This is a genomic window from Nonomuraea sp. NPDC049758 (assembly GCF_040674635.1).
In the GTDB taxonomy this organism is placed as follows: domain Bacteria; phylum Actinomycetota; class Actinomycetes; order Streptosporangiales; family Streptosporangiaceae; genus Nonomuraea.
In genome coordinates, this window is the sequence record NZ_JBFAMZ010000030.1 from 1,798 (window position 1) to 58,426 (window position 56,629).

Annotated in this window: 52 protein-coding genes (1 of these 52 cut by a window edge); 22 read left to right on the forward strand and 30 right to left on the reverse strand. The window is 71.1% G+C overall.

All coding sequences use genetic code 11. The annotated features are described in order from the left end of the window. The coding region (locus AB0J46_RS46095; protein WP_364341943.1) for a hypothetical protein at positions 1–524 on the forward strand (524 nt) is incomplete at its 5' end. 675 nt (positions 525–1,199) lie between these two features. On the opposite strand, the gene AB0J46_RS46100 is transcribed toward AB0J46_RS46095, so the two are convergent. Beyond that, positions 1,200–1,799 (reverse strand): TetR/AcrR family transcriptional regulator, encoded by a 600-nt coding sequence (locus AB0J46_RS46100; protein ID WP_364341945.1) that lies wholly within the window; start codon positions 1,797–1,799, stop codon positions 1,200–1,202. Positions 1,800–2,049: 250 nt separating this feature from the next. Here AB0J46_RS46100 and AB0J46_RS46105 point away from each other — a divergent pair, with 250 nt between their 5' ends. Next, positions 2,050–2,520, forward strand: a complete 471-nt coding sequence (locus tag AB0J46_RS46105; protein WP_364341947.1) for a carboxymuconolactone decarboxylase family protein — start codon at positions 2,050–2,052, stop codon at positions 2,518–2,520. Positions 2,521–2,572: 52 nt separating this feature from the next. Further along, positions 2,573–3,055, forward strand: a complete 483-nt coding sequence (locus AB0J46_RS46110) for a carboxymuconolactone decarboxylase family protein (RefSeq protein ID WP_357710743.1) — start codon at positions 2,573–2,575, stop codon at positions 3,053–3,055. Between the two features lie 1,160 nt (positions 3,056–4,215). On the opposite strand, the gene AB0J46_RS46115 is transcribed toward AB0J46_RS46110, so the two are convergent. The 4 genes from AB0J46_RS46115 to AB0J46_RS46130 form a co-directional block, all read right to left on the reverse strand. Further along, complete coding sequence (locus AB0J46_RS46115; RefSeq protein ID WP_364341949.1) at positions 4,216–4,497, reverse strand: SDR family oxidoreductase; 282 nt, start codon at positions 4,495–4,497, stop codon at positions 4,216–4,218. Further along, positions 4,494–4,748, reverse strand: a complete 255-nt coding sequence (locus tag AB0J46_RS46120; RefSeq protein ID WP_364341951.1) for a hypothetical protein — start codon at positions 4,746–4,748, stop codon at positions 4,494–4,496. Before AB0J46_RS46120 ends, AB0J46_RS46115 begins: the two co-directional genes overlap by 4 nt. Positions 4,749–5,090: 342 nt before the next feature. Next, positions 5,091–5,558 carry a hypothetical protein gene (locus tag AB0J46_RS46125; protein ID WP_364341953.1) on the reverse strand — a complete coding sequence of 156 codons (468 nt, stop codon included), beginning with the start codon at positions 5,556–5,558 and terminating at the stop codon, positions 5,091–5,093. A 213-nt stretch (positions 5,559–5,771) separates the two neighbouring features. Next, on the reverse strand, positions 5,772–6,227 hold the full coding sequence (locus AB0J46_RS46130) for a hypothetical protein (RefSeq protein ID WP_364341954.1): 456 nt from the start codon (positions 6,225–6,227) through the stop codon (positions 5,772–5,774). A gap of 392 nt (positions 6,228–6,619) precedes the next feature. Between AB0J46_RS46130 and AB0J46_RS46135 the strand changes: the two genes are divergently transcribed. Continuing rightward, positions 6,620–7,588 carry a hypothetical protein gene (locus AB0J46_RS46135; protein ID WP_364341956.1) on the forward strand — a complete coding sequence of 323 codons (969 nt, stop codon included), beginning with the start codon at positions 6,620–6,622 and terminating at the stop codon, positions 7,586–7,588. A 178-nt stretch (positions 7,589–7,766) separates the two neighbouring features. Here the strand turns inward: AB0J46_RS46135 and AB0J46_RS46140 are convergent, their stop codons facing one another. From AB0J46_RS46140 to AB0J46_RS46160, 5 genes are all read right to left on the reverse strand, one after another. Beyond that, on the reverse strand, positions 7,767–9,197 hold the full coding sequence (locus AB0J46_RS46140) for a glycosyl hydrolase family 28-related protein (protein ID WP_364341958.1): 1,431 nt from the start codon (positions 9,195–9,197) through the stop codon (positions 7,767–7,769). A gap of 1,159 nt (positions 9,198–10,356) precedes the next feature. Beyond that, entirely contained in the window at positions 10,357–10,881 is a 525-nt protein-coding gene (locus tag AB0J46_RS46145; protein WP_364341960.1) for a serine hydrolase domain-containing protein, read from the reverse strand. A 41-nt stretch (positions 10,882–10,922) separates the two neighbouring features. Further along, the gene (locus AB0J46_RS46150; RefSeq protein ID WP_364341962.1) at positions 10,923–12,134 is read right to left on the reverse strand and encodes a hypothetical protein; all 1,212 of its coding nucleotides are present in this window, start codon (positions 12,132–12,134) and stop codon (positions 10,923–10,925) included. Positions 12,135–12,279: 145 nt separating this feature from the next. After that, a complete protein-coding gene (locus AB0J46_RS46155; RefSeq protein WP_364341964.1) occupies positions 12,280–13,377 on the reverse strand; it encodes a ThiF family adenylyltransferase in 1,098 nt (365 codons plus the stop codon). A 1,029-nt stretch (positions 13,378–14,406) separates the two neighbouring features. Further along, positions 14,407–14,556 (reverse strand): hypothetical protein, encoded by a 150-nt coding sequence (locus tag AB0J46_RS46160; protein WP_364341966.1) that lies wholly within the window; start codon positions 14,554–14,556, stop codon positions 14,407–14,409. A gap of 46 nt (positions 14,557–14,602) precedes the next feature. On the opposite strand from AB0J46_RS46160, the gene AB0J46_RS46165 reads away from it, so the two are divergent. From AB0J46_RS46165 to AB0J46_RS46180, 4 genes are all read left to right on the forward strand, one after another. After that, on the forward strand, positions 14,603–15,217 hold the full coding sequence (locus AB0J46_RS46165; protein ID WP_364341968.1) for an HTH domain-containing protein: 615 nt from the start codon (positions 14,603–14,605) through the stop codon (positions 15,215–15,217). A 502-nt stretch (positions 15,218–15,719) separates the two neighbouring features. Continuing rightward, positions 15,720–15,977: a hypothetical protein gene (locus AB0J46_RS46170; RefSeq protein ID WP_364341971.1), complete on the forward strand. Its 258-nt coding sequence runs from the start codon at positions 15,720–15,722 to the stop codon at positions 15,975–15,977. A 433-nt stretch (positions 15,978–16,410) separates the two neighbouring features. Continuing rightward, positions 16,411–17,223, forward strand: a complete 813-nt coding sequence (locus AB0J46_RS46175) for a class I SAM-dependent methyltransferase (RefSeq protein WP_364341973.1) — start codon at positions 16,411–16,413, stop codon at positions 17,221–17,223. 154 nt (positions 17,224–17,377) lie between these two features. Beyond that, entirely contained in the window at positions 17,378–17,707 is a 330-nt protein-coding gene (locus AB0J46_RS46180; protein WP_364341975.1) for a hypothetical protein, read from the forward strand. A 521-nt stretch (positions 17,708–18,228) separates the two neighbouring features. Here AB0J46_RS46180 and AB0J46_RS46185 read toward each other — a convergent pair. From AB0J46_RS46185 to AB0J46_RS46205, 5 genes are all read right to left on the reverse strand, one after another. Continuing rightward, entirely contained in the window at positions 18,229–19,239 is a 1,011-nt protein-coding gene (locus AB0J46_RS46185; protein WP_364341977.1) for a helix-turn-helix domain-containing protein, read from the reverse strand. Positions 19,240–19,364: 125 nt separating this feature from the next. Continuing rightward, positions 19,365–19,619 (reverse strand): oxidoreductase C-terminal domain-containing protein, encoded by a 255-nt coding sequence (locus AB0J46_RS46190; RefSeq protein WP_364341979.1) that lies wholly within the window; start codon positions 19,617–19,619, stop codon positions 19,365–19,367. A 66-nt stretch (positions 19,620–19,685) separates the two neighbouring features. Beyond that, positions 19,686–20,246, reverse strand: a complete 561-nt coding sequence (locus AB0J46_RS46195) for a hypothetical protein (RefSeq protein WP_364341981.1) — start codon at positions 20,244–20,246, stop codon at positions 19,686–19,688. 154 nt (positions 20,247–20,400) lie between these two features. After that, complete coding sequence (locus AB0J46_RS46200; protein ID WP_364341983.1) at positions 20,401–20,775, reverse strand: hypothetical protein; 375 nt, start codon at positions 20,773–20,775, stop codon at positions 20,401–20,403. A gap of 514 nt (positions 20,776–21,289) precedes the next feature. Then, the gene (locus tag AB0J46_RS46205; protein ID WP_364341985.1) at positions 21,290–22,156 is read right to left on the reverse strand and encodes a helix-turn-helix transcriptional regulator; all 867 of its coding nucleotides are present in this window, start codon (positions 22,154–22,156) and stop codon (positions 21,290–21,292) included. 148 nt (positions 22,157–22,304) lie between these two features. Here AB0J46_RS46205 and AB0J46_RS46210 point away from each other — a divergent pair, with 148 nt between their 5' ends. Further along, entirely contained in the window at positions 22,305–23,231 is a 927-nt protein-coding gene (locus AB0J46_RS46210; protein WP_364341987.1) for an SDR family NAD(P)-dependent oxidoreductase, read from the forward strand. Between the two features lie 127 nt (positions 23,232–23,358). Next, positions 23,359–23,727, forward strand: a complete 369-nt coding sequence (locus tag AB0J46_RS46215) for a hypothetical protein (protein ID WP_364341989.1) — start codon at positions 23,359–23,361, stop codon at positions 23,725–23,727. A gap of 270 nt (positions 23,728–23,997) precedes the next feature. On the opposite strand, the gene AB0J46_RS46220 is transcribed toward AB0J46_RS46215, so the two are convergent. Then, positions 23,998–24,780, reverse strand: coding sequence for an alpha/beta hydrolase (locus AB0J46_RS46220; RefSeq protein ID WP_364341991.1), 783 nt, complete (start codon positions 24,778–24,780; stop codon positions 23,998–24,000). Between the two features lie 510 nt (positions 24,781–25,290). Between AB0J46_RS46220 and AB0J46_RS46225 the strand changes: the two genes are divergently transcribed. Both AB0J46_RS46225 and AB0J46_RS46230 read left to right on the forward strand, forming a co-directional pair. After that, positions 25,291–27,048 (forward strand): hypothetical protein, encoded by a 1,758-nt coding sequence (locus AB0J46_RS46225; RefSeq protein ID WP_364341993.1) that lies wholly within the window; start codon positions 25,291–25,293, stop codon positions 27,046–27,048. A gap of 998 nt (positions 27,049–28,046) precedes the next feature. Then, positions 28,047–29,945: an ABC transporter ATP-binding protein gene (locus AB0J46_RS46230; RefSeq protein WP_364341995.1), complete on the forward strand. Its 1,899-nt coding sequence runs from the start codon at positions 28,047–28,049 to the stop codon at positions 29,943–29,945. A 12-nt stretch (positions 29,946–29,957) separates the two neighbouring features. Here AB0J46_RS46230 and AB0J46_RS46235 read toward each other — a convergent pair whose 3' ends face one another. The 7 genes from AB0J46_RS46235 to AB0J46_RS46265 are packed head-to-tail and all read right to left on the reverse strand — an operon-like array spanning position 29,958 to position 38,174. Then, complete coding sequence (locus AB0J46_RS46235) at positions 29,958–31,577, reverse strand: amidohydrolase (RefSeq protein ID WP_364341997.1); 1,620 nt, start codon at positions 31,575–31,577, stop codon at positions 29,958–29,960. A 10-nt stretch (positions 31,578–31,587) separates the two neighbouring features. After that, entirely contained in the window at positions 31,588–33,000 is a 1,413-nt protein-coding gene (locus AB0J46_RS46240; protein WP_364341999.1) for an amidase, read from the reverse strand. After that, on the reverse strand, positions 32,997–33,812 hold the full coding sequence (locus tag AB0J46_RS46245; RefSeq protein WP_364342001.1) for an ATP-binding cassette domain-containing protein: 816 nt from the start codon (positions 33,810–33,812) through the stop codon (positions 32,997–32,999). Before AB0J46_RS46245 ends, AB0J46_RS46240 begins: the two co-directional genes overlap by 4 nt. Beyond that, the gene (locus tag AB0J46_RS46250; protein WP_364342003.1) at positions 33,805–34,761 is read right to left on the reverse strand and encodes an ABC transporter ATP-binding protein; all 957 of its coding nucleotides are present in this window, start codon (positions 34,759–34,761) and stop codon (positions 33,805–33,807) included. Before AB0J46_RS46250 ends, AB0J46_RS46245 begins: the two co-directional genes overlap by 8 nt. After that, positions 34,761–35,594 carry an ABC transporter permease gene (locus AB0J46_RS46255; RefSeq protein ID WP_364342125.1) on the reverse strand — a complete coding sequence of 278 codons (834 nt, stop codon included), beginning with the start codon at positions 35,592–35,594 and terminating at the stop codon, positions 34,761–34,763. The genes AB0J46_RS46250 and AB0J46_RS46255 overlap by 1 nt, the downstream gene beginning before the upstream one ends. 22 nt (positions 35,595–35,616) lie before the next feature. Beyond that, positions 35,617–36,582 carry an ABC transporter permease gene (locus tag AB0J46_RS46260; RefSeq protein ID WP_364342005.1) on the reverse strand — a complete coding sequence of 322 codons (966 nt, stop codon included), beginning with the start codon at positions 36,580–36,582 and terminating at the stop codon, positions 35,617–35,619. After that, the gene (locus AB0J46_RS46265; protein WP_364342007.1) at positions 36,552–38,174 is read right to left on the reverse strand and encodes an ABC transporter substrate-binding protein; all 1,623 of its coding nucleotides are present in this window, start codon (positions 38,172–38,174) and stop codon (positions 36,552–36,554) included. Before AB0J46_RS46265 ends, AB0J46_RS46260 begins: the two co-directional genes overlap by 31 nt. Before the next feature lie 136 nt (positions 38,175–38,310). On the opposite strand from AB0J46_RS46265, the gene AB0J46_RS46270 reads away from it, so the two are divergent. From AB0J46_RS46270 to AB0J46_RS46280, 3 genes are all read left to right on the forward strand, one after another. Next, a complete protein-coding gene (locus AB0J46_RS46270) occupies positions 38,311–39,354 on the forward strand; it encodes a LacI family DNA-binding transcriptional regulator (RefSeq protein ID WP_364342009.1) in 1,044 nt (347 codons plus the stop codon). A 259-nt stretch (positions 39,355–39,613) separates the two neighbouring features. Next, positions 39,614–40,561, forward strand: coding sequence for a 3-hydroxyacyl-CoA dehydrogenase NAD-binding domain-containing protein (locus tag AB0J46_RS46275; RefSeq protein WP_364342011.1), 948 nt, complete (start codon positions 39,614–39,616; stop codon positions 40,559–40,561). A gap of 17 nt (positions 40,562–40,578) precedes the next feature. Beyond that, complete coding sequence (locus AB0J46_RS46280) at positions 40,579–41,475, forward strand: amidohydrolase family protein (RefSeq protein ID WP_364342013.1); 897 nt, start codon at positions 40,579–40,581, stop codon at positions 41,473–41,475. 35 nt (positions 41,476–41,510) lie between these two features. Here AB0J46_RS46280 and AB0J46_RS46285 read toward each other — a convergent pair whose 3' ends face one another. Beyond that, a complete protein-coding gene (locus tag AB0J46_RS46285) occupies positions 41,511–42,476 on the reverse strand; it encodes a DUF2332 domain-containing protein (protein ID WP_364342015.1) in 966 nt (321 codons plus the stop codon). 76 nt (positions 42,477–42,552) lie between these two features. Here AB0J46_RS46285 and AB0J46_RS46290 point away from each other — a divergent pair, with 76 nt between their 5' ends. Continuing rightward, positions 42,553–43,479 (forward strand): aminoglycoside phosphotransferase family protein, encoded by a 927-nt coding sequence (locus AB0J46_RS46290; protein WP_364342017.1) that lies wholly within the window; start codon positions 42,553–42,555, stop codon positions 43,477–43,479. 62 nt (positions 43,480–43,541) lie between these two features. Here AB0J46_RS46290 and AB0J46_RS46295 read toward each other — a convergent pair whose 3' ends face one another. Beyond that, on the reverse strand, positions 43,542–44,375 hold the full coding sequence (locus AB0J46_RS46295; protein ID WP_364342019.1) for an ABC transporter permease: 834 nt from the start codon (positions 44,373–44,375) through the stop codon (positions 43,542–43,544). After that, positions 44,372–45,265, reverse strand: a complete 894-nt coding sequence (locus AB0J46_RS46300; protein ID WP_364342021.1) for an ABC transporter ATP-binding protein — start codon at positions 45,263–45,265, stop codon at positions 44,372–44,374. The genes AB0J46_RS46295 and AB0J46_RS46300 overlap by 4 nt, the downstream gene beginning before the upstream one ends. A gap of 492 nt (positions 45,266–45,757) precedes the next feature. Between AB0J46_RS46300 and AB0J46_RS46305 the strand changes: the two genes are divergently transcribed. Both AB0J46_RS46305 and AB0J46_RS46310 read left to right on the forward strand, forming a co-directional pair. Continuing rightward, the gene (locus AB0J46_RS46305; protein ID WP_364342023.1) at positions 45,758–47,239 is read left to right on the forward strand and encodes an alpha/beta fold hydrolase; all 1,482 of its coding nucleotides are present in this window, start codon (positions 45,758–45,760) and stop codon (positions 47,237–47,239) included. A gap of 29 nt (positions 47,240–47,268) precedes the next feature. Then, positions 47,269–48,105, forward strand: a complete 837-nt coding sequence (locus AB0J46_RS46310; RefSeq protein ID WP_364342025.1) for a serine protease — start codon at positions 47,269–47,271, stop codon at positions 48,103–48,105. Between the two features lie 25 nt (positions 48,106–48,130). Here the strand turns inward: AB0J46_RS46310 and AB0J46_RS46315 are convergent, their stop codons facing one another. After that, positions 48,131–49,066, reverse strand: coding sequence for a DUF2332 domain-containing protein (locus AB0J46_RS46315; protein WP_364342027.1), 936 nt, complete (start codon positions 49,064–49,066; stop codon positions 48,131–48,133). A gap of 43 nt (positions 49,067–49,109) precedes the next feature. Next, entirely contained in the window at positions 49,110–50,339 is a 1,230-nt protein-coding gene (locus tag AB0J46_RS46320) for an MFS transporter (protein ID WP_364342029.1), read from the reverse strand. A 58-nt stretch (positions 50,340–50,397) separates the two neighbouring features. On the opposite strand from AB0J46_RS46320, the gene AB0J46_RS46325 reads away from it, so the two are divergent. Together AB0J46_RS46325 and AB0J46_RS46330 are read left to right on the forward strand one after the other, a co-directional pair. After that, positions 50,398–51,381 (forward strand): winged helix-turn-helix domain-containing protein, encoded by a 984-nt coding sequence (locus AB0J46_RS46325; RefSeq protein WP_364342031.1) that lies wholly within the window; start codon positions 50,398–50,400, stop codon positions 51,379–51,381. Positions 51,382–51,479: 98 nt separating this feature from the next. Next, entirely contained in the window at positions 51,480–51,716 is a 237-nt protein-coding gene (locus tag AB0J46_RS46330) for a DUF6289 family protein (protein WP_358299760.1), read from the forward strand. 31 nt (positions 51,717–51,747) lie between these two features. Here the strand turns inward: AB0J46_RS46330 and AB0J46_RS46335 are convergent, their stop codons facing one another. Beyond that, the gene (locus AB0J46_RS46335; protein ID WP_364342033.1) at positions 51,748–54,126 is read right to left on the reverse strand and encodes a glycoside hydrolase family 65 protein; all 2,379 of its coding nucleotides are present in this window, start codon (positions 54,124–54,126) and stop codon (positions 51,748–51,750) included. Then, positions 54,123–54,887 carry a beta-phosphoglucomutase family hydrolase gene (locus AB0J46_RS46340; RefSeq protein WP_364342035.1) on the reverse strand — a complete coding sequence of 255 codons (765 nt, stop codon included), beginning with the start codon at positions 54,885–54,887 and terminating at the stop codon, positions 54,123–54,125. The genes AB0J46_RS46335 and AB0J46_RS46340 overlap by 4 nt, the downstream gene beginning before the upstream one ends. 154 nt (positions 54,888–55,041) lie before the next feature. Between AB0J46_RS46340 and AB0J46_RS46345 the strand changes: the two genes are divergently transcribed. Next, positions 55,042–55,266 (forward strand): 4-oxalocrotonate tautomerase family protein, encoded by a 225-nt coding sequence (locus AB0J46_RS46345; protein ID WP_364342037.1) that lies wholly within the window; start codon positions 55,042–55,044, stop codon positions 55,264–55,266. Between the two features lie 260 nt (positions 55,267–55,526). Further along, positions 55,527–56,629 carry the 5' end (the start) of an AAA family ATPase gene (locus AB0J46_RS46350; RefSeq protein WP_364342039.1) on the forward strand. Its footprint extends 1,816 nt past the window's final position, so 1,103 of the gene's 2,919 nt are visible here — the first part of the coding sequence; the start codon lies at positions 55,527–55,529; its stop codon lies beyond the right edge, outside the window.

The window sequence follows — 56,629 nt, forward strand, 5'->3', positions numbered from 1 at the left end:
GACCCAACGACGGCGACGGAGACATCAGGTTCCTCACAGGCGGAATGAAACTCTGGAGCGCACTCGGCTCCAACGACCCGGGCACCCTGTACGCCAGCGGCATCAGAACCGATTACGTGAGCGGACCCAACGACGGCGACGGAGACATCAGGTTCCTCACAGGCGGAATGAAACTCTGGAGCGCACTCGGCTCCAACGACCCGGGCACCCTGTACGCCCGCAACGTCAACGGAGCGGCCTCAGGACGCAGCACCCCTAGGTATGGCTGGAGGCCGACGGGAGGGAACTACTACGACATCACCGTCGATACCTCCGCAGCCGGGTTCACCAGCTGCCCCATTTACCTCATCGCTCTCGCAGGGGACTTCTACGGCGAGCACGATCTCCGCACCAGCGCCATCTACAACGCCACCGCCACCGGCTTCAGTGTCGTCCTCCGATGGCGCGACGGCTTGGCCATGACGCTCGAGGAGGCCGAGCGTCTCGGCTGGCACATCGACTGGGTCGGCTACGAAACTTCCTGACTTCACCACCGCTCGGGCAAACAACCCCTGCACACGACATGGTCCGGGAGGATGGTCCGGGACCATGTCGTCGTGGAGGTGATGCAGACAAGACGCGTTGATCACCAGTGCCCTACCAAGCGCGTCGCGTCTGGCCCGCTCCAGCGGCTCGTGCGCCCCTCACTGGACCCGCACCGGACAACCGCCCCGGCCGCGACCGACGGTGATCATGGACATGGGACGCCGTCGGCCGAAAATGGCACCGGCGGCGAGTCGCGCACCGCCTCGGCGGACGGTTCTCCTGGTCGCCGCGCCGTGATCGTTCATGTACGCGACAAAAGACCCTTCGCCGGTAGAAGCGATGGTTATCGTGGGTTCTTGGTGTCTTCCCGCAGTCAGAGATCGATGATCTTGTCAGGCACGTAAGGCACGTCAACTCGAAGTTGGGCCTGGGTGTTCGGCACGTGCTCGACCTGGTGGCCGACGTCCACCGCGTCTGGCAGAACCGCCGCCGCGCTCGAAGGGACCCGCCATGACCACCCCTGGCTCAGGCCCACACACCGTCCGACCTGGGCGAGCTGACCGCCCAATGGCTGGAGGGGCACATCGGCCACCTCGGCTACGGCGGTCCGCCCGAGGAGGAGCCCCCGCACATCGCCGCGCTCGCCGGGGTTACCGGCATCTTGTTGGTCGAGGTCACTCTTCCTTGATCGCTGCCTCTACCAGGGCTCGTGCGGCCCAGGTGACCGTCTCCTGTTCGGCCTGGGGATCGAGGCCGCGGACGTCGCGCAGCGCGATCTGCGCTTCCCGGCCGACCACGATGGTCAAGGCCGAGATCAGGCGTTGGAAGGACTCTTCGCTGAGGGTGCCATGGAGCGGTTGGCAGGCCTGCTCGAGCCATTCGATCCGCCGACGGGTGCGCTGTGGGGTGGCCGTGCCCGGGGCGACGTCGGGTGACGGGTCGACGGTCAGCCGGATGAGGCGGCGGCCCAGGGGGAGCGACTGGGGTGAGTAGGCGAGCAGGGTCCGGGCGAGGGCTTCCACTCGGACCGCGGCGTCGCCGCCGAACGCGGGGTCGGCCAGCGCCTCTTCGACGGGAGGTTCGTTGATCGCGCCGGCGGTCGCGTCGATCAGCAGGTGGTCCAGGCTCGGGAAGTACATGTACACCGTGCGGCGGGACACGTCGGCGGCGGCCGCGATCTCGTCGATGGACGGTGTCGTTCCGCCGGCGCTCAGGTGGACCGCCGCGTCCACGATCACCTTGCGGGTACGGCGGCGCTGCGCTTGCGGCCGCACGGCGGCCTGGATCGTCGCTGCTCATCGTGGCTCTGTCGCTCCTTGGGGCGGTGGTGGCCGCAGATCTTGACGCCTGCTCACCGCTAGAGTATATCTTCATGCAGTGATTGCACAGCTGTGCAGTAATTGCACGCGAGTTCAACGGAGTTCCAGGGTCTGTATGACGCAAGTCACATGAGTGGCGGTGTCACAGAGCTCGGACCTCCGGCATCTCATGACCGAGCCAACAACAGCTGCAAGGAGCACTTCCATGGAAACCCGCCTGAACCTCTTCGCCAGCCCGGTCGTCGCCAAGGCCCTGGGGCACTACGGCGCGGCGGCTCCGGTGCTGATCCAGGAGTCGGCGCTGCCGGCCACGACGCAGAACCTGGTGATGCTGCGCGCCAGCCAGATCAACGGCGACGGCTACGCCACCGACGTTCACGGCAAGAACGCCGCGCACGCCGGTGAGACCATCGCGCGGCTGAACCTGGTCGCCGTCTGGCGCGAGTCGACGGTGTTCACCGACGCCGAGCGCGCCGCACTGGAGCTGACCGAGCAGGGCACCCGCATCGCCGACGGCGCCGGTGGCATCACCGACGAGGCCTGGGCCGACGCCGCCAAGCACTACGACGACGACCAGCTCGCCGCGCTGGTGGCGTTCATCGCCCTCATCAACGCCACCAACCGCTTCGCCGTCATGAACCGGCAGCGGGGCGGCTCCTACCAGCCCGCCAAGTGACGATCCGCATCCCATCCGAACGACAGACAACCCCGCGAGCAAGGACTCAGTCATGGAACGTTTCGACCTGTTGGCCAACGAGCTCGGCGCCAAGATCGCAAAGCGGATCTACAATGTCGCCGTGCTGGTGGAGAAGTCGCCGCTGCCCAAGGCCACCCAGGACCTGGTGATGTTGCGCGCCAGCCAGATCAACGGTTGCGGCTTTTGCGTCGACTATCACACCAAGGACGCCACGGTCGCCGGTGAGAGTGCGACCCGTATCCATCTGGTCGCCGCCTGGCGTGAGTCGACGGTGTTCACCGAGGCCGAGCGGGCCGCTTTGGCACTCGCCGAGGAGGGCACCCGGATCGCCGACGATCACCGCGGCGTGTCGGATGAGACCTGGGCCGAGGTGCGCAGGCATTACGACGACGACCAGATCGTCGCGCTGGTCACCCTGGTTGCCATGATCAACGCTAACAACCGGCTCAACGTGATCGTGCGCAAGCCTGGTGGTTCCTACGAGCCCGGCATGTTCGCCGACATGGCCAACTGATCGGCGCCCACGGCCACCTCGGGTGAATCCCGCACGCCAGCCGACATCGGCGACCCGAAACAACCAGGAGATACCCAGGCCGTTCGGGCATGGGCACCGCCCCTTCGCCCTCTGATCGGCTTCGAGAGGGCGTCGCCCCACGTACCCGGCAACACCTTGCCGCACTCAAACGCGCCTGCTGCGCGCCCAGACCACGCTCTCGTCCGGCACCGAAGGCCAGGCCGCCAACACCGGCCTGACCCTGCCCGACTGCGAACACCCGCTCACGCTGACCCTGCCCGGCCACAAGCCCTCACTCATGCCACCAGGGACGCCACCGCCGCTGTCAGCGATCACCGCATTGAAGGAGAACAACTGATGGATGCCGTCCGCAGTCCGCGCCGCCGGACCCGACTCATGGCCTGGCCCGCCCGCTACACCGGCCACGGCAACACCGACGACGCACGCGACTCCACCTGCGCACCCACCCACAAGGCGCTTTGACGAGAACCCATGTTCCTGGTCCACCCGCCGCACCTCAGGGGCGGCGGGTGAACCTGCTCGGCCGCCGCCAGGATGAACACGGCCCAGCAGGCGCCGGCCGTGCTGTGAGCGCCGGTCCACGTGCCTTATGTGCCAGACGAGATCATCTCGCTCTGACCCGCGAGAAAATACCAACAACCCAAGACAACGATGGCGTCTGGGGCTCCACACTGCCGCCCATGGCCGCGCAGTCCGCTTCGGTGACGATCTCTGCCGGAAGCGGCGGGCGCGATGGTCATCTGGGGTTCGCAGCCCTTCCCGCAGCTCAACGCGATGTGATCTTGTCAGGCACGTTGGGCAAGTAGGCCGCTTGCCGCCTTGGGGCACCGGCCATCCGGCCCTCGACGCCTTCCTCGCCACGGCCCCCACCGCCGACCCCACCATGCACCGCGCCTACGCCTCAGCCATCGACCGCACCATCGCCCTGCTCGGCCGAGACAGGGCGCTCGCCGACCTCGCGACGCCAGGCAACCCTGGCCAGACACTTCGACAGCCAGATCAGGGCGGGGCCCACCACCGCGCGGATGGGCGCCGTGCTTGACACCCGACCCGGACCGTGAGAGCAAGGCCAGGCTCACGCCCTGCCAGCGCGCCAAGGCGTGGGCGACGCCGCGTGCGGTCTGCTGGGCGGGAATTCGTCAGCAGCGGCCGCTCTGTGGGGCTGACCGGTGCCGAGCGGCTGGAGAGGCTGTGCCGGGCTGGGTGGGCTTGGTGAGGTTCAGGCCGCCGTCGATGGCCGGCACCTGGCCGGTCAGCCAGGTCGTGGCGGGGTCGACCAGGCGCAGGATCCAGGTGGCGACCTCTTCTCGTTGGCCGCGGCGGCCGAGCGGGATGCGGGCGGCCTTGGATGCGGCGTGGTGGGCGGCGCCGGGAAGCGGCAAGAACCCGCGCGGCCTGTGGCAGCCCTGCGAGGGCGTCATGGTTTCAAGGGCGGGATCGTCTCGATGATCTCTTCGATGGCTTTGGCGCGCAGCTGCGAGCCGGACAGGCCAGGATGTCTCCGGCCTACAGAGTCCTCCCACACCTTGGCCAGCCCCGAGCGGACCTCCAGCCAGACCACGGCCATCCCCACCATCTTGGGCCGGAAGTCGTCGGGCTCGATCCCCGAAGGGTTCACCATCAGGACGGCCTTGTCGAACGCATATATCGCCTCTTTGGGCTTCCTCTCCATGGCTCGGATCACCGCCAGGTGCAGCAGCGCCCGCCAGTGCCTGTAGATGCAGGTCCTGTTCGATCTCCCTGACCGCGAGGCTCTCCGAACCAGGAGTGGCAAGGCGCCTCTCAGCCTCCTGGTAGTGCTTCTCCCCGTGGGCGGCGTTGGTGAGGCAGACCTCCAGGAGGCGGCGTGCCGCCTGGACCCGCACTTCCCACCGCCGTCGCTTCACGGCCGGGTCGACTTCGTTATCGGCTGGCTTGGCTTCGGAGTCACCGGACACCAGCATGACAAGCAGCACGACACCCCCGAGGAGCGCCAACACACCAAGCGCCTCGTTCAAATCCTCGCCCACCTCATTCACAGTAGAGGCAGGTCCATTCCGTGTGAACCTAATCTCGTAGAGGCAAGCAGGCAAGAAGCCCCCAGCGTCAGAGCCCTTCGCGGTGGGGCCCTCGGCACGCAAAACTGGGTGGACGAGGCCAGGATCGAGGTGTTCCTGGCCGCCGGGCACACCCGCCAGCACGCGCTGGACATCGATGCTGGGACCGGACGGCCTGCCTGCCCGGCCAGCCGTGCCCGTCCCTCGGCGGCCTCCCGCGGGGAAATCAGCGAGGGGAACCAGCCGTCGGCCAGCCACGCCGCCCGCCGGATCGCTGCCTCCTCCGACGCGTTGTGGACCCGCACGGGCGGCATGGCCGCGGCCGGGGACAGCGTGACCGACGGCCGCCCCGGCTCGTCCGGCAGCCGGGTCTCCTTCCGGGCCAGCAGCTCGGGGAGCAGTTCCAGCGCGGTGTCCGTACGGCGTCCGCGCCGCCCGTACGCCACCCCGGCGGCGTCCCACTCCCCCGGCCCGCCGCCCGAGCCGACGCCCAGGGCGCGTGGTCAAGTGATGGGTGAACCGGGACGGCAGCCAGGTCTGCCGTGTTCTCTGCCCTGCACGTCAGCACAGGGCAGAGAAGGGGATATGGTGCAGCCCGACCAGCTCGACCTGTTCGCTGCTGCCTGACCGGCTCCAGATCGTCAGCCCGATGAACCCGTCTATCCCCCCAGGAGCAGGGTCACAACGACACCGGCGATGAAGAAGAACGCCCCGCTGACGATGTTCAGCCACATGCCTTGCTTGAAGGATTTCCGGCCGCTTTCCTCCAGCCGTGCCGCGAGCCGCGCATCGAGCATCTTCTCGACCGCTGCCTGTGCTTCCTTGTGAATCGAGGCGATGCTTTCGGCGTGTTCGGCCTCAGCTTGCAGCTCACGGACCGTTGCGGTGCGTGCTTCCATCTCCGCTGACAGTTCGGCAAGCAACGTCGTTGACCGCTTAAGAAGATCAGCTAATTCATCGGCCCGTTCCTCGACGGTGGAAGTACTCGGTGCGGGGGCCTCCTCCACGGTGCTGGGCCGTCTGAGCTTGCTCTGCACCTTTTCCAAGGCGCCTGACCCGAGCCCACTCAGCACGGCGCCAACGACAGTCGAGATGAGGATTGGGTCCACGTCCACGCGGGCAGATTACGAGCGGGGACCACACGTAGACGCCGCAACGAGCACGCGGTGATCGGATCGATACATGCAGCCACGTTCCGGTGCACTACGAGCCGATCCCTCAGCGAACTGAGACGCTGACCACTCCCCCCATGTTCCCTCCCCTGCACACCAGCACGGGGCATGCAGGGGGCACGGTGGCCAACAAGCGGACGCTTCCCGCAGTCCCTCGCTCCCGGAGGCCGGCACGAAGAACGCAGGGCAGGACTGCACCGTCTCCGGCGGCAGGATCGCCACGATCGACATCCTGTCCGACCCCGACCGCCTGGCCCGACTCGACCTCACGCACCTGGAGCCGTGACGACGACGGGCTTGACACTGACACCGTGTCAGGCGGCACGGTGCCGAGCATGTCTGTCACCTATGTCGGCTCCGGGCCGTACTGCTACGCCAACTCCCTCGCGATGGTCCTGGGCGACCAGGCGCCGCCCACGGCCGTGGTCGAGGTCCTGACGGGCTCCCCGTACGGGATGCAGCTCATCGGCGGCCGGTTACCGCTGTTCGACGCGTTCGGCTGGGACCCCGAGATCGGGATCGACGCCGCGCTCGGCCTGCTCGGCTGGGAGTGCGAGCATGCGGACGGCGGCACGGCGGCGGCGGCGCTCGACCGGCTGCGCCGCGCCTGCGAGGACGGCCCGGTGCTGGCCGGCCCGCTTGAGCTCGGCCTGCTGGCCTACCAGCCGGGGTCGGGCGAAGCGGTCGGCGCCGACCACTACCTGGTGGTGCTGGAGGTGAGCGACAGCACCGTGCTCGTGCACGACCCGCAGGGCTACCCGTACGCCACCCTGCCGGTCGACGCCTTCTCCGAGGCGTGGCGCGGAGAGCTGATCCCCTACCTGGAGCAGCCGTTCCGGATGCGGCACAGCTTCACCCGCCGCGAGCGGGTCGGCCCGGAGGAGGCGCTGCGGCGCTCGCTGCCCGCCGGACTGGCCTGGCTGGCGGGACGTACGGACGTGGAGGTCCCGCCAGGCACGCTGGGGCAGGCCGAGGCCGCCGAGCGCACGGCCCAACTGGTGGAGGAAGAGCTGGATCCCGAGGTCAGGACGTTGTGGCAGGCGTTCGCGGTGCGGGTGGGCGCCCGCCGCCTCAACGACCTGGCGGCCTGCCTGGCGTCCCTCGGCCTCGACACGGGCGCGGCCGTCGCCGCGGAACAGGGCCGCATCGTCGGTGGCCTGCAAGCTCCGCTCGTGGCGGGCGACGACATGGCGCTCGCGGCCGGCCTGCGCCGATTGGCTCCGACATACGAACGGCTGCGTACCGCCCTGATCGCCGATGAGGGGACGTCCCAGGCAAAGGGAACGCCTGCTCGAAGGAGTTGACCCTCGGCACCCTGCTCACCCTGCTTCCGGAAACGCCGGCCGATCGCGCGCGGCCGCGCTACCCGGCCCGTACGCCGCGATCCTCACCGAACACGCCACCATGCTCAAGCGCTCCCCGCCGGCCGACTCAAGCAATTCAGATCCGGACATCGGGCGTGAAGAGGTGATCGGGTGGCTCCTATCCCTGGTAACCGGGGATGGAGAGCTCCGGGACGGTGCTGCCGGCGCAGCGGGCGCGCTGGTCGGCGGTGGGGGCGGCGTTGCGCATGCCCACGACCGGCACGGCGCGGCCGTCGGCGTAGGTGTTGTCGGACGCGGTGAAGGCCGCCGCGTCCCCGGCGACCTGGGAGACGTCGGGGCGGCCCGCGGTCCCGGCGAGCGGGTCGAGGAAGCGGTTGCCGAAGACGGCGATCGCCTGCTCGGCCCCGGTGCCGGGGAAGTTGCGCCAGTACATGATCCCGCTGTGGTCAGCGGCGGGCGTGACCGTGCTGACGTCGTAGACGTTGCCGCAGACGACGACGTCCTGGAAGACCTTGGGGGCGTTGGTCACGTCGTAGGTGTAGAGCAGTAGCGCGGTGCCGTACAGGAGGTTGCCGGCGATGGTCGCGCCGGTGCCGTTGCGCACCTTGAGCCCGCCCCTGGCGTCCTGGGGCCAGCCGCGCAGCCAGTTGCCGGTGATCCGCAGGCCGTCGAAGCCCCAGGCGTACACGCCGTGATCGCTCTTGGCGCCGCTGCGCGGGTCGCGGTTGACGATGTTGCCGGAGACGGTCGCGTTGATGTCGCCCTTGATGCTGATGCCGCGCTGGATGTGGCCGAGGGCGGCGGGCAGGCCGGTACGGCGGCGCACCTCGGCCAGGCGCGCGGCCGGAGCCTGGGACCAGGAGCGTCCGCCGGCCCAGGTGCTCAGCCATGCCGTCGAGGACAGGTCGGCGCCCAGGACGTTGCCGCTGATCGTCAGGTCGCGGGTGCGGTAGGTGAACAGCGGGGCGCCGCCGTCCACCTGCCGATCCGACAGGAAGACCGAGTCCTGAACCTTGGCGCCGACCACGTTGGTGAGAGCCACGGCGACCTGGGCCGAGCTCGTCTGCTGCTCGTCGCCCCCGGCGGGCGTCTCCCCGTCGCCCATGCGGTTGACGAACACGCTGCGCCGGATGATCGGCCCGGTCTTGTAGGGGCTGTTGACGTCCAGGCGCAGCCCGTCGAACACCACGTTGTCCAGTACGGGCGTACGGTCCCACCGGTTGGCGTAGGTGGTGTCGGCGAGGGCCGCGTTGGTTGTGCTGCGCAAGATGGCGGGTGTGTCGGGGTCGCCGAGGATGGAGGCGGGCTTGCTCCGGTCGAGGCCGCCGGTGATGCGGTAGAGGCCGCCCGGCAGGTAGAGGCAGCGTCCCGAGGCGTACGCGTTGGTGATCGCCTGCTGCATGCTCGCGGTGTCGTCGGCCTGCCCGTCGCCCTTCGCACCGGCGTCGGCGACGGCGTTCAGCACGCCACCCGAGCAGGCCGGGTCCGCGGCCACCGACTCCGGCACCGCAGGAGCGGCACCGGCCATGGCCGGCTCGGCACCGAGCCCCGACACGACGACCACGCCCGCGACCAGCGCCTTACGCATCCACCCTGCGTTGCTTGCTCGCATCGCCCGACTACCTCCGGTTTCCCCCGACGCCGGCCGCGACGTGGTTGCCGCGTCCGCCCGTTCAGCAAGGTGATCTTGCCATACGCGGGTCGACCGGGATCTCGCCCTATGCGTCGATGGCATTGGCCATCGTGGCGGTGCCGGTCGCCGCGTCGGGCATCAGGGCCGGTGCCACGGCTGGGCCGCCTGCTACCACGCCTGCGCCGACGCCGATCCGGCACATCCGCAACGGGAGGTCGCGGCGTGGTTCACCACCGAGCGGCCGATCCCCATCAGGGCGTTGCAGGACGTGCACCGCCACGACCGCGGTCTCACGCCGACCCAGCCGTCGACGCCCCTGGTCTACCTTCTGAGCGCACCTGTGGCAGCCGCCCTGAAGCGTGGAGGCGGTGGCGGGAGTGGTGGGGTTCCTGGTGCAGAACCGGCACATCCTCGACGCGTTCACCGTGACGGAGATCCGCGCCGTCCACTCCTGAACGCCCCTGCCGGGTGCGTGTGTCCGTGTGCGCCACACGGGCCAGGGCATGTTTCATCTGCCGTCCGTCCCCCCGCCGGGTGCGCAGTCGAGGGATCGTCGCAACACAGATGATCGCCTGCTGCAGGCAGCCGGCAAGGCGATCGGCGTATATCCCGGCTCTCCCAGCCCAGTGCGGCGAGCACAGGCAGCAGCACGGCCATCCACCCGTAGTGCACGATCTCCCAGTTCTCCTCTTCCGGATAGAGCCACGGCCGGTAGGGACCCCGCAGAACCAGGCTCACCGAGACGATCACCAGGAGACCGCCCATTCCCGCGAGGGCGGCCGCCTTCCCCTGGTGCATGCGCCCGGCTACCGACGCCGACAGCAGGCCGATCGCGATGCACGCCGCCGCCTCCACCGCCATCCCTGCCACCCTGAGTTCTCCCCCACGAGCAGCCTGGCTACGGCGACGGCACAGGCGATCCCCCAGAACAGCCCCGCAGAAAGGCCTCCGAAGCCGCAGCGCAGCCACTGGCGGAGCCAGCGGGGGGCCGGGGTCGCACCCGTGCTCGCGGTCATCTCGTCGATCACTGCGAATCCAGCGGCGGCGCCCAGCACCACCCCCATCATCCTGAGCAGGGTGAAAGCACTTCGCCCCCTCTCCTGGGAAGCAGCCGTCATCGAGGGGATGGCCAACTGCCCAGCAGCCCCTCTTCTGCGGATCTTGACATTGTGTCGGTGAGGCGTTCACACAGGTCGGCGGGTGCGAGAACCTCGACGTCGGCGCCGGGTCTGGCGATCCGGTCGCACATGCCCTCCCAGTCCCGCAGGTCGTCCGGCGTGATTACGGCCGGCGCCTGCGGCACGCCCGCCGTGTGGACGAGGACGTGAGCGAGCGTGATGCCTTGCTTGCCGTGCGCGGCGAACTCCGGCCAGTACTCGGCGATCGGCGTGTCGTAGCTGAGTCGGCCGCGGTCGGCCAGCACGTGCACGACCGCCGCGGTCAGTCCCTTGCCGGTGGACCAGGAGTGGAACAGTGTTCGGTCGTCCACCGGCCGGTCCGCGCGCGGGTCGGCGAGGTCTGCGCCGGCGTTCACGACCAGCTCGCCGTGCAGGTGGGCGGCCACCTGGACGCCGGTCTCCCGTCCTGCAGCAACCAGGTCGTGGAGCAGTCGCTGCACGTGTTGCCGGGCATCCGCCATGTCCACTCCTGGACGAGCTCACGACGTCACTGCAGCACCTCTCACAGGAGCCTGCCCGACCTCCGCAGGCGGCGCTCCCTCAGTGCGAGGAGTGGGGGCAGGGCAAGCTGTGTCGCCACGTACGCCGTCACGGCGAGCGCCTCCCAGAACGCGGCCGAGCCGACGGCGCCGGCGCTCAGCCGGGCCATGCCCCACTGTACGAGGGCGAGCAGCAGCGGCAGGGCCACGAGCACGAACATGCCGGCCATGACCACGACCCCCGCCATGTACAACAGGGCGAACCAGCGTGCCACGTGCCGATCACGCTCGCCGGCCGAGGCCAGCTCGGCCGCCTCGGCGGGAGGCAGCCGGAACAGTCTGGCCTTGGCGGTCAGCCAGGTGACCCGGTACAGGTTGTGGCAGCGCAACGCGTTGGCCAGTACGGCGTAGCCGTCACTGCGCATCGGCACCGCGGCCCACTGCCAGACGATCCCGACGAGCCGATACAACACCACCGCGCCGAGAAGACCGTTCAGCGTCTCAGGCAGTGCGAGCATCCCGGCCCGGTCGAGCAGCCGCAGCCCCAATGCCGCCGCCACGACCACGACGTCGATCGCCATGCCCGCCAGGTAGGCCCCGTACCTGCGGCGCCGCGGCACGTTCACGATCTGGGTCAGGTCGGTCTCGAAGACGATGTAGAGGCCCCGGTAGCTGACCCTGAAGGTGGCGGGGACGCCGAGCGCCCTGCCCGCGACCCAGTGCCATGCCTCGTGCAGGGCGCTGAAGGCGATGTCGACGAGCAGGTAGGTGAGCATCGACAGTGCGGCGCTGGGGAGAAACCAGGCGTCCTTCCACGAGGGGCGCAACTCGGGTGCGAAGGCCAGGACAGTCACGACGAAGACCGCTGCCGCCGCGTAGCACGTCCAGGCGGTCCTGCCGAAGAATCTGGCCGCCGTGTCCTGGCCGAGTCCCTCGATCCAGCCGCTGGGGGCTCGTTCTCCGGGCGGTGCGGGCGGGTCGAGCAGGCCGGCGCCGGTGAGACCGTCGAGGAAGTCGGCGCCGTCGACCTCCTCGCCCGCCACCTCGCTCGCCCGCCTCGCGGCCTCGGCGGCCGAGCCGCCCTCCTGCAGGGTGGTGACGAACACCGCGCCCGGCTCGGGCACCGCGACGAAGACTCCGAGGTCGGGGCGGCCCAGGATCCAGGCGTCACCGTCGAACGCGACGGTGAGCCGGGCGGCCCGTTCGCGCAGGTCCCGGTCAACGATGGCGGACATCCGTCCTCCTGGAGCTTGCGGGGCGACAAAGGGAGAGCGCACCCCGGCCCCCGGCCGGGGTGCGCTCGCGTCGGTCATGAGTCGGGCGTGTTCAGTCCGGTCAGGCGGGTGTTCTCGATCCGCACGATCTCGATCTTCATTGTGGTCAACTCCTTCCGCAGGTCACACAGTCGGGATTGCGGGACCACTCGGCCTGACTCATGGCGCAGGCGCCGGCGAAGTCGATGGTGAGTGGCCGACCGGCGTATGCCGGTGGCTCGAAACCGGTCAGGTAGCGCAGCACCTCGAAGGCGCCGAGCGCGCCGAGCAGACCGGCGACGGGGCCGATGCCCCTGTTGGGTTGCGGCCTGCTGTAGAACAGGCGGGCCGCCGCGATCTCGGCGCTCAGTGCGGGCTCGTCGGGATCGGCGTGGCCTTCGGGCCTGGTCGGATCGGCGGGGACGCAGGCCCTGCAGGCGCTCTCCCCCGGCGCGACCGACCAGACGATTCCCTTGGTGACCGTGATGCCGCCGCGCACGAACGGCACGCCGTGCCCCACGCAGGCCGCATTGACCCAGAGGTCGATCTCCGTGGGCTGGTCGATCCCCGAGGCGACCACGTCGGGGCGCGTCTCGTCGAGGAGCTCTGCCAGTTGCCCGGCGCTCTCGATGCCCGTGTCGATCGCCTGGACCTTGATGGCGGGGTCGAAGGCGCGCACCCACTCCGCCGCTCGCTCGACCTTCCTGGCGCCGAGGTCGTCCCAGCGATAGAGGTACTGCCTGGCGAAGTTGCGCACGTCGACGGTGTCCCTGTCGACCAGCGTCATCCGGCCGACGCCCAGCCCGCTGAGATGCGGGATCGTGTTGGAGTTGAGGCCGCCGGTGCCGAGTACGAGCACGTGCGACTCGCGCAACCGGCGTTGCAGGTCCTCGCGGCTGCGCGTCAGCGTGCCGAACGACTCGAAGAAGGCCAGGTTGCTGAAGTGGCGTTCGGCTTCGGCGGCGTCGAGGACGCCCAGACGGTCGCCGTCCTCCAGCAGTCGCTCGGCGTCGAGGGCCTCGATCGCGCCGAGCACGTCCTGGACGGGGAGCGCTAGTTCGCCGGCGAGCTCGCCGACGGTGCGGCCGCCTTCGCGCAGCAAGGCGAGGAGTTTCTCCACGTGGCCGCCGGGGTCGGTCACGATCAGCTGGTCACGCAGGTCGTACACGAGGCGGAGCTCCTCGCCCACCCGTTCCCAGGCGACGTTCTTGAGTCGTGGCCGCATGCGTCCTCCGATGTGTCCGGTGAAGCCGTCGTCCTGAAGCTCGATGAGCAGACGGCGTCGCGGTCGACGTGGGCAGCCTACGCACGGCGGATCATGGAAGTCGTTGGCGGAGCGCGCACTGTTCCTTGGCAACGGCGGCACGGACAGCGGCTCACCCCAACCCGGTCGGCCGGCGCGATCGCCGCACCGGCGGGCGGCCGGCGCGCCGCTCCGGCCCCGAGGTACGAACGCGCCCTGATCGCCGGAGGCACGATGTGGATCTCCCAGGGCGGCGGAAGGCCAGGGCCAGGGCCAGTGGGATGCCGAGGCGCCGCGCCTCGGATAAGGACATGGGCTGTGCCTCGTCCGCCCGGCGAGCACTGCGACGCCTTGGAAGACCGTGGCCGGCCACAGGGGGCCGACGGGGGCGACCTCACGGTTTCCATGGCCGTGGTCACCGCGTGACCGAGACGGTCAGGAGCCTGCCGGACGGGCTGGAGCTCCCCGTCGAAGCGTTTGACGTGCCGATTCACGGATGAGGTCGACCACTTCGCCCTGTGGTCCGTGAGGATGGGCACACCAGGTGCCGCTCATCCACAGCCTCCGAGGAACGCAGCACTGACTGGCCGCATGCACGCGGCTTCTGGAGTCTCGTCTGAGTACTCCGTCGCCCAGCGCACCTTTCTGCGGTCGTGAGCAAGAAGCAGTGCGTCGAGCGCCAACGACATGACGTCCTGATCATACGAAGATCGCCTCAGTCGATGATCGGAGACTGGTTTGAGCACGTGGAAGCGCGCTCTCGGTGTCGCGTGCACGACCCTGGCCCTTGCTGCTCCCACCGGCCTGGCCTCCTCGCCGGCCGTGGCGTCCTCGTCCATGGCTGATTGGCACATCGCGGGGTACTACCCCTCCACCTCGGAGGGCTACAACGCGTGCCACAGGAACGGTGTGCAATCCGGGCGCGGCTACAAGTGCCCGTGGTTCCCGAGCAGGTATGAAACCGGGCAGCCGCACTACGAACTGTGGCTTCTTCGCGTTCCACCGCCAGCCTCAACTGCCGAGTCGCATGAGGATGCGGGGCACTCCGGCGGCCGTCGACCCGGTATCGGCGATCTTGACGAAGCCGGCGGACTGGAACAGGGAGCGCGTACCGACGAACGCCAGCATGGTGTCGATCCTCTTGCCGTTGTTGTCGGGCACACCGCGCCGACGTCGCCGGGAGGCACCCGCCGTTAGCCTGATTCCCATGCTGTTCAAGCTCCGAGACCTGGAGCGCATCGCGGACGGAACCCTCACACTGGCCTTCCGCCGCTGGAAGCGCGGCGCCGTGCGACCGGGCAGCCGGCTGCGCACCGCCGTCGGCATCGTGGCGATCGACACAGTGGAGGAGATCACCGAGGCCCAGGTGACCGCGCAGGACCTCCGGAGCGCCGGCTACGCCTCCCCCGACGACCTGTGGAAGGACCTGGCCCGGCACGCCGACGGCCAGCTCTACCGGATCGGCCTGCGCATGGCCGGCCCGGACCCCCGAGTAGCGCTCCGCGAACGCAGCGACCTGGACGCCGAGCAGACAGCCGAAATACAGCGGCGCCTGGCTGGCATCGACAAGGCCGCCCGCCGCGGCCCCTGGACCCATGATCTGCTCCGCCTCATCCACGAGCTGCCCGCGACCGCAGCCGCCGAGCTCGCCGAACGCCTCGGGCGTGACACCCAGGCCCTCAAACGGGACGTACGCAAGCTCAAGGAGCTCGGCCTGACCGAGAGCCTGGACGTCGGCTACCGGCTCTCCGCGCGGGGAGAGGCCGTGGTGAGAGGATGGGCGAAGAGGGCAGCAGATGATGTTCCGGACAGCACGGCCTGAATATCGCAAGATCCGGTTCCGCAGCGCCCGCGGCTGTCCGGCCAACCCAGGCACCCGAACGCCGGGCAGGCTCCGGACAACGCTGTACCCGCCGAACGACTTCGCCGACCGCGATCGGCAGGGCCACGACGACGAGCGACACGACCAGTCCCCGCGCCGGTGAACCCTGGAACGCGGTGCCGGCGAAGCAGCCCAGGTACGTCGTAGAGGTGGGGCTGGGCGACCGACGGCCTGTGTTCTGCTTCGCCGATCAAGGGCTCGCCTTCTCCGGCTCCTCCTTGTGCCGATGGACGTCGCCTCCGACGTGGGCGGCCCGCTCGCTCCTCGATCCGGTACCTTGTCCTGCTCTTGCGGGCAGCGCTCTCTCTGATCAGGCGCCGCGGGAACTCCGCAGTGCGTCGAGGTCACACGAAGCGTGCGTCCAGCGCCAACGACATGAACAGGCCGATCATGTGAGGGTCGAGAGCGGCATTTCAGCTCGGACACAACGATCGGAGAACCCATGTCCATGTGGAAGCGCGGTCTTGGCGTCGCCGGGGTCGCCCTCGCCTTCGCGGCCCTGGCTCCGGTGACCACGGCGTCGGCCGCGACGTCCTCAGCCATGGAATCGCACTGGGAGATCGCCGCACGCTACTACGGCATGGACATGTACAACAGGTGCCACCGCGACGGCGTGCGGACCGGGCGCGGTTACCGGTGCGTCGAGTTCCCGGTGAAGTGGGGAGACCCGTACTACGAACTGTGGATCCTCGTGTACTGACGAAAGGCGCCAGGGGCCGGCCCGTCCCGTGCAGCGGGCCGAGCTCGGCCACGAGGCAGGCCGCCCGCCGTGGGCGAGGCCCGGCCCCGCCGCGACGCCATGCCCATGGCGAGCACCACGCGGGCGGGCGTGATCCTTCCGCCTACACCTGGACGATCCGAGGCCTGTACCAGGACCCCGATCTTCCTCACGCTACTGCTGAGCCCACATGCGCCCGGACTGCACCGGACGGCCGGACGGGCTCTGGTCCGGCCGCGACGGGACGACACCGGCATCGCGCCACGGCGACGCCGCCACACCTCCGAGAGCGCAAGGGCTCGACATCGCCGGCGGCCAGGGCCACCGCATCGAGCACATCAGGGCCGCCCACGACTCCCTGACATGGCTGCGGAACCTCGCGGCCCACCCTCCGCCACGCCGTAAAGGAATCTCCATGCACCGCTGGAAACCCGAGCTCGGGCTGATCCAGGAAACTCTCCTGCTCACCCTCCACGCCAGAGCCCGGGACTCCGAACTGCCCCGCCCGATCCTCGGTGACACGCTCTCCGCCGACCTGGCCCGCAGAATCGACTACGACTTCGGCAATCTGAAAGTCAAGACCAACGTCGTCGTCACCACGGCCCTGCGCTCCAGGAAGCTGGACGACGCCGTCGAGGCCTATGTGGCGGCTCACCCCGGATGCGTGGTGCTCGACCTGGGCTGCGGCCTGGACACCAGGATGCGGCGCTGCGATCCTCCGCCGGGCGTCGACTGGTACGACGTCGACTTCCCCGCAGTGGTGAACCTGCGATCCGAACGCCTGCATGGCCGCTCCCACCTGATCGGAGCCAACCTCACCCGCTCCGGCTGGCTCACGGCCGTCCCCGATGACCGCCCGGCGATGATCGTCGCCGAAGGACTGCTCCCCTTCATGCCCGGCGACTCCTTCCAGGCTCTGGTCCGCGCGCTGACCGGCCACTTCCCTGCGGGTGAGCTAGCGTTCAACGGCTACACCCGCCTCGCCGCCTGGGCCATGAGATACCACCCGATCATGAAGACACTCGGCATCGAAGCCGCCCAGGGCTTCGACGACGCGCACGAACCCGAGTCCTGGGAGGCCGGCCTCGAACTGATCGAGGAGCAGATCCTCACCCGCGCACCGGAAGTGGCCCGGTTCCCGCAACCCCTGCGCGCGCTGACCCGTCTCACCGCCCGCAGCACGACCTTGTCCCGGCAAGGGGCACGCATTCTCCGCTACCGGTTCTGAGCCGCGGCTGATGGCACGGGAAACGTACGCGAGCGCGCCCGCCCAGCGAGGATCCCGGCCAGGTTCGCCGCCTGGACGGCGGGAAGGCCACATGTTCGTCAGCCAGCCCATGAGGCCGCCCGGGTGCAGGCCGATCTTGACGGGTTGCGGATAGTTGACCATCATCGCCCAGGTCCTGCCGTTGGAGGCGGCGTGCATCGCCCGAACCATCCGCACCGGCCTGGCCGACAGGGTGGCGGGCTGCGTCAGCGGGCGGACGAACGGGATGCGGGGCGGCTGGGAGTCGTCCCATTCCTGCTGCGAGGTGCGGGTGGTGTCGAGCAGTGGCCGGATGCGCGCCTCGATGTTGCTGATGTCGACGGGATCGTCGAGCACGGCGTTCAGCATGGGTCCGAAGGCGACGTCGTTGCCGCCGAAGCCGGAGATCACCAGGTCGGTGGCCTCGTCCACTCCCTGGTTCTGGGGCGGATTGACGCGGGAGTGATCGTTCTGGCCGACGAAGAAGTGCTCGGAGAAGGCGTTGAATCGCACGCCGAAGAACACCTCTGCCATGGTGTGTCCTTCGGCCGGGATGCGTCCACAGTTGGGCCCTGGCAGGAAGCCGCGCTTGTTGAGGGAGTCCCCTGCCCCGTCCCCCGATAGGTACGAATCGCCCCTGAAGACGATCTTCACGACCCTCTGCCCCCGGCGTGCGGGTGTCGGTCGGCGCGTACCGCTGCTCCAGCTACTCCAGGCCGCCGACGACGGGAAGGTTCGCCGGCGACTCGGCGTCGTAGTCGTCCAGCAGCGGGACGTCGGTGATGGGGGCGGCGCTCGCAGGCATGAGGCCGGAGGTCGCGACCGCGGTGAGGGCCCTCCCGGTGAGCGCCCGGGACAGAGGCCGACGTAAGGATCTTCAAGCCAGGCCGTCCACCATGGGCAACCCTCACGTGGCCTGCCACTGTTGGAGGACGAGCCCGCTTCTCCGCCAACTGGCTGGCCCGCGCACCTGCGACAGGATGGCGCTCATCCGGCGAACCTGTTGTCCGTCTCTGACGTGGCGCGGGTCAGGGCCTCGTGCCGGTAGTCCTTGGGCGACAAGCCGTACTTGGCGCGGAAGGATTTGCTGAGGTCGGCGGCGCGGGTGAATCCCCAGCGGGCGGCGATGGCGTGGATGGGCTGCCCTACCAGGCTGGGATCGGCCAAATCGGCGCGGCAGTGCTCCAGGCGGCGGCGGCGGATCCAGGCTGTCAGTGTCGTGCCCTGACGCTGGAACAGCAGTTGCAGGTAACGCACGGAGATGTGGTGCCGGTGAGCGATCGCGCGAGGTGTCAGGTCGGCGTCGGCGAGGTTGTGCTCGACGAACGCCCGGATGCGCGCGATCAGGGCGAGCTGCCGGGTCTCGGGGGGCAGGCAGTCCTGTGCGTTCAGCTGATGGGCCAGGAAGGCCAGGGCCAGGTCCAGCGTGGCGGCGCCGAGGCGCTTCACCTCGGGTAAGGACATGGACTGCGCCTCGCGTACCAGCGTCTTGAGGTAGCCGGCCAGGATCGCGCCGATGCCGCCGGCCGCGGGCATCACGTGGGCCAGGAGCGCGTCGACCTTGCCGGACGGCAGGGGCAGCTCGGCTCTGGGCAGATGCACGATGATCGCACGCGCAGGCCGGGGTCCGTCGAACGCGCCTCCGTGGTAGGGGTGGGAGGTGTCCCACATCACCAGGTCGCCGGCTCCCATCCGGGTGTCGTTGCCGCTCTGGGAGATCCACATCGAGCTCCCGACGATCAGGGCGAGTTCGTATCTTTCGGGGTCGGAGCGGCGAATCAGCGCGGGTGTCCGCACGGAGCTGAGAGCGGGGAACGACATGGTCGTCACGTGGACGGTGTCCAGGTCGATCGCCCCGGCCGAAGCCCGGAAGTCGGCGGCGTGGTCGCTGGTGATCTGGATGGGCGCCACGTCATGGCTGATCAGGTCGCACCACCAGTCGAATCGCTGGTCGGGCGGCAGGTCCGTGCTGTGCTGGGTGACGATTCCCAATTTCACCTCTCACGACATGATCTGAAGCTTTCGAGACGTACCCAGTTTCGGGGCGCGAGCCGCTGTGCGTGCCGCCCTCGCCGGGGAACAGTGCACGCTGCGCCGACGACTTCCGTGATCCGCCGGCCGGGTCATCCGGTGGTGGCCTGGCGCCACGGGGTCCGCTCGGCGACGTGTCGGCGGAGGTCGCGGGCCTGCCGGGGCAGGTTCCAGGTCATGGCGCCGATGACGTGGCCGTCCCTGCCGTACAGCCCGGCGAACCGGACGGTGGCGGGCGCCCGCCCGTCTCCCACGTCATCCCCGGCGACGATCTGGAACCGGGCGCCGCCGGTGACGCCGTGGACCTGGATCTTCACGTCGTACTGGTCGGTCCAGAAGTAGGGCACGGGCGCGAAGGGGGCCTGGCCGCCGAGGAGCGTCCGGGCTGCGGCCGTGCCCTGCTCGGTGGCGTTTCAGCCGGTGTTCGACGCGCAGGCCGCCGAAGCTGAGGTGCCGCCAGGCGGCGACGTCACCGGCGGCGACCACCCGGGGCGCGGCCTGACACCGATGGTCGCACCTGACGCCGTCTTCCACGTCCAGGCCGGGACCGGCAGCGCGACCGTCCGCACCAGGTCGGAGCCGGCGAGCAGGTCGTCGACGATCCGCTGGATCCTGGGCCGCAGCGCCTCCATCTTCCTGATCATGAAGTCGGCGGTCAGCAGGCGCCGGTGTGCGGTGTGCTCGGGGGCGTCCATCTGCATCAGCGTCTTCATCCGCGCGTCGCGTGCCTTGCTCACCGCGTTGGTGTGCGGGAAGCCGGGCTCGGCCACGTCGACGCCGGCGCGCGGATCGGCGAGCACCGCGCGGACGTCGTCGTAGCGGGTGACCAGCCAGGGGGTGGTGCCGTCCCACAGACGGACGCGTGAGACGGGCGCTTCCGCGCTGCGGCGGGTCAGCTCGGGCGACGGGTCGAACGGGCGGTCGGTCGCGCGGGGCATCGGGAACGTCACCGGATCCGGCAGGGCATCGGTCATGATCTCTCCTCACCTCGGTCGTGTGGTCCGCGCAGGGCCGAGGACGGCCGCCGGCGGGAACCGTCGTGGTCCGCAGCGCTCATACGTCAAGGCTGTCGTTGAACCAGCCCCGGAGACTTCCGCCCGGGAGCGCCGGAAGGCGGGCGGGAAAGCCTCAACCGGCGGTGCAACCTCGGCGCCCGAACCGGACGAACGGTATGCGGCTCCCCACCTCGCGGTGTTCGTTCACGCTGCCCTCCACGGCGAAGCCCGTGATCCGGCAGAGCCTGCGGCCGGGGCGCGGGGGGTACCGGGATCCGGAGGCGGCCACGTAGCCCCGCTCGTCGCGCTGAACCATCTCGATTCCGGCCCCGGCGGGGCAGGCCGAGACGCGTCCGACGTGGGTGAGCAGCATGACGCGCCCGCTCAGCAGCGGCACGAGGCCGAGCCGGTACAGCACGATGGGCAGCCGCCACAGCCGGCGGCGCAGCCCGGTCGGCGGTCCGGTCTCCTGACGATCTCCATGGTCGGCTTCCCTTCCGGGCTCCATACGTTCATGACGTTCGATGTTCCGGAAGCTGAGGTGAAGGTCATCACCTTCAAGGCCGGCATCCGCCCGGCCGGAGTCAACGAGACAGTACTCATGGGCTGCTTCGGCAGCATGCGAGCTTGATCTACCAGCAACGCACCTGGGCCGCGCGGCGCTGGCGCGGTGCGGCTCGGAGGCCACTTCGGCGAAGTGCAGACCATGGCCGTGGTGCCGGCCAGCCCCTCGCCCCCGGAACTACGCCCGAGTAGCCGGAGAAGCCGTCTCACTTTCGCTTACGCGCGCTCACCAACGGATCCACTCAACGTGGGCGGCTCTTGGGCTCATCTGGGCTGACCCCTGGATGCCTGATCCGGCCGTTGTAGCCGAGGGCTCCGCGCCGTCACCACCGGCCCCGGACTGGACGAGCTCGGAGCCTGGGGTGATCTCGTGCACGAGCCGGGCGTCACCGATCGCGCCCTGTCGGCGCCACCGCCCGGCACTGGCGGCCCTCGCCGCCGAGTAGCGCGGCAGCCGGTCAGCGATGTGTGGTGGCGAGGCGGCCTCCCGTGACGCGGAGAAGATCGAGCTTTCCGTCCTCGGCGCTTCCGGTAGCTGCCGTGTAGGTGACCATGCGCAGGTCGGCGCCGGGAACGATGAGGACGTCGCAGTCGAGCAGGATGTCGCCGACCTGAGGGTGCCGGATGGTCTTCGCGTCGGTCGTGTGCGGGGCGCCGGTCGTCTGCGCGGCCCAGTGATGGGCGAAGGCGTCGGATGTGTCGCGGAGTTCTCGTACGAGACGATCGAGCCGGGCATCGGCGGGATAGCGGGAGACGGCGTCCTTGAGGTCGGCGACGATCGAGGCGGCGAAGGCGTCCGGTCCGCGTTCCGACCGGACGGGGAGCATCAAGGCGCTCGCGGCGCCGTTGCCGAAGAGCGCACGGGCAAGGTTGCGCTCGGCGGCCGGGAGGGCGGCGGGGTCGCCGTGCAGGGCGCTCCACATGGTGTTCCACCACACCAGGGTCCAGTCCGCGGCGAACACGCCGATCGGGACATCGCCGAGGCGCGAGACGAGCCGTTGGATGCCTGGGGGCACGTGGGTGTCGACGGTCCCGTCCTGTGGCGGCAGCAGCCCGGCGCTGCGGTAGAGCTGGTCGCGCTCGGCGCGGGCGAGCTGAAGGGCGCGCGAGAGAGCGCCGACGACCTGGGCCGAGGGGTTCTTGGCGCGGGCCTGTTCCAGGCGCAGGACGTAGTCGACGGACAGCCCCGCCAGCTGGGCCAGCTCCTCGCGGCGCAGTCCCGGCGCGCGACGGCCGCCAGTCGCCGTGAAGCCGGCGTCGGCCGGGGAGAGGCGGTCACGCCAGGCGCGCAGGAGCGCGGCGAAATCAGTGCGAGAGGCAGCCATGGCCCCATTCTCGCCGCACGGCGGCGAACGAGCCTGGGTACTGCCGGTCCTGGTGACGGACGGTGCACTGGCTGGTGGCGGCACCTGGGACGAAGGTGGACCTGCGCCCGAGCCGGGCGCCACCGGTGCGACAGCGAAGGAACCTGGCATGAAGCACACCATTGTGATGACGGGCGCGAGCCGCGGAATCGGCCGCGTCGCCGCCCGGCACATCCTGCGCCGGTCACCGGAGGCGCATCTCCTCGTCGTCGCCCGCCCGTCCTCCGGCGCGCGGCTCGCCGCGGAGCTCTCCTCGGGCGGGCACCCGGTCTCGCACGTCCAGGCGGACCTCGGCTCGCTGGACAGCGTCCGCGCGGCCGCCATCGAGATCCGCGACCGGCTCGACCGCGGCGACCTGCCGCCACTGCGCGGCTTCGTGGGCAACGCCGGCATTCAGTACACCAATGCGCTGACCGAGGGGCCGGAGGGGCTGGAGTCCACCTTCACGGTCAACGTGCTCGCCAACCATCTGTTCGTACGCCTGCTCCAGGACCGTTTCGCCGCCCCCGCCCGGATCGTGATCACGTCGAGCGACACCCACTTCGGCGACCTCAGGCACAACCTGGGCATGGTGCCGGGGCCGGTCTGGAGGTCCCCGGACGATCTCGCCCGTACGGGCGCCTTCGCCAAGCCGCACACCGCAGCCGGCGGGCGCACCGCCTACTCGACGAGCAAGCTGGCCGCGATCTACCTGGTGCACGAGTACGCGCGCCGCCTGCCGTCCGGGATCGACGTCGTGGCCTACAACCCGGGGTTCGTGCCCGGCACCGGCCTGGCCCGCAACGCCGATCCTCTCTCCCGCTTCGCGATGCGGCGCATCATGCCCCTGGTGATCCTCACCCCCTTCGCCACGAGCCCCGACGCCGCCGGCCGCCACCTCGCCGACGTCGTCCTCGGCACGCTCCGGGCGCCGACCGGTTCCTACGTCGACCGCAACCGCGTGGTCCGCTCGTCGGAGGAGTCCTACGACCCTCAACGCGAAGCCGACCTCTGGAAGACCGTCGAACGGCTGACCGCGGGCGCCCCCGAGTCGTAGCCGAAGCGTTTGACCAACGGCCCGGACGGTGGAAATGAGTCTTCGGTCGCCTTGAAATCCAGTCCGGCAGGGCGGCAGTGAAACCTCGGCCGTAGGCGGCTGGGCGCGGGCCCGGCCTGATCACCCGGTGGCGTGGCTGACCTGGGCCGACGACGCCACCCTGATCGAAGAGATCTGCCAGGCCCCGGGCGCGCCGGCCGGGTGGATCTGGCTGGTCGCCCATCTGATGCGGGCCTTTCAGTTGCGTGAGGCGACGGCCCAGGCGCTGGTAGATGCTTACCAGGTCATCGCGGTGGTCGACGGGCTGGATGAGATGGACGGCACAGATGAGCCCGGCTACGGCTCACGGTCGGGCCAGGCGTTGCGCGTCCTCAACCGCCACCAGCACGGCCGGAACAAGGCACGGCTGGTGCTGACGTGCCGCAGCGGCCCGTACCAGGCGCTGACCGAGGGGCAGGTGTGGGCCCACGATGCCGCCCACATCCAGCTGGGATAGCCCCGTGACCCCTGCCCGGGCGGGAGCGTTCATCAAGGCGGCCGCCGGGACCGGCTCCAGCCGGATCTGAAGCAGCTCGCCGGCTCCCCGGCCAGCCGCCCGGAGATCACCGGGCGACCATGGAGATGCCTACCGAGGCCCGGGCGCGATGGCGGAACCCGGCCATGCCGACTCCCGGCAGCCCAGCCGGCGGACGCGGGATCGCGACGTCCACCCAGGCCCGGCCAGGTGACGTCCCGGTCGGTAACACATGCCTTCAGGCATCAGGCATTACGGTCGGCGGCCCGTTGCCGTGAAGCTCAGCAGCAGTTCGCCGACCGTCTCGGGCGCCTCCAGCATGGGCAGGTGCCCGACGCCGGGCAGCAGCTCGACCCGGGCGTCCGGCACCGAGTCGTACCGGTGCGCCGACGACGGCTCCCAGCGGGGGTCGGCAGCGCCGAAGATCACCTGTACGGGGACCTGGAGGGCGGCCAGACGCTCGGGCACGCTCCGTTCGGCGATGTAGGCGGTGTTCTGGCGCAGCACCGTCCGCATCACGCGGTAGGTGATGCCCCGTACGTCGGCGACCACGTCGTCCGGGAGGTCCACCGGGCGGACGGCCATCGCGCTGATCCCCTTGCGGATCATCGCATCCGAACGCCTTGGCCAAATGAGCGGGCCCAACGGCGGGGCCAGCAGCACCCTAAGAACGAACGGCTGCCCAAGGAGCGCATCCGGACTCGGGCCGCTGCTGATCAGCGAAAGCGAACCGACGAGGTCGGGACGTTGCTCGGCGAGCGCGGTGGCGACGTAGCCGCCGCTGGAGTGCCCGGCCACGGCGACGTGACGAAGCCCATGGCCGTCCAGCAGCGCCGCCACCTGACCCGCCTGCGCGGGCACGTCGTACGACGGCGCGGGCGGGGACTGGCCGCAACCCGGAAGGTCGACCCGGATGACCCGATGGCGGCCGGCCAGCGCCGGGACCACCGGCCCCCAGAAACCGCCCGAGGCCCCCGACCCGTGGATGAGCAGCAACGGCGGCGCCTGCCGCGGGCCGTCATGGACCACGTGCATCCCATGCGCATGCTCAATGTCGTGTTCACTCATAGGGAGACTGTGCACGGCCGGCCGGCCGCCAGTCTTGGACAAATGTTCCCGCGGAGTCGAAACCCGGGTTCGTGGGTGCCGTCCTCCACGATCCGGCCGCCGTCCAGAAAGACGATGCGGTCGGCGCGCCGGACGGTGCGCAAGTATGCCGACGTAGGCGTGCAGGGCAACCGTTCGGCGAAACGACTTCACACCGCCACCTCGTCCTCAGCGCGGCCCTCGCTCCAGGTCTTCTCGCTGGAGGGCGCCCGACGGGATCGACTCCGGCGGAGGAAGGCCCCGCCCAGGCCGAGGTACTCGTGGTGCCACGGCCTCTTCAGCCGGAAGCGGCTGGGAACTCCTGCAGGCATTTTTGCCGGTACTCCCACGAGATGGGGGCGCGGCCTGTCGCAGGAGGGTGGGCGGCCAGTTGGCGGAGAAGCGGGCTCGTTCCTCAGCAGGAGGCACGCCACCTGAGGGTTGCTCATAGTTGACGGCATGACGCGCAGATCCTTACGGCGGCCCCTCCCCCGCGCCCTCACCGCGGGAGCCCTCGCCATCGCCCTGGTCGTCAGCTCCGGCTTCACGCCCGCGAGCGCCGCTCCCATCACCGACATCCCGCTGCTCGACGACTACGACGCCGAATCGCTGGCGAACCTCCCCACCGTCGGCGGTCTGAGGTACCTGGCTCAGCGGTACGCGCCGACCGACACCTGCCCGCCCGCCGGCACCGGGCCGGGCGGGCCGCTGTTCTGGGGGGACGACAAGCCTGTCCAGTTCCGCCAGGGCGTCCCCCGGCCCGGGCAGAGGGTCGTGAAGATCGTCATCATGGGCGATTCGTACATGTCGGGTGAGGGGGCGGGAGACTACTTCAACAGGCGCGGCTTCCTTCCCGAACCCCGCATTCCGGGAGGACTGGGAGGGGAGACCTACCCGGCGGCAGGGCACACCGAGGACGACTACACCGAGGACTTCCGCCACCGTTCGCCGAACGCGGCGGTTCTGCAGGCCATCGACCTGCTGCGCCGGGCCAACCCGGAGGTCTTCTTCGACGTGCGGTTCAACGCCTCCTCCGGCGCCGCCAGCGAGCACTTCTTCGTCGGCCAGAACGATCACTCCCGCGTCAATCCGCCCCAGAACCAGGAGGTGGACGAGGCCACCGACCTGGTGATCTCCGGCTTCGGCGGCAACGACGTCGAGTTCGGGCCCATGCTGAACGCCGTGCTCGACGATCCCGTCGACATCAGCAACATCGAGGCGCGCATCCGGCCACTGCTCGACACCACCCGCACCTCGCAGCAGGAATGGGACGACTCCCAGCCGCCCCGCCCCCCGTTCGTCCGCCCGCTGACGCAGCCCGCCACCCTGTCGGCCAGGCTGGTGCAGCTGGTTCGGGCGATGCACGCCGCCTCCAACGGCAGGACCAGGGTGATGATGGTCAACTATCCGCAACCCGTCAAGGTCGGCCTGCACCCGGGCGGCCTCATGGGCTGGCTGACGAATATGTGGCCTGAGGCCTGGACCCACGCCGCGCAGCTGGCTCCCCAGCTGACCGCCTCCGTCAAGAAGGCGCAGCAGGTCCTGGCCGACCACGGGATCGCCGCCGACGTGCTGGACCTCGAGAACGCCTTCGCCGGCCACGAGCTGGGGACCAAGACCCCCTACATCCGCAACGTCAACTGGAGACTGGCCGCGGCTGGGGACGACCTCAACCAGAAGCAGCAGACAGGACATCCCAACCAGGAGGGGCAGAAAGCACTGGCGGGCCACTACGCCCTGATGATCGCGGGTGAGCTCGGGCTGCGGCTCAAGGCGTCCGACGGGGCGCCTCCACCGGCCAGGGCGGCGCAGCCGTGCAACCCCGACCACAGCGACCGTCACTACCTGCCCGCCAAGGCCACCCAGAGCAGCGGCTCGACCGGCGGCACCGGAGGAGGCGGAGGAGGAGGCGGCACCAGCACCCCCCACGTGGGCCCGCGCTCGACCATGATCTACGTCAACATCGACCCGCCGCCCTTCCATCCCGCGCCCCAGCCCAGCACACAGCCCAGCGCACAGCCCACCTCGGGCACGGGGGCACCGGACCAGACGCCGCGGTGGACCATCTATCCGGTCGACACCGTCCAGCCGACCAATCCGCCCATCTCCTTCGACCTGACCCAGCCGCTCCCCTACCTGTGGCCCGTGGGCGGCGGATCGAGCCCGTACCGCGACGTCTACGAGGTGAAGATCAACGCCGCCCAGCTCCTGCAGTGACGATCGCCACCGACGGGATCCGCGGCCGCCGAAGCCGGTCCTGAAAGCTCCCTGGGTTCCGCCGCGCCGGCCGGCGGCGGCTCGGGAGCTCCCGGGCGCGGGCCACCACACGAGGGCGCGCCGACGACCCGGATCACGGAGAACCCGCTCAGCATCTACAGCGACACGACCCTGGCCTGGCCGCAGGTGAAGACCGGGTCGAGCGTGAGTCGCGCGGCAGCCATCCGGGGATGCCGCCTTCGTTTCGCCCGTACTACCGGAGGCGGGTGGCGGTGGTCGGCCCGGGCGGCGGCGGGGTGACCGAGTGGATCTGGGTCCGCGGCGAGCTGGTCGACGACCAGCGCAGGTAGCCGACCGGGACGATGCGGCCATGCCGGACGACGACGAGTGGAGCCCGGGGCCGGAGTGGCGCCGGGCTCTTCCACGTCCGGGTCAGGGCGGCGAAGGCCGTCGCCCGAGGTCTGCGTGGCGGCGGCGTGCACTCGGCGCACGGGCTCCCCCGGCCTTCGGCGCGGCTCTGCGCTTGTTGCGCCGCTCCTCTGTCCAGCCAGGTCGGTGCCACGCTCGCGCGAATAGTGTGCCCGCGAGGTTCCGTCACCATCGTCTTCCGGGTGGGGCGCGTGCGTGCTGAGGTGATCGCATGACCCCCCATGAGCGCCATCGACCGGACGGCCGCCGCAGGAATGATCGTTCTGACGCCGGCCTGCACCGGCATCGAGTTTCAACGCGTCACGGCAGACGGGGCCGCACCGTGGACTCGCGAGCGGATCACCGGCTGGCTGATCGGGCCTGCGGTCGCCGATTTCTTCAGGCTCGGTGAGCTCGTGGGGCCGTTCCGGGGCCGCCCTCATGCGCCGGATCGCGCCCGCTCAGCCAAGCGGCAGATGAGAAGGGACGCCGACGGCGAACGGAAGACCCGAGAGAACGGAGCCTCGTCCGTGACGGTAAGGTGCGAATCTGATCCTCCCCCTGCCGACCACACCGCGCAGCAGGCCGCCGTGCAGGAGCCCGCCACGGATCCGATCTTCGGAGGCGGCTTCCAATACAGCATGGGGTGGGCGCGGCACGAGGCCGACCTGGCGGTCGGCTTCGGCGTGATCATGCGTAAGCTGCCCTCGCTGATCGGCATCTGCCTGCGGCTGTCCTGGCGAGCCGACCCGTCCGCGCTCGTGATCGTCGTGGCCTGCCAGCTCATCGTCGGCGCCGCGACCGCGTTCGGCCTGCTGGCCACCAACCGGGTCCTGCAGCAGATCCTCGCGGTGGGGCCCACCCCCGACCGCGTCAAGGCCGCCGTACCGGCGCTGGTCCTGGTCGCGGCCGCCGGCATCAGCGTCGCGGTGCTGACCGCCTGGTCCGGTGCCGCCTCCGGCCGGCTCCAGCCGAAGGTCGAGCACCTCGCCTACGACGAGCTCCTCAGCCGCGCCGCGAACGTCGAGCTGCTGCACTTCCAGGGCGCCCAGTTTCATGATCTTCTGGAGGCCGCGCAGTACGGGGCCGGATGGATCGACATCGTCATCGATCAGGTCATCCGCATGCTGAAAGCGCTGATGGGCATGACTGCCGCCGCCGGCGTCCTGGGTGTCCTGCACCCCCTGCTGCTGCCGCTGCTGCCGCTCATCATCCTGCCGCGTGCCTGGGCGCTGGTGCGCTCCACTCTGCGCCGCAAAGCCTCCCGCCTGCGGTGGCTGACTCCCGTACGGCAGCAGCGCAGCCTGGCCCAGCTTCTGGTCGGAGCCGACCCCGCCGAGGAGATCCGCGCGCACGCCGCCGGGGACTTCCTGCTCCGCCACCACGACCGGATGGCCCTGCGCTCGGCGCGGGAGCAGGCCCGCCTCGCCCGCGCCGACGCCGGAGGCGAACTGCTGGCCGGGGCACTGAGCGGCCTGACGACGGGCGCCACCTACGTGGTGCTCGGCTGGCTCCTGATCACCGGACGCATGCAGCTGGCCGCCGCCGGCACCGCCGTCCTGGCCATCCAGACCGGCACCGGCCAGCTGGGCAACCTGATCTATTCGATCAACAACGTGTTCGAACACGGCCTCTACACCGAGGACTGGGCCGCCGCCTGCCGCCAGGCCGAACGCCTGGCCATCCCCCGCGACGGCACCGGCCTGCGGCGGGCCGACGGTCCCGACCTGATCGAGGCACGCGACCTGCGCTTCAGCTACCCCAACGCCGACGAGCCCGCCCTCGACGGCGTCGACCTGGCCATCAGCCGCGGCCAGATCGTGGCCCTGGTCGGGCACAACGGCTCCGGGAAGACCACGCTGGCGAAACTTCTCACCGGCCTCTACCTCCCCGAATCCGGATCGGTCACTTGGGACGACACACCCACCACCGACCTCGACCGAACCCAGCTCTTCGACCAGGTGGCCCTGCTGTCCCAGGGCTACGAACGATGGCCCTTCACCGTGTCCGCCAACGTCGCCATCGGCCGCCACACCACCGGTCCCACCCCCGAAGCGCTCGCCTGCGCCGCCGCGGCCTCCGGCGCCACCGATCTCATCGCCTCCCTGCGGGACGGCTGGGACACGCTGCTCGCCCCCGAGTACCAGGGCGGGGTCGACCTGTCGGGCGGGCAGTGGCAGCGCATCGCGGTCACCCGCGCGTACTTCCGGGACGCGCCCGTACTGGTCCTGGACGAGCCGACCGCAGCCCTCGATCCCCGCGCCGAGGCCGAGACGTTCGCCGGGGTGCGCGCCCTGGCCGGCGGACGCACGGTCATCCTCATCACCCATCGCCTGCACTCCGTGCAGCACGCCGACCGCATCTTCGTCCTGCAGGACGGCCGGATCACCGAGAGCGGCAACCACCAGGAGCTGCTGGCTCTCGGCGGCGAATACGCGGAGCTGTGGTCGTTGCAGGCGGCTCAGTACGGCATGGGCACCACCCCGTGAAGCGGCGAGCGGTCAGAAGGACGGATGTGCGTGCACCTGTCGTCCCTCCACGTAGGTGCCGAGGACGGTGATGCCGCCCAGGTCACCGGGGGGTACGGCGAACGGGTCGGCGTCGGTGACGATGAGGTCGGCGAGCTTGCCGGGCTCGATGGTCCCGGTCCTGGTGTCGAGGTGGTTGATCCGGGCGGTGCCGATCGTGTACGCCGACAGGGCCGCCGCCACCGGGAGGCGCTGCGCGGGCAGGAACGGCCGCCCCGATCCGTCGGGGAGCATCCGGTTGACGGCGACGTGGATGCCGAGGAACGGGTCCGGGCTGCTGACCGGCCAGTCGCTGCCCGCGGCGAGGGCGGCGCCCGAGCGCAGGAGGTCGCCGAAGGGGTACTGCCAGGCGGCGCGCCGGTCGCCGAGGAAGGGAATGGTCAGCTCGTCCATCTGCGGCTCGTGCGCCGCCCACAACGGCTGGATGTTGGCGGTGACCTCCAGGGCCGCGAACCGCGGCACGTCGTCGGGATGGACGACCTGGAGATGGGCGATGTGATGCCGGTTGCCCCTGCGCCCGTTGACCTTGAGCGCCGCCTCGAACGCGTCCAGCGCCTCCCGGGCGGCCCGGTCGCCGACGGCGTGCACGTGGACCTGGACCCCGACGGCGTCCAGCCGGGTGACGTGGGCGCGCAGGTCCTCGGGCCCGACGAAGCTGATGCCGCTGTTGCCGGTCCGGCATCCACAGCCGTCCAGGTAGGGGGAGGTCATGGCGGCGGTGTAGTTCTCCGCCACGCCGTCCTGCATGATCTTCACGCTGGTGGCTCTGAACCGTCCGGTGGTGGTACGGCGGGCGAGCAGTTCGGGGATCTGCTCCTCGCCCCGGTCCCGATCCCACCACAGGGCGCCGACCACGCGCCCGGTGAGCATCGAGGCGCCGGCGGCGGCTTCGTAGGCGCGCTGGACCTCCGGGCCGACCATCGCGTCCTGCCATGCCGTCACTCCGGCCTGGTGCAGGCGTCGCTGGCCGGCCTGGAGGCCGCGGAGCAGGTCCTCGTCCGTGGGCTCGGGCACGTGCCTGCCCACGAGCGAGGCGGCGCCCTCGTGCAGGGTTCCTTGAGGGGTTCCGTCCGCTTCGCGCTCGATGCGCCCGTCGTTCGGGTCGGGGGTTCCGTCGTGGACGCCGCACAGCCGCAGGGCCTCGGTGTTGACCCATGCGCCGTGCCCGTCCCTGTTGGTCAGGTAGACCGGCCGGTCGGGGACGACCTCGTCGAGGGCGATCCGGCTCGGCGTGCCGCCGGGGAACCATTCCATGGACCATCCGCCGCCGGAGATCCAGCGCACCTCCGGGTTGGCCGCGGCGTACGCGCGGACGACGGCGAGGGCGTCGGCGGCGTCCCGCGCCTCGTGCAGGTCGCACCGGGTCATGGAGAGCCCGGCCAGCACCGGGTGCACGTGGGCGTCCTGGAAGCCGGGAAGCAGGGTGCGGCCGGCCAGGTCGACGACCTCGGTCCGCGGGCCGGCGAGGTCGCGCATCTCCTCGTCTTCGCCGAGGGCCAGGATCAGCCCCTCGCGTACGGCCACCGCACGGCTCGGCGTGCCGGCCATGGGACGTACCCGGCCGTTGACGAACAGGATGTCGGCAGAAGTCATGAAAGTCTCCTCAGAGCTGCGGGCGGGTGGGCCACGGCAGGACGCGTTCGACGGCGGCGCCGATGTGGAAGACCGTCGCGTCGTCGTAGCTGCGGCCGACGATCTGCGTCCCCGTCGGCACGCCGTTCGACGCGAGACCGGACGGGACGTTGAGCACGGGGCAACGGCTGGCGATGTTGAAGACGGTCGTCAGCGAGTACTCCAGGTAGTGATCGAACTGGACCCCGTTGACCGTCAGCTTGGTGTCCACGTAGTCCTCGCCCGCGGGCAGCGCGGCGGTGCCCGCGGTGGGGCAGATCAGCGCGTCGTACCGGTCGAGCAGGTCGCCGATCACGGCGTAGATGCGGCCCTCCAGCTCCAGCCCGGCCAGGAAGCCGTCCCGCGCCAGCGCGGCGCGCGAGTCCTCGGCGAAGGCGAGGGCGTAGGGCGTGAGCTGGTCGCGGTGCGTGTCCGCCACGCCGGCGACCATGGGGCCGAAGATGGCGCCGAAGTGGATGAAGGCCGCGCGCATGACGTCGGCGCGCCGCAACGGCACCTCCACCTGCTCCACGATGGCGCCGGCCGCGGCCAGCGCGTCGGCGACCGCGCGGGTGTTGGCCGCGACGTCCGGCTCGATCTCCCAGTTCCCCAGGTCGGGGGAATAGGCGATGCGCATCCCGGCGACGTCGCCGAGGCGTTCGGGGATGTGCGCGGCGGGGCGGATGGAGACGACGTCGGCCGGGTGCGGCCCGACGATGACGTTCTGCAGGAGCGCGCAGTCGGCGACGGTACGCGCCATCGGCCCGTCATGGCAGTAGTGGTCCAGGTTGTACGGCGACATCGCGGGCACCCGCCCGTAAGGCGGCTTGTATCCGACCGTGCCGGTGGCCGCGGCGGGCAGCCGGATCGAGCCGCCGATGTCGGACCCCGTGGCGAGCGTCGCCGTCCCCGACGCCAGCGCCGCGCCCGCGCCGCCGGAGGAACCGCCGGGCGAGTAGTCCAGGTTCCAGGGGTTACGGGTCAGGCCCCACAGCCGGGAGTGCGTGTAGGCGGCGCAGCAGAACTCCGGCGTGGTGGTGCGGGCGTGGACGATCCCGCCGGCGGCGACGACCCGTTCGACGACCGGATGGGTGGTGTCGGCGACGTGGCCGGCGTAGGCCAGGGAACCCTCGCTGGCGCGCCTTCCCGCGATCGGCTGCTCGTCCTTGGTGGCGACCGGCAGCCCTTCGAGCGGTCGCGGCGACCCGTTGCCGAGGTAGGCGCGCTCGGCCTTCCTGGCCTGGTCGAGCGCCTCGTCGAACATCGTCTCGCTGAGCGCGTTGACCCGCGGCTCGACGGCCTCGGCCCGCTCGATGACCGCGGTCATGAGCTCGACGGGCGACAGGGCCCGGGTCCTGAACAGCTTCAGGGCTTGCGTGGCGGACAGGTGTGCGAGCTCACTCACATGATCTCCTGAAGGGCGCGCCGGTCGGCGGCGATCTGGGCGGGATCCCAGCCCGGCCGCGGCACGGAGTGCAGCAGCAGGCGGGTGTAGGGATGCTGGGGGGCGGCCAGGACCTGCGAGGTCGGCCCGGCCTCGACGACCTTGCCGCGGTGGAGCACGACGATGTCGTCGGCCGCGTGCCGGACCAGGGCCAGGTCGTGGGTGATGAACAGGTAGGCGATGTCGAGGTCGCGGCGGATCCGCGCCAGCAGGTCGAGGATCTGCGCCTGGATGGACACGTCGAGCGCCGAGGTGGCCTCGTCCAGGATCAGCACCTTCGGCGCGGTGGCCAGCGCGCGGGCGATGGCGACCCGCTGGCGCTGGCCGCCGGACAACCGCCTGGGCCGTACGGCGGCCTCACGCTCGCCGAGCCCGACGCGCTCCAGCAGTTCCTCGCACCGGGCCCGCCGGGCCTGCTTGTCCAGGGCGAAATGCAGCCGTAGCGGCTCCTCCACGCATTGGCTCACGCTGATCCGCGGATCCAGGGAGAGGTAGGGGTCCTGGAAGACCATCTGGATCTCCCGCGCCCGCGACAGCCTGGCCCGGCGGCCCCGCGGGGCGCGCGAGCGGTTCCGGCCCTCGACGCTGATCCGCCCGGCGTCCGGAATCTCCAGGCCGACGAGCATCCGCGCGGTCGTCGTCTTGCCCGAGCCCGACTCGCCCACCACGGCGAGCGAGCCGCCGGCCCGCAGCGAGAAGGAGACGCCGTCCACGGCCGCCTTGTGGCCGTACGCCTTGCGCAGCCCCTCGACCTCCAGCACGTTCTCAGTCATGGACCGGCTCTCCAGCTCTCAGGCACGCCACCTGCGCGCGTTCCAGGATCTCCAGGTCGGGTCGTTGCTCCCGGCATCGCTCGACGGCCAGAGCGCAGCGGGCCTCGAAGGCGCACCCGGCCGGGGACTCGGCCAGCGACAACGGCCTGCCGGGCACGCCGTGCGGCGGCTCGTGCGACTCCAGTCGGGGCGTGGCCGCCAGCAGCCCGGCCGTGTACGGGTGCCGGGGCCGGGCGAAGAGCTCGCCGGTGGCCTGCTCCTCGACGATCCGGCCCGCGTACATCACGTAGATGCGGTCGCAGATGGCCGCGGCCAGCTCCAGGTCGTGGGTGACGAACAGCATGCCCATCCCGCGCACGGTCCTGAGCCGGGACAGGATCGCGATGACCTCCGCCTGCGTCGTGACGTCCAGGGCGGTCGTCGGCTCGTCGGCGAGCAGCAGGTCGGGCTCCGCGGCCAGCGCTCCGGCGATCATCACCCGTTGCAGCATCCCGCCGGAGAACTCGTGCGGGTGACGGCGCAGCGCGGCTCGCGGGTCCTCGATGCCCACCGCCTCCAGCAGCCCCTCCGCCCGATCGAGAGCCTGCCGGTACGGCAGCCCGCCCGTCCGCAGTCCCTCGGTGACGAAGTCGCCGATCCGCCGGACCGGATTGATCGACGCCCGCGGATCCTGGAAGATCATCGCCACTCGCCGGCGGCGCAGGTCACGCAGCCCCGCGGCGGTCTGCGCCAGCATGTCCTGGCCGTCGACCAGGACGCGCCCGCTCACGGCGGTCCGCCCGGGCAGCAGGCCGAGCACGGCCCGGCAGGTGACGGACTTGCCTGACCCGGACTCGCCGACGAGCCCGACGGCCTCGCCCTGGGCGACGCGCAGCGACACCGCGTCCAGGATGGGCCGGGCCGCCTGGCCGGGCGCCAGCCGTACGGTCAGATCGTCGATCTGGAGCATCAGCGCTCCCTCCCGGAGACGCGGTCGGCGATGCCCTCGCCGACGACGCTGAAGGCCACCACCGTGATCACGACGGCCGCGCCGGGGGCCAGCGCGGGCAGCATGGCGCCCTGGAGCAGGGCGGAGGCCCCTTCGTTGATCATGGCGCCCCAATCGGGGACGGGCGGTTGCGTGCCGAACCCGAGGAAGGACAGCGCCGCGAGGTCCATGAGCGCGTAGCCGAAGTTGATCGCCGACTGGGCGAGGATCAGCGGGACGACATTGGGGACCAGGTGTTTCAGGCAGATGACCCACCCGGACCAGCCCTGCACCCGGTAGGCGTGGATGTAGGGGCGGGACATCTCGCGCAGGGCGACGCCGCGCGCCAGCCGTCCGACGTAGGGGGTGTAGGCGATGCTCATCGCCACGACGGGCGCGGTCAGGCCGGGGCCGAACATGGCCACCAGCGTGATCGCCAGCAGCAGCGCGGGGAAGGCGAAGACGAAGTCCATGGCGCGGGACAGGACCGCGTCGAGGACACCGCCGGTCCAGGCGGCCAGGACGCCGAGCAGGGTGCCCGCCGCCGTCGACAGGGTCACCACCAGGAGCGGGCCGAGCAGTCCCGCCCGCGCGCCGTGGATCAGGCGGGACAGGATGTCGCGGCCGGACTGGTCGGCCCCGAGCAGGTGATCGGCGCTCGGGCCGCTCAGCGCGGCCGGGAAGTCGATGGCGAGCGGATCGTGCGGCGCCACGACCGGCGCCAGGATCGCCACCGTCACCAGGACGGCCAGGACGGCGACGCCGGCGACGGTCATCCGGTCCGCGGGAAGCCGGTAGCGGCGGTGGAAGGTCACGGCTGTCAAGAGGACTCCTTCACTACGCCCTGCGCAGGCGCGGATCGATGGCCGGCTGAACCAGGTCGACCAGCAGGTTGGCCGCCGCGAAGACGACGACGATCAGGGTGGTGACGGCCTGCACGACCGGGAAGTCCTTGACGGTGACCGAGCTGACCAGCAGCTGCCCGATCCCGGACAGGCCGAAGGCGGTCTCCACGATCGAGGTCGCGACGAGCAGCCCGGCGATCACCGTGCCGGTGACCGTGCTGATCGGGCCGAGGGAGTTGCGCAGGACGTGGCGCCGGATCACCGCGTTCTCCTGGACGCCGCGCGAGCGTGCCACCTCGACGTGCTCGCGGGCCAGTTCCTCCAGCATGGACGAGCGGGTGACCCGGGCCAGCAGACCGGCGAACGTCAGGGCGAGCGCGGCCGCGGGCAGGGTCAGATGCCAGACGCGGTCGACCGGCCCCTCGCCGTTGCCGAAGGCGGGGAACCAGCCGAGCTGGACGGAGAACAGCGAGATCAGCCCGATCGCCGCGACGAAGGAGGGGGTCGCGGTGGCCACCCCGGTGCCGATGAGGACGATCCTGTCGAGCGGGCCGGGCCGCAGCGCGGCCAGGGCGCCGAGGATCAGCCCCGCGACCACGATGAGCAGCCCCGCGTAGCCGACCAGGAAGAGCGTCGTGGGCAGCCTGGCCAGGAGCAGCCCGGTCACGTCCTGCCGGAACTGCACCGACCGGCCGAAGTCCCCGGTCACCGCGCCGCCGACCCATTTGAGGTACTGCGTGAGGAACGGATCGTCCAGGTGGTACTGCGCCCTGATCGCAGCGATCGCCTGCGGAGAGGCCGAACGCCCCTGGGTGAGGAAGGAGGCCGGGTCGCCGGGAGCCAGGTAAACGGCGGAGAACACCGCGAACGACGCCCCGGCCAGCGTCGCCACCAGCCCGGCGAGCCTGCGGGCCAGGAAGGCGCCCATCAGTTCGCCGACCCGAGCACTGCCGCCCACGGGTAGACGAGCTGGGTGATGCCGGTGGGCGCGCCGGTGAGCCGCTTGTTGAGGAACATGCTGTGCGGCACCTCGTACAGCGGGATCCACACCATGTCCCGGACGGCGATCTCCTGGAGCCTGGCGACCACGGCGGCGCGGGCCGCGGGGTCGGCCTCGGCGCCCGCCTGGTCGACGAGCCTGTCGTACTCGGGGTCGGAGTAGCCGCCGTAGTTGGCGAAGTTGCCGGTCTGCAGGATCCCGTAGAACTCCAGCGGATCGGGGGTGGAGTCGTACCAGATGGTCATGACCAGGTCGATGCCCTGGCGGGCCTTGGGGTCGGAGAACAGCGCGGAGTAGGCGTCGGGGGCCACCGCCTTCTGCTCGACCCGCAGGCCGATGGCCTGGCCCGCGGCCTGGACGGCGTTGGCGATGACGCCGATGTCGGGAGCCATCGTGCTCGTGGCGATCACGATCTTCTTGCCCGTCCCGCCGGCCTCCTTGACCAGCTTCCTGGCCCCTTCGAGGTCGGTGTTCAGCTCGGGGAGCTTGGCGTAGTACTGCTTGGCCGCCTCGGGGGCGATGCCCCACGCGCCGATCGCCGCGGGCGCCTTCGCCGGTGTGGCCACCCCGGCCACGCTGGCCTGGAGAATGCTCTTGCGGTCGAGCGCCATGGACAGCGCCTTGCGCAGCTTCGGGTCGCCGAGCGTGCCCTTGAGGTCGAGCGGGATGAGGCTGACGGCCGCGGTGTTGGGGCCGAAGTACAGCTTGCCACTGGAGGCGCTGCCCAGGCGGGCGAAGCCGGTGGTGGGGACCAGGTAGCTGCCGTCCGCCTCGCCCGAGAGCAGGGCGTTGACGCGGGCCGCCGGGTCGGAGATGAAGACGTTCCGCACGGTCGCGGCCCTGGCCTTGAGCGCGGGGTCCCAATAGCCGTCGAAGCGTTTCAGGTTGATCGCCTGCCCCTTCTCCCACTTGTCGAGGGAGTACGGCCCGGTGCAGTTCACGCCCTTGTCGGGGGTGCCGTACCCGGCGCCCTGCGCGGCCAGGAACGCGGCGCTCTCGATGGTCCCGGCCGAGGTGCCCATCTGCTCGTTGAACAGGTGGTCGGGCTTCTTCAGGTGGACGGTGACCTCCATGGGGCCGGTCTTCTCCACCGATTTGACGTTCTGGTAGGACGAGACCCAGTACGAACCCACCGCCGGATCCATGTGCCGCCGCATGCTCGCCACCACGTCGTCGGCGGTGAGCGGCGATCCGTCGTGGAAGCGCACGCCCTGGCGGATCGTGTACACCCAGCGCAAGGGATCCGGGGATTCGGCCTTGCCGGCCAGCCCCGGCTCCACCCGGGAGCCGGGGGTGATCCGCATGAGCTGCTCGCACACGTTGGCGAGCACGGTGTTGGGCGGGTAATCGAAGGCGTAGGCGTAGTCGAGGGACTGCGGCTCCGCGTAGAGCGCCCAGGTCACGGCATCCACCGGGCCCTTGGCCGGCGGCAGGTCCGCCGTGACGGTGAAGGTTCCGGAGGCGGCGGCCTTCGGGACGGCCGCGCCCCCTCCACAGGCGGTGGCCGCCAGTACGGCCAGCGCCGCGGCGGCGAGTCGAGCGGTACGCATCGGACCACCTCATCCTCGTGCGGGAAAGTGCCATGAGTATTGGTGAAGGAACGTTCCTGCACAAGACACTGAAGGAACGATTCAGCAACGGTCGGCGAGGTGGCGAATCGGCTGACATCCTGCAAAGATCGGACCCATGGAAGAGCCAGAGCGTAAGGTCGGCGCGCGCGTGCGCCTGGTGGACGTCGCCCGCGCGGCGGGGGTGTCCAAGACCACCGTCTCGGACGCGCTCAACGGCGCGGGCCGCCTCCCCGACGCCACCCGCGAGCATGTCCGGCAGGTGGCGCGCCGGCTCGGATACCGGCCGAACGCCACGGCGCGGCGGCTGCGCGCCGGGCGCTCACGCCTGCTCGGCCTCGCCGCCCGCGAGTTCGTCGAGCATCCGTGGTTCTACACCGAGCTCGCCTACTTCGCCCGGCTGACCGCCGCCACCACCCGCGCGGGCATGACCCACGGATACGGCGTGGTGCTGCTGCCCACCACCGGCCCCGACGACTACTGGACGGACCTGCCTCTCGACGGCGTGTTCGTGGTGGATCCGGTCGAGGGAGATCCTCTGGTCGGGGACTTTCTCGCCGCGGGGGTGGCCGTGGTCTCCGACCGCAGAGCCGTGGCGGGGACACCGTGGCCGTGGGTCGACTTCGACTACGGCGCGGCCCTGCGCGGCGTGCTCGACCACCTGGAGGAGGGGGGCGCCCGGCGGATCGCCGCGGTCGGCGCCCCGACCACGGCCTGCTACCACCGCGATTCCGTCCAGGCCTATCTCGACTGGAGTGCGGAAAGGGGCCGCGACCCGCTGCTGGCCCAGCTCGACGGCCCCGGGTTCGAGCCGACGCTGGCCGCGGTGGAGAGGTTGCTGAGTGATCCCGAGCCGCCGGACGCGCTGGTCGTGCTCGTCGAGGTCAGCCCGTCGCTGCTCCTGGACCGGATCCGCAGGCTCGGCAGGTCGGTGCCCGGCGACCTGCTGCTGGTCTGCGCGACGGAGGACCCCACGGCGCCGTTCACGGACCCGCCCGTCAGCACGCTCAGCTTCCTGCCGGTCGAGACGGCCGACATCGCGGTCGGGATGCTCGTCGACCTCATCGAGGGCCGCGGTGTCGCGGGCGGCCGGCTGCTCCAGGCGAGGTTCGACGTCCGGGCCTCCTCCGATCCCCGCGCTGTGCCGGGAGCCGGGAAGTGATCACTTTCGAGGCGGGCGCAGAGTCGTCCACGCCACGGTGAGGGCGGTGCGGAAGGTGTCGGCCTGCTCGGGCGACAGGCCCGAGATCATGCGGTCCTCAAGCTCGGCGGCGGCCTCGGCGTGGGCGTCGAGCAGCGCCCGGCCCTCGCCGGTGAGGTATGGGCGCCGCCCCTGACGAGGTCACCTCGGCCGGCTCCCTCATGGACCCGGCGGCGCTCGACGCGTTCACCGCCATCGCCCGCGACCGTGCGAGACAGGCGTGACGAGCCCGGCGGACCAGCCGGTCGCCGTCGTCGGCACGGGCGTCATCGGCGCCGGATGGGCGGCGCTGTTCCTCGCCCGCGGCCTCGACGTCACCGCCTTCGACCCCGCTCCGGACGCCGAGGAACGGTTGCGGGCCGCGCTCGACCTGGCCTGGCCCGCGCTCACCGGGCTCGGCCTGGCCGACGGCGCCTCCCGCGACCGGCTCACCTTCACCGCGACCTGCGGTGACGCCGTCGCCGGAGCGCGGTTCGTCCAGGAGAGCGGGCCGGAGCGCGCCGACCTCAAGCGGGCACTGCTGGCCACGCTGGACGAGGCGGCGCCGCCGAGTGCGCCGATCGCCAGCAGTTCGTCGGGCCTGATGCCCAGCCACCTTCAGGAGATGTGTCCCGCGCATCCCGAAAGGGTGCTCGTCGGGCATCCCTTCCACCCCGCCCACCTGATCCCGCTGGTGGAAGTCGTGCCCGGCGAGCGCACCGGCCCCGACATCACCCGGCGGACGCTGGACTTCTACCGCTCCGTCGCCAAGCGGCCGGTGCTCGTGCGGCGTGAGGTTCCCGGGCACCTCGCCAACCGGCTCCAGGCCGCCCTGTGGCGGGAGGCGTACTCGCTGGTGGAGCGGGGAGTCGCGAGCGTCGCCGACATCGACGCCGCCATCGCGCACGGCCCCGGCCTGCGGTGGGCCCTGCTCGGCCCGCTGGTCAACCAGCACCTTTCGGGCGGACCCGGCGGGATGGCGCACACCCTGCGCCACCTCGGCCCGCCCGCCCAGACCTGGATGGACGACCTCGGCGCGCCGCGGCTGACCCCCGAACTCGCCGGCCTGCTCGTCGACGGCGTGCGCGCCGAGCTCCACGGCATCGACCAGGAAGCCATGGCGGCCGACCGCGACGCGCTGCTCGTCGGCCTGCTGCAGGCCAAGCGCCGGCGCCACGCCCTTCCCTGACACACCGAGAAGGAACGATGATCTACACCCCGCGCATCGACCCGGACGCCATCGTGGCCCTGGACGTCCACGCCCACATCGAGGCCGACCACCACGGCCACCTCTCCCTCGACGCCGAGCTGATGGCGGCCTCGGCGAAGTACTTCAAAGCCGGTCAGGACCGCACCCCGACCATCGACCGCGTCGCCGCCTACTACCGGCAGCGGAACATGGCCGCGGTGGTCTTCACCATCGACGCCGCCACCGAACTCGGCCACCCGGCCCTGTCCAGCGAGGAGATCGCCCGTCAGGCGGCCGAACACGCCGACGTCCTCATCCCCTTCGGCTCCGTGGACCCGCGCCGCGGCCCGGCCGCCGTCGCCCAGGCCCGGCGGCTCGTGCGGGACTTCGGCGTGCTCGGCTTCAAGTTCCACCCGAGCCTGCAGGGCTTCACCCCCAACGACCCTGCGCACTATCCGCTCTGGCGGGCGCTGGAGGACGTGGGCAGCGTCGCGCTGTTCCACACCGGCCAGACCGGCATCGGCGCCGGCCTGCCCGGCGGGCGCGGCATCAAGCTGCGCCACTCGGACCCGATGCTGCTCGACGACGTCGCCGCCGATTTCCCCGGGCTCACCATGATCCTCGCGCACCCGTCCGCGCCCTGGGTCGACGCGTCCCTGTCCATCGCCGGCCACAAGTCCAACGTCTACCTCGACCTGTCCGGCTGGTCACCGAAGTACTTCCCGCCGCAGCTCGTCCGCCAGGCCGCCGGGCCCTTGCGGCACAAGGTCCTGTTCGGCTCCGACTACCCCGTCCTCACCCCCGACCGCTGGATGGCCGATTTCGCCGCGCTGGACGTCAAGGACGAGGCCAAGCCACTCATCTACAAGGAGAACGCCCTACGCGTTCTCGGCCTGCGCACGGCGAACCGATGAACCCGGTCGGGCTCAGCTTCGGCGCCGCAGCGGTTTCATTCCTTCAACCAGTCCAGGAACTGCCCGTGCGGTCCGGTGAAGGCGACCGGCTGCTCGTCCAGGGCCAGGACGAACGTGCCACGGTCGGCCGACGGGCTCCGCGGGAGCCGGGCGGCCACCCCGGGCAGCACGGCGGGCGCCTCGTTGGAGATCCACCGAGCAGGCAGGCCACGCATCGTCCGGACGAACCGATCGCGTTCGTCCGGCGGCAGGTAGGCCAGAACCGCGCTGTGGAACACGACCAGCGTGGCGTCCGGCGGGGCCTGTCCGGCCAGGTCGGCGATGCCGGCGTTCAGATCGCCTCGAACGAGGTGGGGCGGTTCGGCGCGCGCGATCCGCGCCGCGGCGCGCAGCCGTGCCAGCCGATCTCGCTGCTCGGGCCAGACCAGCGCCTCCAGCCAGCGCAGCTGGTCGGCGTCGGCGACGTCGAGGGGGTTCAGGTCGATCCCGGCCCGCCACACCACCGACGGCACCCGCTGCGGGATCGGTACCGCTCCGCTGGTCCGGCAGGCCAGGACGACCGGGCTGACCGGCCCCAGGGCGGGCCGGTCATCGAAGCGGTAGGCGTACCGGTCCGGGTACAGGCAGAGTCCGGCCGAGGCGCCGACCTCGATCAGTGCCAGCGGCTGCGGCAGGCGCGCCAGAAGCGGCAGCAGCGTCGCGCACCGGCCCGGCTCATTGGTCTGGGTGCTGCGGGCCAGCATCTCGGAGGCGACCTCCGCCCAATGGTCGAGCACCCAGGCGCGGAACGCCTCGAAGTCATGCACCGGACCGCCGAGGAACCGGACCGCGCCGAACAGCAGGTTGGGTTGCCGCTTGGCGGCGGGCAGCGTGTCGGCCAGGGCCAGGAGTTCGGCGTCGGCGGCGACGCCGACGCACAGCCGCTCGTAGCTGGGCGAGTGGCCTCGTACCTCCATCTCCCCGAACGTCCGGTACCGCGCCGCCGTACTCGTTTCGGCCATCCCGTGCACGATGATCCACCTTCCTGTCGGGGACGGCATTCGCCGCTTCCGACCGTCCGTGCCAGCATGATCGATCATGTCGGGATACGAGACGAGTGACGCGACCCTAGCCGCCATCGCCGGCCTGCTCGGGAGCACCGCCGAGCACGTACGGCCCCTCCCTCAAGGGGTGGCCAACCATGTCCTCCTGCTCGGCGACGACCTGGTCCTGCGCATCCCGCGGACCGAGCAGTTCCTTCCGGACCTGGTCAAGGAGGCCGCGGTCATCCCGTACGCCCGGCGCGCCGGCGTACGGACCCCGGAGATCGTCGCCTTCGACGACACCTGTTCGGTGGTGGACGTCCCCTACATGGTGCTCACCCGGACGCGGGGAACGGACGTCGCATGCCTTGACCTGCCCGCCACGGGCACCGAACGTCTCTACCGGCAAGTCGGACGGGAGCTGGCCAAACTCCATCGGCTCACTCCGGAGACCGCACCCACCCTTGCCGGCGTCCCCACGGACGACGGCAACGCGGACCCCTGGGCACTCACCGACCACCTCAAGGACGGCTGGATCGACGCCGAGACCGCCCGCTGGCTCACCGGATGGTTCGACCGGCTCTCACCGCACCTCCCCGCGAGCCCGCCTTCGGTCCTGATCCACGGCGACATCGCTCCCCAGAACCTGCTCGTCTCCCCGGAGACGGCCCAGCTCACCGGGATCGTGGACTGGGGTGACGCCGAATGGGCCGACCCCGCCGCCGACTTCGCCAAGGTGCCCCTCACTGGCGTCCCGGCCATGCTCGACGGCTATCGGCAGGAAACCGGCATCTCCACGAGCCCGCCGATCTGGGAAGCTCGCGTGCTGTGGTTCCACCTCACCTGGGCGCTGGGACGCCTGAAAGATCCCGTACCGCGCCCGGGCGAACGTCACTGGACCGCGCCTCCGGCCAGCCGACTCCTCAGCCTGCTCCGCTTCTTCGCCTCAGCACCACCCGCTCCTTGGGCCGATCTGTCCTGATGGCCCACCACCTGATCCGCCGTCAGGGATCGGCCGGGCACCCGTCGTGACGGTCCCGGCATTCACCCGACCCGCCGCAGGGCGCGCTCACGGCGTGCCGCCACCGTGGAGCCCGACTCGCCGCGTGCCATCCGCCGCAGCACGACCGGCGCCACGAGCAGGCCGAGCACCGCCCAGGCGCCCAGCACTCCGGCGGTCTCCAGGTGTCGCCAGGACGCGCCGATCTCGACGGCGACCGCCGCGTCCGGCAGCAGGGCCGAGCGCATTCCGAGCCCCATCCAGTAGAGGGGGAAGACCTGGGCGATCCACTGCAGCCACTCGGGCAGCGAGGTGATCGGGTAGAAGATGCCGGAGATCCCGATCAGGGCGAGGAACGGCAGCTGGACCAGCCCTTGGGCGCGTGCGGTGGCGAACACCGAGCCCAGGACGGCGCCGATGGGCAGGGTCGCGACCAGGCCGAGCACCAGCACCCAGGCCAGTGCGGGCCAGGAGCCCGGGCTGATCCGCAGGCCCTCGACGAGCAGCACGGCAGGCACGAGGAAGATCGCCAGGTCGGCCAGCAGTCCTCCGGACACCGAGATCACTTTGCCGATCAGGTAGGCGGGCATGCCGTGCGGGGTCGCCTTGGCCCGCAGCAGCGTGCCGTCCTCGCGGTCGGCGGTGAGCTGCTGGCTCATGCTGATCAGGCCGGTCGCGGCGTTCATGCCGAGGATGCCCGGCAGGGCCAGGGCGCCGAGAAGGAGGGCGCCGACGGGCAGGTCCCGGATGAAGAACAGCGTGGCCACCATCAGGGCGGGCCACAGGAAGTGGGAGAACAGCTCGGCGCCGTTGGTGAACGACTGCCGCAGCTCGATCAGCCCCCGGGACCAGCCCGCGCGCAGTACGGTCGCGTTCATCGGGCCACTCCCTCGGCCTCGCGCACCAGCGCCAGGTACGTCTGCTCCAGCGAGGCCCGGACGATCTCCAGCTCCTGGACGTCGTCGCCGTGACGGGCGAACAGCTCGCGGGCGAACGTGGTCGAGTCGGGCGTCCGCTCGACGTACCGCCGTCCGTCGCGCAGCCAGCGCACCTCGTCCTCGCCGGCGATCCGCCGTGCCAGCCCGGCGGCGGTGCCGTCGGCGACGATCCGGCCGCCGTTCAGCACGAGGATGCGGTCAGCCAGTTTCTCGGCCTCGTCCAGGTCGTGGGTGGTGAGCAGGACGGTGGTCTCGCGGGCGTCGGCCAGGTCGCGTACGAGATCGTGGAAGTCGGACCTGGCCTGCGGGTCGAAACCGGTGGTCGGCTCGTCGAGGAACAACAGCTCCGGGCGCCCCACGAGCCCGATCGCCACGTCGAGCCTGCGCCGCTGGCCGCCCGACAGTGTCTTGAGCTTCTTGCCGGCGTGCTCGGCCAGGCCGACCCTCGCGATCAGCTCGTCGGGATCCCAGGGGCGCGGGATGCCGGGGGTGGCGTAGGGGGCGTAGTAGGCGCCGAGGTGGGCGAGGAGTTCGCGTACCGGCCAGTTGCCGTGGTCGCGCCAGGACTGCAGCACGATCCCGAGCCTGGCCCGCCACGACTCGTCGCCGTGCGAGGGGTCGGCGCCGAGCACGGAGACCCGGCCCTGCGACCGGACGCGGAAGCCCTCCAGGATCTCGATCGTGGTGGTCTTGCCCGCGCCGTTCGGCCCCAGCAGGGCCAGGACCTCGCCGTGGCGGGCCTGGAACGTGACGTCGTGCAGGACGTCGGCCGAGCCGTAGCGCATGCGCAGCCCGTCGACGTCGAGCACGACATCGGTGCTCCTTGTCATGAGATGACCTCTCTTCGTGATCGGATGACCTCGTGCCGGGGCGACTGCCGGCGAAGCCCGGCGCGAGGGCATGGCGCATCGCGGCCCGCACCGCGGCCGGAGCGTGGGGGCAGGGGTGCCGGTTACCGGCTTTCGCGCGTGAACGTCTCCTCGACGCGATCCGTCAGATCGCTCTCGACGAGCGCGTCGGCGGGCTCCCGAGGCACGTTTTCCGGCATGCAAGCAACCTTAGTTGACTATTCGAGCCTTAGTCAACCAGAGTTGCTCAAGAAGGGCGAAGGTGCCGTGCACGGCTTCTGCGCGGATACACGACGGATACACGGCCGCGCGGTCGCCGATACGGGGGTGCGACGGCGTGGGAACCTTTGCCCCCGAGGGTGGACGACGTACGCCTGACGGCGTGCCCCGCGCGCTTGGAGGTGTGCGGGCAGGACCGTCGAAAGATGCGACATGTTCAGCACCCGTGTATCACCAGGCACTCGTCCGGCGCGCGTGGCGGTCGCGTGCCTGATCGGCCTGGCGAGCTTCGCAGCCGCCGGCGCGGCCGACGCCCGCACCGACGAAGAGCCTCTGACGTGGCGTGAATGCGCCAAGACGGCCAAGGACTGGCCCGTCGAGAACGACATCAGGACCGAATGCTCCATGCTGACGGTTCCCCTGGACCACGCGAACCCGCAGGGCCGCAAGATCAAGATCGCCGTGAGCCGGATCAAGGCCGCCGATCCGAGCAAGCGCCGTGGTGTGCTGGTCATCAGTCCCGGTGGTCCCGGCATCAGCAACATCGACGCGCCGGCGACGTACGCCGCCGGCAAGCTCGGCCCGCTGGGCGCCGACCATGACCTGATCGGGTTCGATCCCAGGGGCGTGGGCTACAGCGACAAGATCAAGTGCGACGCGGAGGAGCCGTCGCCCGCCGCGTCCGCCAAGGGGAAGAAGGGCGGCCAGGAGTCGCCGTCCAGCATCTCCCCCAAGGAGGCGGCGAAGGCCGGATTCGCCGAGACCGCCGCGTACAACAAGCGGTGCGCCGCCAAGGATCCCGCCTTCGTGCAGCAGTTGACCACCACGAACATCGCGCGTGACGTGGATGCGATCCGCGCCGCCCTCGGCGAGTCGAAGATCAATTTCTACGGGGTGTCCTACGGCACCGCGGTGGGCGTGAACTACCGGTCGCTGTTCGACAACCGGGTGAACGCGATGTGGCTGGATTCGGTGATGCCTCCCGTCATCGACCTCGCCGACATGGACGCCACGGCGGACGCGCTCTCCGAGAAGCGCTTCAACGCCTTCGTCCCATGGCTGGCGCGGCACGACGGCGAGTTCCACTTCGGGACGACCGACGCCAAGGTCCGCGAGACCATCTTCGCGTTGCGTGACGAGCTCCGCCGCAAACCCCGTGAGGTGGACGCGAACACGGTGCTCGACGGCGAGTGGGTCAGGCAGCAACTCGGCGGAGGGCCGGGTATCTGGATCTCCGCCGCCAGGGATCTCGCCACCGTCCGCGAAGGCGGCGTTCCGCTGTCGGCGCGTCCCGCCCCGGAGTCGGCGAAGGTGTTCGGGTTCGACGAGAACCCTCTGGGCCTGAACCTGATCCAGTACCAGGCGATCTTCTGCAACGAGGGGGTCGGCGGCCGCGATTTCGAGCAGATGTGGGCCGCCGCGCAGGCTCGGAGAGCCGCCTTCCCCGCGACCGGCGGCTATTTCGAGCGCAGCGGCTGGTGCGGGGAATGGCCGTGGCCAGCGCGGCCGTGGAAGCCGGTCAGGGGAACCAGCCCGCTGCAGCTGTCCGGCCACACCGACGAAGACGTCACGCCGTACGCCTGGGCGGTGGACACGGCGAAAGCCACCGGCGGGACGTTGCTGACGGTCCAGGACGACGCGCACGCCTCGCTGCGCCGGCTGCCCTGCGCCGCGAAGGTGATCGATTTCTTCCGCACCGGCCGTACCACCGGGGGCACCTGCCCCGGTACGCGCTGACCGCGGCCCCTTCCATGAACGGACATGAGATGCGTGTGTTTCGGCGAATCGGCGCGGCACTGGGTGTCGCCGTCCTCGGCCTCGGCCTGCTGGCCTTTCCCGCGCGGGCGGCGACCGCAGACCTGGCGGGCACCGTCAATGTGGACGGTTGCTCGGGATCGCTGGTGCGGATGCCGGCCAGCGCGGCCGACGACCGGGCCCTCGTCCTGACCAACGGGCACTGCTACGAGGGCACGTGGCCGGTGCCGGACGAGGTCCTGGTGGACCAGCCGTCCCACCGCGTGGTCGACCTGCTCGACGGCGCCGGTGAGCCGGTGGCCACCCTGCACGTGGCCAGAGCGGTCTACGTGACCTTGACCGGTACCGACCTCGCGTTGTACCAGCTGGACCTGACCTACCGGCAGCTGGAGCGGGCCTACCGCGTCCGGCCGCTCACGGTGTCGGCGGAGCGTCCCGCACCGGGCACGGACATCCGGGTGCTCTCCGGAAGCATGAAGAAGGTCTTCTCGTGTGAGATCGACACGCTGGTCCACCGGGTGCTGGAGGTGGGCAACGTGACCAAGGACGTCATCCGTTACACGCCGCGGTGCGACACCGGCCACGGCACCTCGGGATCCCCGGTCGTCGACGCCAGGAGCGGCCAGGTCGTCGGCATCAACAACACCAGCAACCACGACGGCGGCCGGTGCACGCTGGACAACCCGTGCGAGATGAACCGCGACGGCGTCATCAGCGTGCGCAAGGGCACCGCCTACGGAACGCAGACGTACTGGCTCGCCACCTGCGTCGGAGTGGGGAACAAGCTCGACCTGGAGCGCCCCGGCTGCCTGCTGCCCAGACCGGACCCGCGGCTCTCCGCACGGTGACCCGCGCCTGGGCCGTCTCCTCGCGTCACGCGAACCAGATGATGTCCTGGCCGTGCGATCGGGTCCAGGCGAGCGGCTGCCCGTCCAGCGCGAGCACGTGGTGGTTCGCCTCGCCCGGCGGCGTCGGGAGCGTGTCGTAGGGCAGCACGTCGGGGGTCTCGTTCGCGATCCAGTGTCCGGGGAGTTCGCGTACCGCCTCGGCGAACGCCGTCCGTCGCGGCGTCGGCACGAGGTACAGCACCGAGCTGTGGAACACCACCAGCGTCGCATCGGGCGGGGCCTGCGCGGCCAGGGCCGGCAGGTCGTCCACCAGGTCGCCCCGCACGAGCAGCGGCGGGTCGGCTGCGGCGACGGCCGCCGCCGCCCGCAGCGCGGCCCGGCGGTGCGTGTGCTCGGGCCAGATGAGGGCGTCGAGCCAGGCCAGATCCGCCGGGTCGGTCACGTCGAGCGGGTTCAGGTCCAGGCCGGCCCGCCACACCACCTGGGGAAGGCTGGTCGGCGGCGTCAGGCCGGCGGCCGCGCAGGCGAGGACCGGGTCGCCGGAGCCGACCCGGTGATCGCCGTAGCGGTAGCAGTACCGGTCGGGGTAGAGGCACAGCCCGGCGGACGCGCCCACCTCCAGCAGCGCGAGCGGCTGCGGGAGCGCGTTGAGCACCGGCAGCAGGACGGCACACCGCCCGGCCTCGTTCGTCTGGGTGGTCCGGGTGCGCATCTCCGCCTCGATCGCGGGCCAGTTCGCCACCGTGTACTCGTGGAACGCGGCCGGATCGTCGACCGGCCCGCCGAGCAGCCGGACCACGCCGAACAGCAGGTTCGGCTGCCGTTTGGCCGGCGGAAGCCCGGCGAGCAGGTCCAGGACGTCGGGATCCCGCGCCACCGCGGATGCCAGGCGTTCGTAGGTGGGCGACACACCGCGCGCCTCGCGCGCGGCGAAATCAGCGTAGATCGCAGCGGTCGTCATGTTCCGATGATCGCAGCCGGGTGCCGTCCCGGACGGCCGTGTTCTATGGGCTGCTACGGGCACGGTCGTCCTGGGCGTGCGGAAGCCGGCGCACGGCGGCGGAGGCCAGCGGGAGGACGGCCGCCACGGCGTAGACGAGGCCGGCGGTCGCGGCCACCTGGAAGCCGTCGAACCTGTCGGCCAGCAGTCCCACGGCCAGCTGGCCGACGGGGATCGCGAGGTAGGACAGCAGGTCGTCGTAGGACGAGACGCGCGAGAGCACGTGTGCGGGAACGTGCTCCTGAAGAGAGGTCTCCCAGCTGACGGCGGCGGCCGAGGAGCCCAGTCCGGCGACGAAGGCGACCGCGATCAGCCAGGGGGCGTCCAGGCGCGCGCCGAGCGCGAGCAGGGGGATCGCGCCGAGCGCGCTCATCAGCTGGCCCAGCCGCAGCAGGCGCCTGACCACCAGCCGGTAGATCAGCGCGCTCATGACCAGCATGCCGACGCCGCGGGCGCTGAGCACGAACCCCCACGTCTCCTCGCCGCTGAGCTGCCTGGTCAGCACGGGTCCCAGGATCTGCCAGGTGCCGACCTGCACCAGGTTCACCACGCAGAAGCACACGGACACCGTCCACACCCAGCGGATGCGGCGGAACTCGGTCCAGCCGTCGCGGATGTCGGCCGCCATCCCGGAGGAGGGCCGCGGCGCGGCCGGCGCCGCGGGGAGGGACAACCGGGCCAGGCATCCCGCGGCCAGCAGGTAGGTCAGTGCGTCGAAGGCGATGGCGGGGCCGCCGCCGACGGCGGCGACCGCGATCCCCGACAGGCTCGGCCCGAGGATCTTCGTGGCGTTGCGCACCGATCCCAGCAGGGCGTTCGCCTGCCGTATCCGGTCTTTGGCGACAAGCTGCGGCACGATGCCGCGCAGGGCCGGCGTGGTGAACGCGGCGAGAGTGCCGTTCAGGAACCCCAGCGCGGCCACCGGCAGCAGCGCGTACCTGCCGGTGAGCAGCAGCGCGGCGACGCCGCCCTGGGTGAGGGCCGAGCCCAGGTGGGCGGCCGTCAGGACCGTCCGGCGCGGGAGGCGATCGGCCACGGCCCCGCCCACCAGGAGAAAGGCGAGCAGCGGCACCATGTAGGCGGTCAGGACGACGCCGAGGTCGCTGGTGTTGCCGGAGGCGTCCAGCACCCCGAACGCCAGCGCGACCGGCGCCATCGAACTGCCCAGCAGCGACACCGCCTGCGCGGAGAGGAACCAGCGGAAATCGGTCTGTCGCAGGAGGGCTGAGAGCATGGGCAGGAGTCTGCAGACATACCGGATCGCGCACTATCGTTTCGGCAGGAGGCGAAAGATGACGCTGTTGCGGTTGAGCACCCTGGCCCTGTCGCGGTCGCGGTTCGCGCTGTCGCCGCTCGCCGAGACGCTGGGGTCGCTGATGGTGCTCGACAGGCCCTGCACCGATCCGTGGCTGGCGTCCTGGCACGGCCGCCACCGCGGCGCGTTCCGCGCCGTCCTGGAGGCCGACCCGTTCGCCGAGGGCCTGGTCAGGTTGCTGAGCTCGACCAAGTGGCTGCCGAGCCACGTGGTGCTCCCGCCGACGGGCGGCATGCGCACCACTCTGGAGAGCGAGCTCGCGTCGGTCGCGCAGGTGCCCGACGAGGAGGTGCGCGCGGAGCTGGCGGAGTCGGTGGCGCACAGCTGGAAGCAGCACGATCTGGCCTGGCTGACCGGACGCGGCTGGGCCGCCCGTACCGCCGACCTGCTCAGGTACGTGTGGGACGCTCATGTGGCCCCCGACTGGCCGCGCCGGCGGGCGCTGCTGGAACGCGACGTCACCTACCGGGCGGGGTTGCTGGCCGCCTACGGGTGGCCGCGCGCGCTGCAGCACATGAGCCGCCGCAGCGCCTGGGTCGGCGACGACGCCATCCGCTTCAGCGACCAGCCCTCCCCCGACCGGGTCGTCGGGGACGAGGGCATGCTGTTCGTCCCGGTCAGCGTGCTGAGCAGCGGCACGTGGCTGTGCGAGGCGCCGCCGACGTCGTACGCGCTGGTCTATCCGGCCCGCGGATCCGCCGGCGACACGGCCCGCTCCCCGCGCGCCCGGTCGCTGGAGCGGCTCATCGGCGCCGGTCGAGCGGCCATCCTGGACGAACTCGAACACCCCGCGACCAGCAGCGAACTCGCCGCGCACCTCGGCCTGTCACTCGGCACCGTGGGCGGCCACCTGGCCGTCCTGCGCGACGCGGACCTCGTCGTCGGCACGCGGGCCGGTCGGCGGGTGGTCTATCGGCGCACCGAGACCGGTCACCTGCTCGCCGGCCAGGGAGAGGGCTGAGCAGGACGGGCTGGATGATCCCCTTGCGTTTTCATCCCACGCGACGGATCATTTCGTGCGCATCGTACCGTTTCCCTGCGAATCAGGAAGGACGATCCATGATCCGTCGCGTACTGGCTGTCGCGGTCCTGGCCGCCGCCACGCTCGCCACCGTCCCGGCCGCCGCGCAGGCCCTGCCTGCCTGCCCGGTCGGTTACCTGTGCAACACCCAGTACTTCTCCGACGCCGCGCGCACCAACCTGGTGGGCGTCAGGACGCAGTTCTGCGACCGTTCGGTCTCGACCTGGGGCACGCTCAGCGGCTACGTCACCTGGTCCTCCAGCCCCTGCAACTGACGGCAGGCATCCGGCACAGGGCCGGGAAGCCTTAGCCACTCGTCCTCCTGACGGAGGTCCGGGGACGGCGTGGGCTCGGTTCGCGGCCGGGCGGCTGGTGGATCCGCTGCTCCGGCGCCGGTCGCGACGGGTTGGGCCGGGTGATCTCCGTCCCGTCGAGGAGGATCTGCTCGCCGTGGTGGGTCACCGTGATCGACGGCCCCCGCAGCAGCCGGTAGACCGTCGCCTCCGGGGCGACGCCGACGCTCAGCAGGCTGCCGCGGTAGCGCAGCCGGAAGGCGAGCCGGGTGATGCCGGGAGGCAGTGACGGGGCGAAGCAGATCCGTCCCTGACCCGCGCGCATCCCGCCGAAGCCCGAGACGAGGGCGATCCACGCCCCGGCCAGCGAGGCCATGTGCACGCCGTCCATGGTGTTCCGCTCCAGATCCGCCAAATCCATCAGCGCCGCCTCGCCGAGATAGCGATAGGCGAGCTCCAGATGGCCCACCTCGGCGGCGATCACCGCCTGGGTGCAGGCCGACAGGGACGAGTCCCGTACGGTCAGCGCCTCGTAGTAGGCGAAGTTGCGGGACTTCTGCTCCGGGGTGAAGGCGTCCCCGCGCAGATGCATGGCGAGCACCAGGTCCGCCTGCTTGACCACCTGCTTGCGGTAGAGGTCGAAGTACGGGAAGTGCAGCAGCAGCGGATACTGGTCGGGCCTGGTGGCCGCGAAGTCCCAGGCCGCGTGCTGGGTGAAGCCCTCGCACTGCGGGTGGACCCCCAGCCGCTCGTCGTAGGGCACGGACATCGCCTCCGCCGCGTCCCGCCAGCGGCGGATCTCCTCGGCGGTGACCTGGAGCCGTTCCGCCGGGCCCGGATGGCGGTCCGCGGCCTCGGCCGCCGCGCGGAGGTTCTGCTGGGCCATCAGGTTCGTGTACACGTTGTCGTCGACCACGGCGGTGTACTCGTCGGGGCCGGTCACACCGTCGATGCGGTAGCGCCCGGCCGGGTCGTGGTGGCCGAGGGCGCACCACAGCCGGGCCGTCTCGACCAGCAGCGGCAGGCCGGTCCGCTGTTCGAACGACAGGTCCTGGCTGGCGTCCACGTACTGGATCGCGGCGTGCGCGATGTCGGCGTTGACGTGGAAGGCCGCGGCTCCGGCGGGCCAGTAGCCGGAGCACTCCTCGCCGTGGATGGTCCGCCAGGGGAAGGCGGTGCCGTGCAGGCCGAGCTGCGTCGCGCGCTCGCGGGCCGGCGGGATCGTGGCCCGCCGCCAGCACAGCGCGTCCGCGACGGCCGCGGGATGGGTGTAGGTGAGCACCGGCAGCACGAAGATCTCGGTGTCCCAGAAGGCGTGCCCGTCGTAGCCTGAGCCGGTCAGGCCCTTGGCCGGGATGGCGCGCTCCTCCAGGCGCGCGGCCGACTGCAGCAGATGGAACAGCCCGAACCGCACCGCCTGCTGCACCTCGGCGTCGCCCTCCACCTCGACGTCCGCGCCTTCCCAGAAGTCGTCGAGGTAGCGTCGCTGGTCGGCGTGCAGGCCGTCCCAGCCGTCCAGGCGGGCGGAGGCCAGCGCGGCGGCCACCTGGTCGTGCAGCGCGGCCCGCGAGCGCTGTGCCGACCATCCGTAGGAGAAGAACTTGACCAGCCGCAGCGTCTGGCCGGGCGACAGGCGGGTGGCCACGGTCAGCCGGCTGACGTCGCCGCTGCCCTGCGCCTCGATCCGGGTGCCGTCCGGCCCGTCGATCTCGTGGCACATCCCGGCGGCCACGCGCAGGCCGCTGGCCCGGGTGCGGTGGACCATGATCGCCGTTCCGTCGCTGCTCGGGACGTTCTCCTCCGCGACCAGCGGCGCGTGCAACGGGGCGGCGGCGCGCGGGTCGGCGCCCTCGTAGGTCTGGGTCTCGTTGGCGATCAGCTCCGACTGGAGGACCACGCGCAACGGCCGCTCGACGGCCTCGACCTCGTACAGGATCGCGGCGACCGCGCGGTGGGTGAAGGACACCAGCCGGGTGGACGTGATCCGGACCGGGGCCCCGGTCGGGGAGCTCCAGTGGGCCGTGCGCGTCAGGGTGCCGGCGCGCAGGTCGAGGACCCGCTCGTGCCGGTGGAGCGTCCCGTACCGCAGGTCGAACGGCTCGTCGCCGACCAGCAGCCGGATCACCTTGCCGTTGGTGACGTTCACCACGGTCTGTCCGGATTCCGGGTACCCGTAGCCCGCCTCCGCGTACGGCAGCGGCCGCACCTCGTAGAACCCGTTGAGGTACGTGCCCGGCGCCCCGTGCGGCTCGCCCTCGTCCAGGTTGCCGCGCAGCCCGATGTGACCGTTGGACAGCGCGAACACCGACTCGGTCTGCGCCAGCACCCGCAGGTCGAGATGCCGCTCCCGGACCGCCCACGGCTCGACGGTGAACGCCGGATGCCGGATCATCCGGCCTCCCGGGACGGCGTGCCCCGCTCCAGCAGGTCGGCCAGGTCGGTGACCACGACGTCGGCGCCGTGGTCGCGCAACGCGTCCGCCTGCCCTGCCCGGTCCACGCCGACGACGTAGCCGAACCCTCCCGCCCGGCCGGCGGCGACCCCGGCCAGGGCGTCCTCGAACACCGCCGCCTCCGACGCCCGCAGCCCCAGCGCCTCGGCGCCCGCCAGGTACATGTCGGGGGCCGGCTTGCCGGCGAGCCGGCGGTCACGGGCCACGACGCCGTCGATCCGGGCCTCGAACTGCCCGGCGAGCCCGGCGGCGGCGAGGACCTGCTCGGTGTTGGCGCTGGAGGACACCACCGCGCGGCGCAGCCCCGCGTCCCGGACCGCGGCCAGGTAGCGGACGGAGCCGGGGAACACGTCAACGCCGTCCCGGTCGATGATGGCCTGCACGAGGGCGTTCTTGCGGTTGCTCAGGCCGTACACGGTCATCGTGCCGGGCGGGTCGTCCGGCGTCCCCTCGGGCAGGCTGATGCCCCGGGCGTCCAGGAAGCCGCGCGCGCCGTCCGCCCGTTTCCTGCCGTCGACGTAGCGGTCGTAGTCGGCGCCCGCGTCGAAGGGGACGAACGCGGCCCCGGTCTGCTCGCTCCAGGCCCGCAGGAAGTCGTCGAACATCGACTTCCACGCCCTGGCGTGCACGGTGGCGGTGCGGGTCAGCACGCCGTCCATGTCGAACAGGCACCCCCGAATCCCCTCAGGCAGCCCCAGCATGGATCCCCCCGTTCCCCCACACACCTGCTCCCACCTGCGCATACCCTCCGCCTTCGCTCCTCACCCGCGCCGACGCTCCGGCGGCGTTTGCCCACTTCGCCCAGGGGCATGTCGGCTGGACGGCGTGAGGCGCCATCGGGGGGAAGGGGAACCCATGCCACTCGTCAACGTGAAGGTGATCGAGGGCGTGTTCAGCGCCACCCAGAAGGCCGAGATGGTGAGGAAGCTGACCGACGCGATCGTCGCCATCGAGGGTGAGCACATGCGTCCCCTGACCCTGGTCGTGATCGAGGAGATCAAGAGCGGCGATTGGGGTGTGGCGGGCCAGCCGGTGACGGCCGCGGACGTGAAGGCGCTGGCCTCGGGCGGGCCCGGCTGACGCCCTCCGGGCGGTACGCGTCCGCCCCTGGTGCCGCGCTCCAGACGCCCAGCGCGGCCAGGGTCTCCCGTCGAAGTCGGCGGCCCGCGGGGGCCGGTCGCCGGCCACAACATCATGATCGACGACGTGGGCGGAAGGGGAGGCGTCTCGTCGCCTGGCCCGCCCTGTTCGCCCCTACTTGTGTGGGAATTGGGGGTGACCGATTCCCCCGATCCAACCCGTGACAAAAGGGCTGACAAGCGCTTGAATGGCGCTCGAACATGAAGAGTCACATCGGGCTGGTGGGCCGGAGCGCGGAGCTGGAGCGGCTGCTGGCGGCCGTCGTCCATCCGCCCGCTCTTGCCGTCGTCGAGGGTGAGGCGGGCATCGGCAAGACCCGCCTGGTCTCCGAGCTGGCCGCACGGGCCGGACGGCCGGTGTTCCTCGGGCGGTGCGCGCACATCCGGGAGCCGTTCCCCCTCGGCCCGCTCCTCGACGCCGTGCGCGGCATCGGCGCCGGGATCGGCGCGAACGGGCCGCTGTCGCCCGTCACCGGCGCGTTACGGCCGCTGCTGCCGGAGCTGGCCGGGCAGTTGCCGCCCGCCCCCGAGCCGCTGGAGGAGCGGGCGGCCGAGCGGCACCGGATCTTCCGCGCGCTGTCGGAGCTGCTGGGCTCGCTGGGCGAGGCCGTACTCGTGCTGGAGGACCTGCACTGGGCCGACGAGCAGACGCTGGCCTTCCTCGGTTACCTCATGGGCGAGCCGCCGCCGGGGTTGTCGGTGGTGCTGACGTTCCGGGGCGAGGAGGTCGCGCTGGACGCCAGGACGATCGCGGCGCGGGCGGCGCCGTCGGTGTCGCGGGCCCAGGTGGGCCTGGAGCCGCTCGACGTGGCCGAGACCCGGGAGCTGATGACGGCGATCCTCGGGTCGGAAGGGGTGTCGGAGGAGTTCGCCGCCCACCTGTGCGAGCGGACGTCGGGATTGCCCTTCGCGATCCAGGAGATGGTGGCGCTGCTGCGCGAGCGCGGGACGCTGATCAGGCGCGGGCGCGGATGGGCGCGTAAGGCCATCGACGAGCTGAACGTCCCGACGGCGCTGCGCGACTCGGTGCTGGAGCGGGTGGGCCGGCTGCCCGCCGGAGCGCGGGCCGTGGTGGAGGCGGCGGCGGTGCTGCAGGTGCCGGTGCCCGTGGCGGTGCTGGTGGCGATCTGCGGCCTGGAGCGCGCGGACGCGCTGGCCGGGCTGGAGGAGGCGCTGCGCTCGGGGCTGCTGAGCGAGCACACCGCGCTCCCGCGCGGCGCCCCCGACGGCTCGGCGCGCACCGCGGGTGTCGGGTTCCGGCACATGCTGGCCCTGCAGGCGGTGTACGTGAGCATCGCGCTGCC

Bases quoted from the DNA above. Each gene is read 5' to 3' on its own strand.
- AB0J46_RS46140 (WP_364341958.1), bottom strand. From the start codon at position 9,197: ATGCGTAAGGCGCTGGTCGCGGGCGTGGTCGTCGTGTCGGGGCTCGGT.
- AB0J46_RS46225 (WP_364341993.1), top strand. From the start codon at position 25,291: ATGACGCGCAGATCCTTACGGCGGCCCCTCCCCCGCGCCCTCACCGCG.
- AB0J46_RS46310 (WP_364342025.1), top strand. From the start codon at position 47,269: ATGCGTGTGTTTCGGCGAATCGGCGCGGCACTGGGTGTCGCCGTCCTC.
- AB0J46_RS46170 (WP_364341971.1), top strand. From the start codon at position 15,720: ATGTCCATGTGGAAGCGCGGTCTTGGCGTCGCCGGGGTCGCCCTCGCC.
- AB0J46_RS46265 (WP_364342007.1), bottom strand. From the start codon at position 38,174: ATGCGTACCGCTCGACTCGCCGCCGCGGCGCTGGCCGTACTGGCGGCC.
- AB0J46_RS46120 (WP_364341951.1), bottom strand. From the start codon at position 4,748: ATGGAGAGGAAGCCCAAAGAGGCGATATATGCGTTCGACAAGGCCGTC.
- AB0J46_RS46165 (WP_364341968.1), top strand. From the start codon at position 14,603: ATGCTGTTCAAGCTCCGAGACCTGGAGCGCATCGCGGACGGAACCCTC.
- AB0J46_RS46290 (WP_364342017.1), top strand. From the start codon at position 42,553: ATGTCGGGATACGAGACGAGTGACGCGACCCTAGCCGCCATCGCCGGC.
- AB0J46_RS46105 (WP_364341947.1), top strand. From the start codon at position 2,050: ATGGAAACCCGCCTGAACCTCTTCGCCAGCCCGGTCGTCGCCAAGGCC.
- AB0J46_RS46145 (WP_364341960.1), bottom strand. From the start codon at position 10,881: ATGGCGGATGCCCGGCAACACGTGCAGCGACTGCTCCACGACCTGGTT.
- AB0J46_RS46270 (WP_364342009.1), top strand. From the start codon at position 38,311: ATGGAAGAGCCAGAGCGTAAGGTCGGCGCGCGCGTGCGCCTGGTGGAC.
- AB0J46_RS46280 (WP_364342013.1), top strand. From the start codon at position 40,579: ATGATCTACACCCCGCGCATCGACCCGGACGCCATCGTGGCCCTGGAC.
- AB0J46_RS46335 (WP_364342033.1), bottom strand. From the start codon at position 54,126: ATGATCCGGCATCCGGCGTTCACCGTCGAGCCGTGGGCGGTCCGGGAG.
- AB0J46_RS46320 (WP_364342029.1), bottom strand. From the start codon at position 50,339: ATGCTCTCAGCCCTCCTGCGACAGACCGATTTCCGCTGGTTCCTCTCC.
- AB0J46_RS46210 (WP_364341987.1), top strand. From the start codon at position 22,305: ATGAAGCACACCATTGTGATGACGGGCGCGAGCCGCGGAATCGGCCGC.
- AB0J46_RS46155 (WP_364341964.1), bottom strand. From the start codon at position 13,377: ATGCGGCCACGACTCAAGAACGTCGCCTGGGAACGGGTGGGCGAGGAG.
- AB0J46_RS46135 (WP_364341956.1), top strand. From the start codon at position 6,620: ATGTCTGTCACCTATGTCGGCTCCGGGCCGTACTGCTACGCCAACTCC.
- AB0J46_RS46110 (WP_357710743.1), top strand. From the start codon at position 2,573: ATGGAACGTTTCGACCTGTTGGCCAACGAGCTCGGCGCCAAGATCGCA.
- AB0J46_RS46235 (WP_364341997.1), bottom strand. From the start codon at position 31,577: ATGACTTCTGCCGACATCCTGTTCGTCAACGGCCGGGTACGTCCCATG.
- AB0J46_RS46150 (WP_364341962.1), bottom strand. From the start codon at position 12,134: ATGTCCGCCATCGTTGACCGGGACCTGCGCGAACGGGCCGCCCGGCTC.
- AB0J46_RS46285 (WP_364342015.1), bottom strand. From the start codon at position 42,476: ATGGCCGAAACGAGTACGGCGGCGCGGTACCGGACGTTCGGGGAGATG.
- AB0J46_RS46340 (WP_364342035.1), bottom strand. From the start codon at position 54,887: ATGCTGGGGCTGCCTGAGGGGATTCGGGGGTGCCTGTTCGACATGGAC.
- AB0J46_RS46115 (WP_364341949.1), bottom strand. From the start codon at position 4,497: ATGACGCCCTCGCAGGGCTGCCACAGGCCGCGCGGGTTCTTGCCGCTT.
- AB0J46_RS46205 (WP_364341985.1), bottom strand. From the start codon at position 22,156: ATGGCTGCCTCTCGCACTGATTTCGCCGCGCTCCTGCGCGCCTGGCGT.
- AB0J46_RS46200 (WP_364341983.1), bottom strand. From the start codon at position 20,775: ATGGAGCCCGGAAGGGAAGCCGACCATGGAGATCGTCAGGAGACCGGA.
- AB0J46_RS46175 (WP_364341973.1), top strand. From the start codon at position 16,411: ATGCACCGCTGGAAACCCGAGCTCGGGCTGATCCAGGAAACTCTCCTG.
- AB0J46_RS46330 (WP_358299760.1), top strand. From the start codon at position 51,480: ATGATCCGTCGCGTACTGGCTGTCGCGGTCCTGGCCGCCGCCACGCTC.
- AB0J46_RS46250 (WP_364342003.1), bottom strand. From the start codon at position 34,761: ATGCTCCAGATCGACGATCTGACCGTACGGCTGGCGCCCGGCCAGGCG.
- AB0J46_RS46325 (WP_364342031.1), top strand. From the start codon at position 50,398: ATGACGCTGTTGCGGTTGAGCACCCTGGCCCTGTCGCGGTCGCGGTTC.
- AB0J46_RS46295 (WP_364342019.1), bottom strand. From the start codon at position 44,375: ATGAACGCGACCGTACTGCGCGCGGGCTGGTCCCGGGGGCTGATCGAG.
- AB0J46_RS46245 (WP_364342001.1), bottom strand. From the start codon at position 33,812: ATGACTGAGAACGTGCTGGAGGTCGAGGGGCTGCGCAAGGCGTACGGC.
- AB0J46_RS46315 (WP_364342027.1), bottom strand. From the start codon at position 49,066: ATGACGACCGCTGCGATCTACGCTGATTTCGCCGCGCGCGAGGCGCGC.
- AB0J46_RS46220 (WP_364341991.1), bottom strand. From the start codon at position 24,780: ATGCACGTGGTCCATGACGGCCCGCGGCAGGCGCCGCCGTTGCTGCTC.
- AB0J46_RS46345 (WP_364342037.1), top strand. From the start codon at position 55,042: ATGCCACTCGTCAACGTGAAGGTGATCGAGGGCGTGTTCAGCGCCACC.
- AB0J46_RS46300 (WP_364342021.1), bottom strand. From the start codon at position 45,265: ATGACAAGGAGCACCGATGTCGTGCTCGACGTCGACGGGCTGCGCATG.
- AB0J46_RS46195 (WP_364341981.1), bottom strand. From the start codon at position 20,246: ATGACCGATGCCCTGCCGGATCCGGTGACGTTCCCGATGCCCCGCGCG.